This is a genomic window from Emcibacteraceae bacterium (assembly GCA_041396985.1).
Taxonomy (GTDB): Bacteria; Pseudomonadota; Alphaproteobacteria; order Sphingomonadales; family Emcibacteraceae; genus Pseudemcibacter.
The window spans coordinates 115,344-173,014 of the sequence record JAWKXO010000002.1; the positions used below are offsets into that span (position 1 = coordinate 115,344).

General features: G+C 44.4%; 55 protein-coding genes and 1 tRNA gene (2 of these 56 cut by a window edge). 22 read left to right on the forward strand and 34 right to left on the reverse strand.

Going from position 1 to position 57,671, the window contains the following annotated elements; genetic code table 11:
- The 6 genes from odhB to zapE all read right to left on the reverse strand — a co-directional run.
- On the reverse strand, positions 1-471 hold the beginning of the coding sequence (gene odhB / locus R3D86_05165) for a 2-oxoglutarate dehydrogenase complex dihydrolipoyllysine-residue succinyltransferase (GenBank protein MEZ5757593.1). The gene continues 759 nt to the left of window position 1, outside the view; the window shows 471 of its 1,230 coding nt (coding positions 1-471); its start codon is at positions 469-471; its stop codon lies beyond the left edge, outside the window.
- 21 nt (positions 472-492) lie between these two features.
- The gene (locus R3D86_05170) at positions 493-3,429 is read right to left on the reverse strand and encodes a 2-oxoglutarate dehydrogenase E1 component (protein MEZ5757594.1); all 2,937 of its coding nucleotides are present in this window, start codon (positions 3,427-3,429) and stop codon (positions 493-495) included.
- Positions 3,430-3,497: 68 nt separating this feature from the next.
- Entirely contained in the window at positions 3,498-4,373 is an 876-nt protein-coding gene (gene sucD / locus R3D86_05175; protein MEZ5757595.1) for a succinate--CoA ligase subunit alpha, read from the reverse strand.
- Positions 4,373-5,542, reverse strand: coding sequence for an ADP-forming succinate--CoA ligase subunit beta (gene sucC / locus R3D86_05180; protein MEZ5757596.1), 1,170 nt, complete (start codon positions 5,540-5,542; stop codon positions 4,373-4,375). Before sucC ends, sucD begins: the two co-directional genes overlap by 1 nt.
- Positions 5,543-5,629: 87 nt before the next feature.
- Complete coding sequence (mdh, locus tag R3D86_05185) at positions 5,630-6,595, reverse strand: malate dehydrogenase (protein MEZ5757597.1); 966 nt, start codon at positions 6,593-6,595, stop codon at positions 5,630-5,632.
- A gap of 231 nt (positions 6,596-6,826) precedes the next feature.
- Positions 6,827-7,990 (reverse strand): cell division protein ZapE, encoded by a 1,164-nt coding sequence (gene zapE, locus R3D86_05190; protein ID MEZ5757598.1) that lies wholly within the window; start codon positions 7,988-7,990, stop codon positions 6,827-6,829.
- Positions 7,991-8,091: 101 nt separating this feature from the next.
- On the opposite strand from zapE, the gene R3D86_05195 reads away from it, so the two are divergent.
- The gene (locus tag R3D86_05195) at positions 8,092-8,304 is read left to right on the forward strand and encodes a hypothetical protein (protein ID MEZ5757599.1); all 213 of its coding nucleotides are present in this window, start codon (positions 8,092-8,094) and stop codon (positions 8,302-8,304) included.
- Between the two features lie 22 nt (positions 8,305-8,326).
- Entirely contained in the window at positions 8,327-8,608 is a 282-nt protein-coding gene (locus R3D86_05200) for a hypothetical protein (GenBank protein MEZ5757600.1), read from the forward strand.
- A 6-nt stretch (positions 8,609-8,614) separates the two neighbouring features.
- Here the strand turns inward: R3D86_05200 and R3D86_05205 are convergent, their stop codons facing one another.
- The 4 genes from R3D86_05205 to pspA are packed head-to-tail and all read right to left on the reverse strand — an operon-like array spanning position 8,615 to position 10,509.
- On the reverse strand, positions 8,615-9,148 hold the full coding sequence (locus tag R3D86_05205) for a L,D-transpeptidase family protein (GenBank protein ID MEZ5757601.1): 534 nt from the start codon (positions 9,146-9,148) through the stop codon (positions 8,615-8,617).
- Positions 9,149-9,165: 17 nt separating this feature from the next.
- Positions 9,166-9,564, reverse strand: a complete 399-nt coding sequence (gene pspC, locus R3D86_05210; protein ID MEZ5757602.1) for an envelope stress response membrane protein PspC — start codon at positions 9,562-9,564, stop codon at positions 9,166-9,168.
- The gene (gene pspB, locus R3D86_05215; GenBank protein MEZ5757603.1) at positions 9,564-9,779 is read right to left on the reverse strand and encodes an envelope stress response membrane protein PspB; all 216 of its coding nucleotides are present in this window, start codon (positions 9,777-9,779) and stop codon (positions 9,564-9,566) included. The genes pspC and pspB overlap by 1 nt, the downstream gene beginning before the upstream one ends.
- A 46-nt stretch (positions 9,780-9,825) precedes the next feature.
- The gene (gene pspA, locus R3D86_05220; GenBank protein MEZ5757604.1) at positions 9,826-10,509 is read right to left on the reverse strand and encodes a phage shock protein PspA; all 684 of its coding nucleotides are present in this window, start codon (positions 10,507-10,509) and stop codon (positions 9,826-9,828) included.
- Positions 10,510-10,709: 200 nt separating this feature from the next.
- On the opposite strand from pspA, the gene pspF reads away from it, so the two are divergent.
- Positions 10,710-11,723, forward strand: a complete 1,014-nt coding sequence (pspF, locus tag R3D86_05225; protein MEZ5757605.1) for a phage shock protein operon transcriptional activator — start codon at positions 10,710-10,712, stop codon at positions 11,721-11,723.
- A 9-nt stretch (positions 11,724-11,732) separates the two neighbouring features.
- A complete protein-coding gene (locus R3D86_05230; GenBank protein MEZ5757606.1) occupies positions 11,733-12,893 on the forward strand; it encodes an ATP-dependent 6-phosphofructokinase in 1,161 nt (386 codons plus the stop codon).
- A gap of 45 nt (positions 12,894-12,938) precedes the next feature.
- Here R3D86_05230 and R3D86_05235 read toward each other — a convergent pair.
- A tRNA-Gly gene (locus R3D86_05235) sits at positions 12,939-13,013 on the reverse strand.
- A gap of 161 nt (positions 13,014-13,174) precedes the next feature.
- On the opposite strand from R3D86_05235, the gene R3D86_05240 reads away from it, so the two are divergent.
- Genes R3D86_05240 through R3D86_05255 form a run of 4 tightly spaced genes read left to right on the forward strand, consistent with a single transcriptional unit; the run spans position 13,175 to position 15,475 of the window.
- Entirely contained in the window at positions 13,175-13,678 is a 504-nt protein-coding gene (locus R3D86_05240) for a prolyl-tRNA synthetase associated domain-containing protein (GenBank protein ID MEZ5757607.1), read from the forward strand.
- Between the two features lie 12 nt (positions 13,679-13,690).
- Entirely contained in the window at positions 13,691-14,575 is an 885-nt protein-coding gene (gene trxA / locus R3D86_05245; GenBank protein MEZ5757608.1) for a thioredoxin, read from the forward strand.
- 5 nt (positions 14,576-14,580) lie between these two features.
- Positions 14,581-15,258, forward strand: coding sequence for an LON peptidase substrate-binding domain-containing protein (locus R3D86_05250; GenBank protein MEZ5757609.1), 678 nt, complete (start codon positions 14,581-14,583; stop codon positions 15,256-15,258).
- A gap of 52 nt (positions 15,259-15,310) precedes the next feature.
- Positions 15,311-15,475: a Trm112 family protein gene (locus R3D86_05255; protein MEZ5757610.1), complete on the forward strand. Its 165-nt coding sequence runs from the start codon at positions 15,311-15,313 to the stop codon at positions 15,473-15,475.
- 31 nt (positions 15,476-15,506) lie between these two features.
- Here R3D86_05255 and R3D86_05260 read toward each other — a convergent pair whose 3' ends face one another.
- Positions 15,507-16,733, reverse strand: a complete 1,227-nt coding sequence (locus tag R3D86_05260) for a UbiH/UbiF/VisC/COQ6 family ubiquinone biosynthesis hydroxylase (GenBank protein MEZ5757611.1) — start codon at positions 16,731-16,733, stop codon at positions 15,507-15,509.
- Between the two features lie 249 nt (positions 16,734-16,982).
- Here R3D86_05260 and R3D86_05265 point away from each other — a divergent pair, with 249 nt between their 5' ends.
- From R3D86_05265 to xth, 5 genes are all read left to right on the forward strand, one after another.
- On the forward strand, positions 16,983-18,212 hold the full coding sequence (locus R3D86_05265; GenBank protein MEZ5757612.1) for an ammonium transporter: 1,230 nt from the start codon (positions 16,983-16,985) through the stop codon (positions 18,210-18,212).
- A 149-nt stretch (positions 18,213-18,361) separates the two neighbouring features.
- A complete protein-coding gene (locus tag R3D86_05270; protein ID MEZ5757613.1) occupies positions 18,362-20,773 on the forward strand; it encodes a DNA translocase FtsK 4TM domain-containing protein in 2,412 nt (803 codons plus the stop codon).
- Between the two features lie 93 nt (positions 20,774-20,866).
- Positions 20,867-21,565 carry an outer membrane lipoprotein carrier protein LolA gene (locus tag R3D86_05275; GenBank protein ID MEZ5757614.1) on the forward strand — a complete coding sequence of 233 codons (699 nt, stop codon included), beginning with the start codon at positions 20,867-20,869 and terminating at the stop codon, positions 21,563-21,565.
- A gap of 273 nt (positions 21,566-21,838) precedes the next feature.
- Entirely contained in the window at positions 21,839-22,450 is a 612-nt protein-coding gene (locus R3D86_05280) for a hypothetical protein (protein MEZ5757615.1), read from the forward strand.
- Positions 22,451-22,464: 14 nt separating this feature from the next.
- A complete protein-coding gene (gene xth, locus R3D86_05285; GenBank protein ID MEZ5757616.1) occupies positions 22,465-23,262 on the forward strand; it encodes an exodeoxyribonuclease III in 798 nt (265 codons plus the stop codon).
- Between the two features lies 1 nt (position 23,263).
- Here xth and R3D86_05290 read toward each other — a convergent pair whose 3' ends face one another.
- The 3 genes from R3D86_05290 to R3D86_05300 are packed head-to-tail and all read right to left on the reverse strand — an operon-like array spanning position 23,264 to position 25,302.
- Entirely contained in the window at positions 23,264-24,031 is a 768-nt protein-coding gene (locus tag R3D86_05290; GenBank protein ID MEZ5757617.1) for an SDR family NAD(P)-dependent oxidoreductase, read from the reverse strand.
- An 8-nt stretch (positions 24,032-24,039) separates the two neighbouring features.
- Positions 24,040-24,576, reverse strand: coding sequence for a 6-carboxytetrahydropterin synthase (locus R3D86_05295; protein ID MEZ5757618.1), 537 nt, complete (start codon positions 24,574-24,576; stop codon positions 24,040-24,042).
- A gap of 33 nt (positions 24,577-24,609) precedes the next feature.
- A complete protein-coding gene (locus R3D86_05300) occupies positions 24,610-25,302 on the reverse strand; it encodes a response regulator transcription factor (protein MEZ5757619.1) in 693 nt (230 codons plus the stop codon).
- An 86-nt stretch (positions 25,303-25,388) separates the two neighbouring features.
- Between R3D86_05300 and ribA the strand changes: the two genes are divergently transcribed.
- On the forward strand, positions 25,389-26,498 hold the full coding sequence (gene ribA, locus R3D86_05305) for a GTP cyclohydrolase II (GenBank protein ID MEZ5757620.1): 1,110 nt from the start codon (positions 25,389-25,391) through the stop codon (positions 26,496-26,498).
- On the opposite strand, the gene R3D86_05310 is transcribed toward ribA, so the two are convergent.
- Genes R3D86_05310 through R3D86_05350 form a run of 9 tightly spaced genes read right to left on the reverse strand, consistent with a single transcriptional unit; the run spans position 26,495 to position 36,875 of the window.
- Complete coding sequence (locus tag R3D86_05310; GenBank protein MEZ5757621.1) at positions 26,495-27,214, reverse strand: EamA family transporter; 720 nt, start codon at positions 27,212-27,214, stop codon at positions 26,495-26,497. The two genes, ribA and R3D86_05310, sit on opposite strands and share 4 nt — an antisense overlap.
- Positions 27,211-27,357: a hypothetical protein gene (locus tag R3D86_05315; protein ID MEZ5757622.1), complete on the reverse strand. Its 147-nt coding sequence runs from the start codon at positions 27,355-27,357 to the stop codon at positions 27,211-27,213. The genes R3D86_05310 and R3D86_05315 overlap by 4 nt, the downstream gene beginning before the upstream one ends.
- A gap of 5 nt (positions 27,358-27,362) precedes the next feature.
- On the reverse strand, positions 27,363-28,400 hold the full coding sequence (locus R3D86_05320; GenBank protein MEZ5757623.1) for a molybdopterin dinucleotide binding domain-containing protein: 1,038 nt from the start codon (positions 28,398-28,400) through the stop codon (positions 27,363-27,365).
- Positions 28,372-30,168 (reverse strand): molybdopterin-dependent oxidoreductase, encoded by a 1,797-nt coding sequence (locus R3D86_05325; GenBank protein ID MEZ5757624.1) that lies wholly within the window; start codon positions 30,166-30,168, stop codon positions 28,372-28,374. Before R3D86_05325 ends, R3D86_05320 begins: the two co-directional genes overlap by 29 nt.
- Before the next feature lies 1 nt (position 30,169).
- Positions 30,170-31,666, reverse strand: coding sequence for an NADH-ubiquinone oxidoreductase-F iron-sulfur binding region domain-containing protein (locus R3D86_05330; protein MEZ5757625.1), 1,497 nt, complete (start codon positions 31,664-31,666; stop codon positions 30,170-30,172).
- Positions 31,663-32,118 (reverse strand): NAD(P)H-dependent oxidoreductase subunit E, encoded by a 456-nt coding sequence (locus R3D86_05335; protein MEZ5757626.1) that lies wholly within the window; start codon positions 32,116-32,118, stop codon positions 31,663-31,665. The genes R3D86_05330 and R3D86_05335 overlap by 4 nt, the downstream gene beginning before the upstream one ends.
- Positions 32,119-32,127: 9 nt before the next feature.
- Complete coding sequence (gene fghA / locus R3D86_05340) at positions 32,128-32,967, reverse strand: S-formylglutathione hydrolase (GenBank protein MEZ5757627.1); 840 nt, start codon at positions 32,965-32,967, stop codon at positions 32,128-32,130.
- A 2-nt stretch (positions 32,968-32,969) separates the two neighbouring features.
- Positions 32,970-34,073, reverse strand: coding sequence for an S-(hydroxymethyl)glutathione dehydrogenase/class III alcohol dehydrogenase (locus R3D86_05345; GenBank protein MEZ5757628.1), 1,104 nt, complete (start codon positions 34,071-34,073; stop codon positions 32,970-32,972).
- A 60-nt stretch (positions 34,074-34,133) separates the two neighbouring features.
- Positions 34,134-36,875 carry an ATP-dependent DNA helicase gene (locus R3D86_05350; protein MEZ5757629.1) on the reverse strand — a complete coding sequence of 914 codons (2,742 nt, stop codon included), beginning with the start codon at positions 36,873-36,875 and terminating at the stop codon, positions 34,134-34,136.
- A gap of 190 nt (positions 36,876-37,065) precedes the next feature.
- Here R3D86_05350 and R3D86_05355 point away from each other — a divergent pair, with 190 nt between their 5' ends.
- Complete coding sequence (locus tag R3D86_05355) at positions 37,066-38,649, forward strand: lysine--tRNA ligase (protein ID MEZ5757630.1); 1,584 nt, start codon at positions 37,066-37,068, stop codon at positions 38,647-38,649.
- Between the two features lie 202 nt (positions 38,650-38,851).
- On the forward strand, positions 38,852-39,496 hold the full coding sequence (locus R3D86_05360) for a sugar transferase (protein ID MEZ5757631.1): 645 nt from the start codon (positions 38,852-38,854) through the stop codon (positions 39,494-39,496).
- 1 nt (position 39,497) lies between these two features.
- Here R3D86_05360 and arfB read toward each other — a convergent pair whose 3' ends face one another.
- The gene (gene arfB, locus R3D86_05365) at positions 39,498-39,917 is read right to left on the reverse strand and encodes an alternative ribosome rescue aminoacyl-tRNA hydrolase ArfB (protein ID MEZ5757632.1); all 420 of its coding nucleotides are present in this window, start codon (positions 39,915-39,917) and stop codon (positions 39,498-39,500) included.
- Positions 39,918-40,009: 92 nt separating this feature from the next.
- Here arfB and R3D86_05370 point away from each other — a divergent pair, with 92 nt between their 5' ends.
- From R3D86_05370 to pyrC, 3 genes are read left to right on the forward strand one after another with little or no spacing between them, the layout of a single operon-like run.
- A complete protein-coding gene (locus R3D86_05370; GenBank protein MEZ5757633.1) occupies positions 40,010-42,733 on the forward strand; it encodes a pitrilysin family protein in 2,724 nt (907 codons plus the stop codon).
- Positions 42,734-42,746: 13 nt separating this feature from the next.
- A complete protein-coding gene (locus R3D86_05375; protein ID MEZ5757634.1) occupies positions 42,747-43,895 on the forward strand; it encodes a serine hydrolase domain-containing protein in 1,149 nt (382 codons plus the stop codon).
- A 45-nt stretch (positions 43,896-43,940) separates the two neighbouring features.
- The gene (pyrC, locus tag R3D86_05380) at positions 43,941-44,987 is read left to right on the forward strand and encodes a dihydroorotase (GenBank protein MEZ5757635.1); all 1,047 of its coding nucleotides are present in this window, start codon (positions 43,941-43,943) and stop codon (positions 44,985-44,987) included.
- Here the strand turns inward: pyrC and R3D86_05385 are convergent.
- From R3D86_05385 to R3D86_05405, 5 genes are all read right to left on the reverse strand, one after another.
- The gene (locus R3D86_05385) at positions 44,984-46,078 is read right to left on the reverse strand and encodes a serine hydrolase domain-containing protein (GenBank protein ID MEZ5757636.1); all 1,095 of its coding nucleotides are present in this window, start codon (positions 46,076-46,078) and stop codon (positions 44,984-44,986) included. The genes pyrC and R3D86_05385 overlap by 4 nt on opposite strands.
- Positions 46,079-46,091: 13 nt before the next feature.
- Entirely contained in the window at positions 46,092-46,943 is an 852-nt protein-coding gene (dapF, locus tag R3D86_05390; protein MEZ5757637.1) for a diaminopimelate epimerase, read from the reverse strand.
- 13 nt (positions 46,944-46,956) lie between these two features.
- Positions 46,957-48,156, reverse strand: a complete 1,200-nt coding sequence (locus tag R3D86_05395; protein ID MEZ5757638.1) for an amino acid aminotransferase — start codon at positions 48,154-48,156, stop codon at positions 46,957-46,959.
- A 25-nt stretch (positions 48,157-48,181) separates the two neighbouring features.
- Entirely contained in the window at positions 48,182-48,811 is a 630-nt protein-coding gene (locus R3D86_05400) for a LysE family translocator (GenBank protein ID MEZ5757639.1), read from the reverse strand.
- 120 nt (positions 48,812-48,931) lie between these two features.
- Positions 48,932-50,302, reverse strand: a complete 1,371-nt coding sequence (locus R3D86_05405) for a cation:dicarboxylase symporter family transporter (protein MEZ5757640.1) — start codon at positions 50,300-50,302, stop codon at positions 48,932-48,934.
- Between the two features lie 381 nt (positions 50,303-50,683).
- Between R3D86_05405 and R3D86_05410 the strand changes: the two genes are divergently transcribed.
- Positions 50,684-52,567 (forward strand): CocE/NonD family hydrolase, encoded by a 1,884-nt coding sequence (locus R3D86_05410; GenBank protein MEZ5757641.1) that lies wholly within the window; start codon positions 50,684-50,686, stop codon positions 52,565-52,567.
- A gap of 79 nt (positions 52,568-52,646) precedes the next feature.
- On the opposite strand, the gene R3D86_05415 is transcribed toward R3D86_05410, so the two are convergent.
- The 4 genes from R3D86_05415 to R3D86_05430 all read right to left on the reverse strand — a co-directional run bounded on the left by R3D86_05415 (position 52,647) and on the right by R3D86_05430 (position 55,361).
- A complete protein-coding gene (locus R3D86_05415) occupies positions 52,647-53,030 on the reverse strand; it encodes a DUF6632 domain-containing protein (GenBank protein MEZ5757642.1) in 384 nt (127 codons plus the stop codon).
- 164 nt (positions 53,031-53,194) lie between these two features.
- Positions 53,195-53,974, reverse strand: coding sequence for an SDR family oxidoreductase (locus R3D86_05420; protein MEZ5757643.1), 780 nt, complete (start codon positions 53,972-53,974; stop codon positions 53,195-53,197).
- Between the two features lie 16 nt (positions 53,975-53,990).
- Complete coding sequence (locus R3D86_05425; GenBank protein ID MEZ5757644.1) at positions 53,991-54,659, reverse strand: aspartate/glutamate racemase family protein; 669 nt, start codon at positions 54,657-54,659, stop codon at positions 53,991-53,993.
- 3 nt (positions 54,660-54,662) lie between these two features.
- Positions 54,663-55,361: a GntR family transcriptional regulator gene (locus R3D86_05430; protein MEZ5757645.1), complete on the reverse strand. Its 699-nt coding sequence runs from the start codon at positions 55,359-55,361 to the stop codon at positions 54,663-54,665.
- 107 nt (positions 55,362-55,468) lie between these two features.
- On the opposite strand from R3D86_05430, the gene hydA reads away from it, so the two are divergent.
- Positions 55,469-56,935: a dihydropyrimidinase gene (hydA, locus tag R3D86_05435; protein ID MEZ5757646.1), complete on the forward strand. Its 1,467-nt coding sequence runs from the start codon at positions 55,469-55,471 to the stop codon at positions 56,933-56,935.
- An 11-nt stretch (positions 56,936-56,946) separates the two neighbouring features.
- Positions 56,947-57,671 carry the 5' portion of a dihydrodipicolinate synthase family protein gene (locus R3D86_05440; protein ID MEZ5757647.1) on the forward strand. It continues 211 nt past the right edge of the window, so 725 of the gene's 936 nt are visible here — the first part of the coding sequence; the start codon lies at positions 56,947-56,949; its stop codon lies beyond the right edge, outside the window.

Here is a 57,671-nt window from a genome sequence, read left to right on the forward strand (position 1 = left end):
AATATGTGCAAGCACATCTGCTTTGGTCACTGCTCCGCCAGCACCTGTTCCTGCAATTTTGGAAACGTCAATCCCTTTTTCAGCAGCCAGCTTTGCCGCTGCCGGTCTTGCATTAGTCCCAGATTTAGCGGACGCCGCGACTGCCACTGGAGCCGCTTCAGCCTTGGCGGCTGGCTTTTCTTCTTTGGCGGGCGTATCTGCAGCAGCTGGTTTATCAGCCGCCTTACCCTGAGCCGTTTCATCGATTTTGCCAAGAATTGCTCCGACTTCCACATTATCTCCTTCTTTTGCGACTATTTCAGAAAGAGCCCCTGCAACAGATGCAGTCACTTCAAGGGCAACCTTGTCTGTTTCAAGTTCGCAAACAACTTCGTCAACGGCAACTGCATCACCAACGGCTTTATACCATTTTCCAACAGTTGCTTCAGATACTGATTCGCCGAGTACCGGCACTTGGATTTCGACGGTCATATGACCAACTCCTTATTGTTCTTATCTTTTCTTAATTGTTAAAGCCTGATCAATCAGATCCGCTTGCTGCTTTTTATGTCTTTCCATCAACCCTGTTGCTGGAGAGGCCGCTTCCTTACGTCCGGCATAAGCCGGCCGTTTCACCTTACCACCAACATTGGTAAGAACGTCTTCTATTAGTGGATCAATAAAGCTCCAGGCACCCATATTTTTGGGTTCTTCCTGACACCAGACCACGGCTTCAAGATTTTTAAATCTTTTGATTTCCTTGGTTAGAGCCTCGGCCGGGAATGGATAGAGCTGTTCAATACGCATAATATATGTATCTTTCTGCTCTCGGATATCACGTTCAGCCATCAGGTCATAATAGACTTTACCTGTACAGAGAATAAGGCGTTTGATCCCGTTTGGCTTGTTGATCTCAATTGTTTTATGTGGATCTGATTCTGCATCATCCCATAAAACTCTATGAAATTCTGATCCGGCACCCATATCTTCTATTTTTGAAGTCGCCAGTTTATGTCTAAGCAATGATTTCGGTGTCATAATGATCAGAGGCTTGCGGAACTTACGCTTCATCTGACGTCTGAGCACATGATAATAGTTAGCGGGCGTTGTACAGTTAACCACCTGCATATTGTCTTCTGCGCAAAGCTGAAGATACCGTTCAAGACGGGCCGATGAATGTTCCGGACCCTGACCTTCATAGCCATGCGGAAGGCAGACGACAAGGCCACTGAAGCGCAACCATTTGCTTTCACCACTGGATATAAACTGGTCAAAAAGCATTTGGGCGCCATTGGCAAAATCACCAAACTGCGCTTCCCAGATCACAAGGGCATTTGGCTCAGCCAAAGTATATCCATATTCAAATCCGAGCACTGCTTCTTCAGAAAGGGCACTATCAATTACTTCATAAGTGGCATGAGCATCCGGCCCCTGACCGGCATGGGCCAGCGGTGCATAACGTTCTTCCGTTTCCTGATCAACAAATACACTATGTCGCTGCGAGAAAGTCCCACGTTGACTGTCCTGACCGGACAGGCGAACGCGGTGACCTTCACGGATCAGCGTACCAAAGGCAAGCGCCTCTGCTGTTGCCCAGTCAAAATTCTCACCAGTTTCAAACATTTGTGCTTTTGCTTCAAGAGTGCGTTGCAACGTTCTGTGAATTTTAAATCCATCGGGAACTGTCGTCAGTAAATGACCAAGATCCTTAAGATCTTCAATATTAACCCCTGTTTTGCTGCCACGGCGGATATCGGCATCCGGACGTTCAAGACCGGTCCAGCTACCGGCAAACCAGTCAGCCTTAACAGGCTTATAATTTTTAGCGGCTTCAAATTCCACATCCAGAAAACTATGAAAATCTTTGACCATCTGATCGGCCTCGGATGCGGTCAGTAGTCCTTCACGAAATAATCTTTCAGCATAAATTTCACGTGTTGTCGGATGATTTTTTATCCGTTTATACATCAGTGGCTGTGTAAAGGACGGCTCGTCGCCTTCATTATGACCAAACCGACGGTAACAGAACATATCAACGACCACATCTTTTTTGAATGTTTGTCTGTATTCAGTTGCCAGTTTCATGGCAAAAACAACCGCTTCCGGATCATCGCCATTCACATGAAATACCGGTGCCTGAATTGCTTTGGCCATATCTGAAGGATAGGGTGAGGAACGCGAATAATGTGGTGATGTGGTAAAACCGATCTGGTTATTGACCACCACATGAATTGTACCACCAGTATGATACCCGCGCAGGTCACTGAGTGCGAAACCTTCAGCGACAATTCCCTGACCGGAAAAGGCGGCATCACCATGAAGTAAAAGTGTCAGAACACTTGAGCCGGATTTATCGCCGCGCTGCATGAGTTTGGCTCTTGTTTTTCCAAGAGCAACCGGGTTCACCGCTTCAAGGTGAGACGGGTTGGCGGTAAGTGACAGATGCACGTCATTACCATCAAATGAGCGATCCGAAGATGCCCCCAAATGGTATTTAACATCGCCTGATCCTTCGATTTCATCCGGCGTTGATGACCCTCCATGAAACTCATGGAAAATTGCCTTGAAAGGTTTACTCATCACATTAGTCAGAACATTTAACCGGCCACGGTGTGGCATACCGATAACAATTTCCTTAATACCGATATGTCCACCTGTTTTAATGACAGCTTCCAATGCCGGAATTAGCGTTTCAGCACCATCAAGACCAAATCTTTTTGTGCCAACATATTTCTTGGCAAGGTAGCCTTCATAACCCTCTGCTTCTGTCAGTTTCTGCAAGATTGCAAGCTTGCCTTCATTGGTGAAATGTATTTCCTTGTCTCGGCCCTCAATACGTTTCAAAATCCAGCTTTTCTCTTCAGCACTGTTAATATGCATAAATTCAACACCAAATGTTGAACAATAAGTTCTTGCCAGAATTGCCATGACTTCCCTGACAGTGGCTGTTTCAAGCCCCAATACATTATCCAGGAAAATGTCACGGTCCAGATCACCTTCGCCAAATCCGTAAGTTTGTGGATCAAGTTCAGAATGATATGGTTTTTCAGTAAGCCCGAGAGGGTCAAGATTTGCATGCAGGTGTCCGCGAACCCGGTAAGTGCGGATCATCATTAAGCAGCGGATTGAATCAAGCGTCGCTTTCCTGATATCAGCTTCAGAAGCCGTCGATTTGCCCTTCTTATTTTCAACCTTTGCTTCATAACCCGGGTTAAGCGCATCTGTCAGGTCATCATTTTCATTATAAGGCCAGTCCTTCCGCGTCCATGATGCACCCGGTTTTTCCTTACCCGCACCCATTAGAAGACGGGCATCATCAGCCAGTTCTTCAAAATAAGCCTGCCATGAAGGATCCACAGAGGATGGATCACGGGAATATCTGGCAAATAATTCTTCAACAAATGCACCACTGGCGCCGTTAAAAAGATTTTCTTTGGTTTCTATACTCATTTTATTCGAGCCTGTTTTAATAATCAAACCGTTGGATCAACTTTTACTCTTAAAGGATTGATAAACGTTTAACCCTTTAAGACCTTTAACATTGTCGTACCGAGTTCAGATGGACTATCTGAAATGACGATGCCAGCACTTTTCATTGCCTCAATCTTGTCTTCTGCTCCGCCTTTGCCACCTGAAACAATCGCCCCGGCATGACCCATTGTCCGTCCTGGAGGGGCCGTCCGCCCGGCAATAAAGCCTACTACCGGCTTCTTGATTTTATGGGATTTAAGGAATTCCGCAGCATCTTCCTCTGCTGAACCGCCAATTTCACCAATCATGATAATTGACTGTGTCTCATCATCATGAAGGAAGCCATCAAGAACATCAATAAAGTTTGTGCCATTTACAGGATCACCGCCAATACCAACACAGGTGGTCTGACCAAGACCCGCGACAGTTGTCTGATGCACAGCTTCATAAGTCAGAGTACCTGACCTTGAAACACAGCCAACTGATCCTCTCATATGAATATGGCCTGGCATAATCCCGATTTTACATTCACCAGGTGTGATGACACCCGGGCAGTTGGGACCGATCAGGCGGGAACTCGAGCCCTGTAGAGCGCGCTTCACTTTGACCATATCAAGTACGGGAATACCTTCTGTAATACAGACAATCAGCTCAACCTTGGCATCAATTGCTTCTAATATAGCATCTGCTGCAAAAGGAGGTGGTACATATATGACGGAGGCATTGGCCTCTGTTTTATGCACAGCCTCTTCAACAGTGTTAAAGACCGGAAGATCAAGATGTTTAGTGCCACCTTTACCGGGTGTGACACCGCCAACCATTTTAGTACCATAGGCAATGGCCTGCTCAGAATGGAAAGTACCTTGTGCTCCGGTGAATCCCTGACAGATTACTTTTGTTTGTGAATTTACGAAAATAGACATTAGCTTGCCTCCCCTACAGCTTTTACAATTTTAGCTGCAGCATCACCAAGATCAGATGCCGCTATAATATTCAGACCGGAATTATTCATAATCTCCTTGCCTTTTTCTACGTTAGTTCCTTCCAGACGCACAACGAGCGGCACATTCAGTGAAAGTTCCTTGGCAGCAGCGATCACACCTTCTGCAATCACATCACAGCGCATGATACCGCCAAAGATATTAACAAGAATTCCCTCAACAGCCGGATCACTCAGGATAATTTTGAACGCTTCGGTAACCCGTTCTCTGGTTGCTCCACCGCCAACGTCCAGGAAGTTTGCCGGAGATCCGCCCTTTAATTTGATGATATCCATTGTGGCCATGGCAAGCCCGGCGCCATTGACCATACAGCCAATGCTGCCATCAAGCTTAATGTAGCTCAGTTCATGTTTTGCTGCTTCTAGCTCCATTGGGTCTTCTTCTGTCGGGTCACGAAGCTCAACCACATCCTTATGTCTGAAGAGTGAATTGCCATCAAATCCCATCTTTGCGTCAAGAATGACGATTTCGTCATCTTTTGTGACAACAAGCGGATTAATCTCAAGCATTGAGGCATCTTTTTCTATAAATGTTTTATATAGAGATGCGATCACTTTTACAGCGGCACTGGCCGCTTTACCTGTTAACCCAATTGCATAGGCCACTTTCCGGCAATGAAAGCCGGATAGTCCGGTTGCAGGATCAATCGTTACCGTAATGATTTTTTCAGGCGTCTTTGCTGCCACTTCTTCAATATCCATACCACCTTCTGACGAGGCAATAATAGCGACGCGGCTGCTTTCGCGGTCAACCAGAAGACTGATATAAAGCTCATTTGCAATCGCACACCCGTCTTCAATATAAACCTGATTGACCTGTTTGCCGGCAGGGCCAGTTTGATGGGTTACCAGATTCATTCCTATCATATGCGAAGCAACCTGTTTCACTTCTTCAACAGATTTTACGACTTTTACACCGCCGCCTTTACCACGTCCGCCTGCATGGATTTGGGCCTTTACCACCCATACCGGTCCACCAAGATCCTTGGCAACCTGCTCTGCCTCTTTCGCTGTATAGGCGATGCCACCGTCAAGTACCGGTGCACCATACTGCCGAAGCAGTTCTTTCGCCTGATATTCATGAATATTCATAGGTCTATACCTTTTTCCCGCTAGTTTTTCGTTTATACGTCATAAAGAATAAGGATTAAGAAAACCCTTATTCTTTATATTTTCTGATTAGTTACCCAGTGAAGGATCAATGGCAACCACGGCTTCCATCAGTCCTTTGACAGCGGCCACACTATGATCAAAGCCGGCTTTTTCTTCCTTATTCAGAGCAATCTCAACAATCTTTTCGACCCCGTTCTCACCAATAATACATGGCACGCCGACATACATATCAGATTGACCATACTCGCCATTAAGCGCCACAGCACATGGCAGAAGACGACGTTTGTCACCAAGATAACTTTCTGCCATCGCAATCGCAGAAGTTGCCGGCGCATAATAGGCCGACCCTGTTTTAAGAAGAGCAACAATTTCCGCGCCGCCATCACGGGTACGCTGAATTATTTTTTCAAGCTTTTCATTTGTCGTCCATCCCATATTGACAAGATCAGGGATCGGAATTCCCGCGACTGTTGAATAGCGTGGTAGTGGCACCATGGTATCTCCATGGCCGCCAAGAACAAAAGCATTCACATCTTCGACGGAAACATTGAATTCTTCAGCAAGAAATAGAGTAAATCGTGCACTATCCAGCACGCCAGCCATTCCTACAACTTTATTTGCTGGAAGTCCTGAATATTTCTGTAAAGCCCAAACCATCACATCAAGTGGGTTGGTGATACAAATGACAAATGCATTTGGTGCATGATCGCGGATGCCTTCACCCACTGATTTCATCACTTTACAGTTAATGCCAAGCAGATCATCACGGCTCATACCAGGCTTGCGGGCGACACCGGCAGTAACAATAACAACATCGGCACCGGCAATATCAGCATAATCCGCTGTGCCGGAAATGCGGGCATCATAGCCTTCAACAGTTGAGGATTGTGCGATATCGAGAGCTTTACCCTGCGGAAGTCCATCTGCAATATCAAAAATAACAACATCACCCAGACCTTTTAGTCCGGCGAGATGTGCCAAAGTACCGCCGATTTGACCGCCACCAATGAGCGCAATTTTCTTACGTGCCATATTATATTTACTCCTAGAAATTTTGAAGGGTTTCAGAATAATTCTTAATATGCTCATATCATATTATTAAGATATTTTCCGGGTCCCGAGATTAAAATAAAATCATTGTTCCCGATGTAGCGCGAAAATGGTCGTTACGCAACAGTTTCTATATAAAAATACACATATTTTTCAATTATTTGTCAATATAGTTGTCAATATTGCTTTGTATAGCGATCTATTATGGCCTTATCAAACGGCATGCCCCTTAGCCAGATACTCTTTTGACTGCATTTCCATTAGTCTTGATACGGTTCTTTGAAATTCAAAATGGCCATGCCCCTCTTCATACAGATCTTCCGGGGCCACCGCCGCACAGCAAAGAAATTTGACATTATTTTCATATAATGCGTCAATGAAAGTGGTAAATCGTTTTGCTTCATTTCTGTTTTCGGGTCCGAGTTTTGGTATCCCAACCATAATAATGGTGTGATATTTCCAGGCCATGGCCAGATAATCGGCAGATCCAAGCGCTGCACCACATATTTTTTTAAAGGACACAACCGCGACCCCGCGGGAAGCCACAGGAATATGGAGAATACGTCCCTGAACTTCAATATCATCAGGGCCAACTTCGGTGCGATCATCAACTTCATGGTCCGTAAGCCGCCAGAATGCCTCCGACAAGGCTTTTGTTGCTACTTCACCAAGCGGATGATGGTATACTTCCATGCCTTTCATTCGCTCCAGCCGGTAATCAGTGGGTCCGTCAAGAGCAACAACGTCAAGTTCTTCCTTGATCATTTTTATTGTTGGCAGGAAAAGTTCCCGGTTAAGGCCATTCTTATATAATTCATCCGGTGCTCTGTTTGAGGTCAGTACCAGTATCACACCAAGATTGAGTAAAGATCTGAACAACCGACCCAGAATCATTGCATCCGTCACGTCGGTCACCTGAAATTCATCAAAGCACAGGAGTTTGCTTTTTCTTGCAATATTTTCTGCCAACGGAGGGATCGGATCATCTGCTGATGTACCAAACTTCTTAATTCGGTTTTCCTTGTCCATATAACGCCACGCATGAATTTCCTTATGTATTTCAATCATAAAAGCGTGAAAATGAACCCTGCGTTTATTCAATATAGGAGCCAGATCAAAAAACAGATCCATCAACATGGATTTCCCCCTGCCAACGCTGCCGTATATATATAATCCTTTTGGCTTTTCGATTATTTTTTTCTTAAGAAACATCCTGCTCAAAATATTTTCATTTTGAGCAGGATTATTATTTTTTAGACTGAGGAATAGATTTTGAAATTTGTCAACAACTCTTGCCTGATTTCCATCTTCTTTCAATTGCCCGTTTTCTAGCATTTCATGGTATCTTGTGTACGGGTCTAAAGTCGAATTAATCATAAAAAATTACTCAAAAATCTGTCTCTCGTTATACATTTAATAACTTATATAGTGTATTAACTGAAAAGTTATTAAAAAATACCATGAATTAGAGTTAAAATATGAAAAAAAGTTATGAAATACCGGTTTACAATAATGAGGTACGCCTGGCCGTTCGTAACCGGCAAAATCATCCTAGCTTTGAAGCTAGCTGGGCTGATACGCATTTAATTACTATTTATGCCCATACAGCAGAAGAAGCCCTGAATATTTGTCGTCGCAAACATCCAGAAAAACTGGGGTTTGTTCTTGGTGACGTATCAGAAGCGATTTAACTGCCGAAACGATAATCACATCATGACTAAAGAAAACCGTAAAAATTTCAGCGAGTTGAGAAACACCAATATCTATGAAGTCGTCATGTATAATACCGAAGTCCGCAAATTGGTAGAATTTGACGAGTCCCATCCTAGGTGGGATGATGGTTGGGCAGACAGCCGCTATATCGAGTTACCCGCCCTTAATGTTCGCAGTGTCATTAAAAAAATCCGCTCAAAATATCCACGTAATCGTGGCTTTAAAATCACCGCGATTACACAGATACCTGAATTTACCTATGATAAAAGAGAAAAGTTTTAAGCGGGTTTAGTTTCTGGTTATCTCCAGTAAAGTATCCGGTGTCAAATGGGGAAGAATTTCCAGCAAGTCTGATTTTTTCAATGATACACATCCCTCTGTACCGACATAATCATCATCATCCAGGTCCCTAGCCACATGCATAAATATGGCACTGCCTTTTCCTGGAACCACTGGTGCATCGTTATAGCCAAGCACCACAAGGACATCATAAAGATCGTCATCCCGCCACAAACTTTCGGCACTGGCATGATAGGGTAGCATCACGGACTGGTTATAGGCTTTATCATTGGGGTCGTCACACCATCCATCTTCTCTGAGTGTCGCAAATAGCGGCACTTTGCTGTAAATGGGCTGACGCAATTTATCATAGCGATAATAAATGCTTCGAAGCTCAAACCTGCCTGTAGGACTTTTATTATCCCCTTCTTTTTTTTCATTGGCGATCCCCCCTTTGCCAAGCGCACAGCGATAGGTTTTTGATCCGAATTTTAATATGCCGCGGGAGGGGTTTTCTGAAATAGGTGTGACGAGGATTTCCATAAGCTTATACCTGTTTTTTATTTATCCAGATTATCTATTTCTCGGCTCAGATTATATTGTGATGAAGTGACATGTGCTTCTGCTGCGCGCAACCGGCGCTCAATATCCCTAAATTTGTAACGAATATCACGTACAGTATTTGAAGGCTCTGTTCTGACCGAATTCCAGAAATCGCTTTCTTTCTTACTTTCGTAGATATCTTCCGGCTTTTCATCGAGGAAGTAAGCCAGCAAGACATATCCAATTACAAAAAAGACGAAGCCAAAGAAGATTGAGCCTAGAATGGCAGCAATACGCAAAATTTTAGGTTTAATCCCAAAATAATCACCGAGGCCAGCACAAACCCCTGAAATTTTAGCATTCTTTTTATCAAGATAGAGTTTTTTATATGGGGGAGTATGGGGATGTCTATACATTATTTTTTCCTCCAATCAGGGGATTCTATATCCAGAATCCGTTCAATATTGTTAAGCCGGCTTTCAATCCTCTCCGCGCTTTCCCATAATTCACCCAGGATATTCTCATCCTCATTTGATATGGTTTTTGTGGATTTCCACCTTGTAATATAGTGAAGAAGTATCCAAAGTGGCGCGACTACTGCCATGAATACAATTGCGACAACTTCTGTCATTGTTTATCCTTTCCAAATCCTGCTTTATTTCAGGATACACCCATAATTATTTTTTTGCAGCCTTGGATTGTTTTTTGGCCAGTCTTTCCTTTAGTTCAGCGAGCTCATCTGCAACCGCTTCATTGGCTTTCAAATCCACGAATTCTTCATGCAGGGTTTTTTCACGGCCAAGCTCTGACGCTTCAACAAGACTTTCCGTTTCTTCAACCCGTTTTTCCATTAATGAAAATCGGTTCATAATATTTTCGATGCGGTTGTCATATAGTTTGGACCGAACACGAAGCTGAGTGGTTGCAGAATTTTGTCTTTCAACCAGTGATTTCTGTTTTTGTTTTGCTTCTTTGATTTTTGCTTCTAGCGAAATAATATCCGCTTCATATTTGGCGAGAGCCTCTTCTAAAGGAGCGCGGTCCTGCTCCAGTTCCAGAACGATGTCCACCAATTTTGCTTTTTCAACGAGTGCTGCATTTGCTAAATCCTCTCTTCCTTTACTTAGAGCAAGTTCCGCTTTGGCATACCAATCGTCCTGCACTTTGTTTAAACGGTCAATATGACGGTCAATTTCCTTGCGGTCAGCAATGACACGGGCGGCAGAAGAACGAACTTCAACAAGCGTGTCTTCCATTTCCTGTATCATCATGCGAATCATTTTGGCCGGGTCTTCAGCTTTATCAAGGATATGCGAAATGTTTGAATTGATTATGTCGGTTAGGCGGGTAAAAATGCCCATTTTATATCTCCAAAATTAAATTGCCCCTACCTGGGCCTTCACATCCTCTACTGCACAGGGCGTGCCAGTTTTTATATTTTTCCATAAGCCTTTGTTTAATAATGATTTTTTGTATTATCGTGAATTTTACAGATGAAAATAATTTAGTAATTTTTATTATTTATTGGCATTTTTTATTATTTATTGATAAATTTTTTCATATGGATCATCCACAACAAATTATCATCGGGGAGAGCGCCGCTTTTCTTGAAATTATTGAGCAAACCAGCCGGGCTGCCAGCCATGACCGTGCCGTATTGGTGATCGGTGAGCGCGGCACCGGAAAGGAGCTTATTGCCTCCCGTCTGCATTTTTTATCACCGCGCTGGGAACAGAAATTTGTTCAGGTTAACTGTGCCGCCTTACCAGACACTTTACTGGAATCCGAGCTGTTTGGCCATGAGGCCGGTTCTTTTACCGGAGCAGCCGGCAAACGGATTGGTCGCTTTGAAGAAGCCGATGGCGGCACATTATTTCTTGATGAAATTGCCACCACATCACTTTCCGCGCAGGAAAAAATTCTGCGTATTACGGAATATGGCACATTTCAGCGGCTGGGCAGCAATAAGACCCTCTCGACAGACGTAAGAATAATAGGCGCAACCAATATTGATCTGCCGACGGCCGCTGAGCTTGGTGGCTTTCGTCATGATTTACTGGACCGACTCGCGCTGGATGTCATCACGCTACCACCCCTCCGGGCGCGTAAGGATGATATTATGATTTTGGCCCAGTATTTTGCCAGGAAAATAGCTCAGGAGCGGGGCTGGCCAAGCTTCCCAGGATTTTCTTCTGACATAACGGATCAAATGATGGCTTATGATTGGCCCGGCAATATCCGTGAGCTTAAAAATGTTGTTGAGCGGGCGGTATATTATGCTGATGATGAAAATGAGCCCGTAGGTCAGATTATTCTTGATCCTTTCAGCTCTCCATACCGTCCACTCTCGAACAAGCAAAAAGAAATACAATCAGACATTTTGATAAAGTCACAACAAAAACAATCAGAGCAGGAGCCACGCGATTTCCAGCAAACCATCGATCAATTTGAGAAAGATTTATTGCAAAGCGCGCTAAAGGCCAATAAATTTAACCAGCGCCGAACAGCCGGATATCTTGGCCTAAGTTACCATCAGCTGAGGCATCAGCTTAAAAAACACAATCTGCTCAGTTAGGAGTACATAATGAAAATAGGCATCTTAACCAGCGGCGGTGATGTACCGGGATTAAATGCTTGCATCAAAGCGATCGTAGAAGGGGCTGAAAAAAATGGTTGGCAGACAATCGGCATCAAACGGGGCTGGAAAGGGCTGTTTGATTATAACCCTGCAGGAAATGAGGCTGAAAATAATTTATTATCAAAACCGCTCAATTCTTCAGACTTGAGAGGCATTGAGAATATAGGCGGCACCATTCTTCACACGTCCCGATTTAACCCGGTCCAGATCGGTGAAGAATTTCTTCCCTCCTTTTTAAAAGGCAATGTCCCTGCCTCAAAATTCAAAGAAGGAACATTTGACTGCACAGACCATGTTCTCAAAGTACTAGATCATATGGAAATTGATGTGCTTATCCCGATCGGTGGCGATGGATCGCTGAGATTCGCGGCACATTTAAGCAAACAGAAGTTCCCCGTCATCAGCATCCCGAAAACCATGGACAATGATGTAAACGGCACCGATTACTGTATCGGCTTCAGCACCTGCGTCACCCGCTGTGTTGACAGTATCAATAAAATAAAAACGACCGCCGCCAGTCACGAGCGCATAGCGATTATTGAGCTTTTCGGTCGCCATAGCGGCGAACCTGCTCTGCTTTCCGGCCATATTGCCGCCGCTGACCGGGTTCTTATTCCCGAAGTATCCGTTGACCTTGAACATTTTAGCGACCTGATTATATCCGACCGCAAAAAAAACACTGATAATTACTCTATCGCTGTTGTTGCCGAAGGGGTAAGACTTAAAGGCGGAGAAAATGTCTATCTGGGATTAAAAGACCATTATGGTAACGAAAAACTCGGAGGCATAGGGGACATTATTTATAACCACTTACGCTCAAATCACAGCTCAAGTGTCCTGACACAACCTCTTGCTTATCTTCTGAGAAGTGGGGAGCCTGATGCCCTTGATAAACTTATTGCCAAAAACTTCGGCACGCTGGCTATTCAGCTTATAGAGAAAAAAACCTTCGGTAAAATGACTGCAATTATTGACGGCAATTATGAGGTAACCAACAATGACAGTGTCCTTATTGAGCAGCCCGGACTGATTGTTGAAAATCTTTATGATATAAATAACTACCGTCCGGATATTAAAAATATTCTTGGTCGTCCCATGTATCTTTAAAAAGATAAGTAACTTCCGAAATTATTGTCTATAATTTTATGAGAATGGAGCGGGCGAAGAGATTCGAACTCTCGACATTCACGTTGGCAACGTGACGCTCTACCACTGAGCTACGCCCGCATATCCAGGATATGCCAACAACGATATCGTTGTCTGTGAAGGGGAATATACGCAACAATTCCCGAATTGCAAGTGCAATTTCAAAAAAAATTCATTGGCGGCACTGCAAACTGACGTTATATATTCTGTCGATAACATGCTTTTAAATTCAAGGTATTAACATGGTGGCAACTGAAAATGATTTATTTAGATTACTGGATAATCTGAATATTGAAACCACGACTTATCAGCATCCGCCACTTTACACAGTCGAGGACTCGCAATCACTGCGCGGCGAAATACCGGGTGGACATTGCAAAAGCCTTTTCCTGAAGGACAAAAAAAATAATTTCATTCTTGCCGTTCTTTCAGAGGACAGGCGACTGGATATGAAGGCGCTTTCTGATTGTGAGAGCCTTAATGTCGGGCGCTTAAGTTTTGCCAGTGCAGAACGGATGATTGACATGCTGGGTATAAAACCTGGCTCTGTTACACCATTTTCCCTGATTAATGTAGATAATAATGACTTGATCGTCATCCTTGATAAAGGCATGCTGGAGCAGGAATATCTTAATTATCATCCACTTCATAATGAAGCAACGACAACCATTCACCGCGATGATCTGATAAAATTTATTGAGCATTTCGGCTTTAATCCAATCATTTTAGACTTTGACAAACTATAAAAGAGTACAAATATGCAGCAACAAGGTACCCCGTCCCCCTATATTATTGACGTTGATATGCCTGGATTTGTTTCCGAAGTTATTGAAAAATCCATGGACGTTCCCGTTATCGTTGATTTCTGGGCACCGTGGTGCGAGCCTTGCAAAACATTGGGGCCAATTATCGAAAAAGTGGTCATGCAGGCAAATGGTGCTGTCATTCTCGCCAAGGTTAATATTGATGAAGCACAGGAAATTGCCGCACAGATGCAAATCCGATCAGTGCCCACAGTTGTAGCATTTGTCGGTGGCAGGCCAGTTGATGCTTTTGCAGGTGTAAAAAGCGAGACAGAATTAAAAGCCTTTATAGAAAAAATAGCGCCTGATATGGGGCCATCCGAAATTGATCAGCTTCTTGAATTTGCCAAAGCTCAGGAAGCAGAAGGCAATTTAAAAGAGGCCGGTGGCGCCTATTCCCAGATTGTACAAATGGACGAAACCAATAATGAGGCTCTCGCGGGACTTGCCACCGTTTTTATTAAACTTGGTGATCTGGAAAATGCCAAAAATGTATTGGCAGAAGCGCCCGACAAGAATAATCCGGCAATCCGTGCCGCTCAGGCCACACTGGACACCGTAGCACAGGTTGATGGGCTTGATGATATAGAAACTTTAAGAAATGCGCTTAATAAAGATGACAATGATCATCAGGCCCGTTTTGATCTTGCCCTACAGCTTTGGGCAAGAGGAGAGCGAGATGAAGCGGCAGACCAGCTTCTGTATATCTTTAAAGCCGATAAAGAATGGCAGGATGACGGCGCGAGGAAGCAGCTTCTTAAATTTTTCGAAGTGGCCGGACCTATGGATCCTTTTACCATTGCCGCAAGAAGAAAGCTCTCTAGCCTGCTCTTTTCCTGATCATGATGAAAAAATTACCGGACATAATTCCTCTTTTTCCTTTAACGGGTGCAATTTTATTGCCAAAGGGGTATCTCCCTCTCAATATTTTTGAGCCAAGATATATTGAAATGGTGGAAGCGGCCCACGACAGTGATGGGATTATTGGCATGATTCAGCCGAAAGGATCAAAAATTTCCAGCTCACGTGATAATAATGATCTATACGGTACCGCCAAAAGAGGACGGCCCCTTTATAAAACAGGCTGTGCCGGATTGATTACAAAAATGGAGACAATTGGTGAAAATCAATATCTCGTTATTCTGAATGGTATCAGCCGTTTTGAAATTTCAGAAGAACTGCCAATGGTGAACAGCTACAGGGAAGCGCGCATCAGTAATGCAAATTTCTTAGATGATGGGAACGAAAAACCGCTTGCAGAAAAAGAGCTTAAAACCCGCTATTTAAGTTCACTCAAAAAATATTTTAATCGTTTCAGCATGGATATTAATCCTGCTGATTTTTCTGACATCAGTGATGAGGAAATTATTAACAGTATGGCGATGATATGTCCTTTTGATTCTGCTGAGAAACAGTTAATTATTGAAACACCAACCCTCACAGACCGGGCAAAACTGATGATAAAAATTATTGATTTTAATCTGCTCCAACATGATATAGCATCAGAAGAAAATTTACATTAAGGCACGAACAATGACGGATGGATCAAAAGATAAAAAAATCAATTACGGAAAGCTGGACCCCAGGTTGCTTGACGTGCTTGCCTGTCCCGTTACCAAAAGCAGTCTTATCTATGATGAAAAAGCGCAGGAACTGATCAGCAAAAAAGCAAAACTGGCCTTCCCGGTAAGGGACGGCATTCCTATAATGCTTGTCGAAGAAGCACGGGAACTGGACTAAAAACCAGAATATTATAAATATCCTGAAATTCTTAGAGTGGTTCTCCGCGTAATAGCTTGGGTAATTTTCCAACCGTACCACGGGCATGACGCATAAAAAATTTCTTTAATGGGGGTGCCTCCTCAACAATGGCAAGCCCGGCACGTCGCCCTAATCTAATAATTGGATTATCATTTGAAAATAACCGTGTCAGGCCATCCATACCCAGTGCCAGAATATTATTATCCGTGCGCCGCCAGCGGACATATCTCTCAAGCACCAGTTCAGACCCAATGTCCCCGCCTAAGCGATGGGCATCTACTAATATTTCTGACAGTGCCGCTATATCCCGAAGGCCAAGATTAAACCCTTGCCCCGCAATTGGATGAATGCCGTGAACGGCATCACCGATCAGACAAAATCTTTCGGCAATATAATCATCAGCAAGCTGCATGGTTAGTGGATAGGACCATCTTTTCCCCAGCGACTTTACGGTACCGAGAAATGTTCCGAATTTTTTTGCGAGCTCCGCATTAAACGCTCTTTCCGAAAGAGCCATAATCGTTTCCGCACGCTCCGGCGGTTCGCACCAGACGATTGATGAATGGTTATTTTTTAGCGGCAATATGGCGAAAGGGCCCGATGGAAAGAATTTTTCATGGGCAATACCCTGATGATCCAGTTCATGCTCAACAGTGGTTACAATACCTGTCTGCTTATAATCCCAGACCCGGATGTTAATGTCTTTTTGTTGTCTTAAGGTTGATCCACGTCCTTCTGCCCCGACAAGTAAAGTCGCATTCAGTTTTTTACCGCTTTTAAGGTCAATTTCAACATGACCGGGTAATGTTTGACTGGAAATAATCTGATCAGGGGAAAAAAGGTTAATATTCTTGCGGTCCTTTATCGCATCATAGAGACCCGAACGAATATGGCGAACCTCAACCATTTGGCCGAGCGGGCCGTCACCAAGCTCTTTTTGATCAAAATGCAGAAATACCGGACTATTACCATCTGTCACATGGATTTCATTGATCGGCTGTGCCGCAAAACCAATCTTGTCCCAAAGGCCAGTCGTTTTTAACATCATATAAGGGGCATAGGATATCGCATAGGAACGTCCATCAAATTCATCATTAAGCGATACTTTCACATTCAAAGGATCAATAAGGGCAATTTCCAGCCCCTGATCCGCTAAAATGCAGGCAAGTGTCATTCCAACAACACCGGCACCGGAAATAATAATATCTACTTTTTTAGCGGCAATTTTTTTGTTCATAATCCGGGCAGTATAAGTCTGGCCCAATGGGCTGGCAAATAATATCTTGAAATGATTTAAAGGATTTTATTGTCTATTTTTTAATCAAAATATGAAATATCATATCAATTGTCTAATTTTTAGGCAGAAAATCCCTCTTTAAATATGCAAATATCAGAGAAAATCATTCTATATCAGTCTGTTACGTTTCTGGCATGCTTCTTGTAAGTGCACTGAGGAACCAATTACACTTAGTGTTAGGAAATAGTTGTGGACACATTAAAATCAGGAACAGACGTTTTTTTTATTCTTATTGGGGCAATTCTCGTATTTGCCATGCATGCAGGTTTTGCCTTTCTTGAGGTGGGAAGTGTACGAAAGAAGAATCAGGTTAATGCATTGGTAAAAATCATCGCAGACTTTGCTATCTCAACCGTCGTTTATTTTTTTATTGGCTACAATATTGCCTATGGTGTCTCATTTTTGGGCAATGCCGCGGAAATAAGCGGTATTTCAGAAAATTCCCTTTTTCTCGGAAATGGCTATGATCTGGTCAAATTTTTCTTTCTGCTGACATTTGCCGCTGCAATACCGGCAATTATTTCTGGCGGCATTGCCGAACGCAGCCGTTTTAAACCGCAGCTTTTGGCAACGGCCATCATCGTCGGCCTTATTTATCCGCTATATGAGGGAATGGTCTGGGGTAGTTTGTTTGATTTTCAGACTTTCATGGCTGATAATTTTGGCGCACCATTTCATGATTTTGCGGGGTCCATTGTTGTCCACGCCATGGGAGGATGGCTTGCACTCGGTGCCGTGGTAACTCTGGGTGCCCGCATGGGACGATATAGAAAAGACGGCGCACCGCTTGGAATTCCACCATCCAATATTCCTTTTCTCGCGCTTGGTTCCTGGATTCTCTGTATCGGATGGTTTGGCTTTAATGTCATGAGCGCACAGACTGTTAGCACCGCAAGCGGTCTTGTTGCCCTGAATAGCCTTATGGCTATGGTCGGCGGTATTCTGTCCGCTTTAGTTGTCGGCAAGAAAGACCCTGGTTTCGTTCATAATGGTGCCTTGGCAGGATTGGTTGCCGTTTGTGCAGGATCAGATTTAATGCACCCTATTGGGGCACTGTTTGTCGGTATTGTCGCCGGGATAATATTTGTTTACGCCTTCACAACTTGCGGAAATCGCTGGAAAATTGATGATGTACTCGGTGTTTGGCCACTGCATGGGCTATGCGGACTATGGGGTGGAATTGCAGCAGGCATCTTCGGACAACAGGCTTTCTGGGGCTTGGGTGGTGTCTCCCTGATAGCGCAAATTACCGGTTCTGTGGTAGGTATCATAATTGCCGGAATTAGTGGATTTGTCGTCTTCGGACTCATAAAGAAAACTGTCGGATTCAGGCTTTCCCAGGAAGATGAATATCTGGGCGCCGATCTTGCCATTCATAATATTAGCGCCACACCGGAAGAAGATTTTGGGCTAAGATAGTAAGAAATTTGACGTCATGGTGTCATGTTTTTGTAATTAAAGTAATTTTTTGATATATTTAGCGCCAGGATAGCCATATATTTGCCTTGTTCTATTCCATAATGATAATATATTTTATCAGTAGAGCCTGGCAATAATAGGAATGATCATTGGCAAGCAGACGTAGTACTATTAAAAAAACAGCAAAGAAATCTCTTTTACCTGAGTCGGTAACAGAGTTTCTTGTTAATTTGCTTATTCGGCTTTGGGGCATCACTCTGATTGCTTTATTTGCTGCGTCGGTTGTGGCCTTTTTCAGCTACGACCCTAATGATCCAAGCTGGAATAATGCTGTTACAACAGACGCAAATAATCTTCTTGGCACCGCTGGTGCCTGGACGTCTGATGTCTTGCTTCAAAGTCTGGGCCTGGGTGCTTACGTCCTTGTACTTCCCCTCTTAACATGGGGCTGGCGGATTGTTACGCTTAAAGGACTTCCATACATTTTTATGCACTTACTGGTCCTGCCCATACTGGTGATTGCGGCTGTCATTACACTTTCAACGTTACCTGTTTATCAGAACTGGCCTTTGGTCAATGTCGGACTTGGCGGATTTATGGGTCAAATGCTGCTTGGATATGTCCAAAGCTTTTTTGCCTGGGTTCAGGTGAATTTTTATCCTCAAATTGTTTTCATTGTTTTTGCAGCAATTACTGCCTTAAGTTTTGCCTATACTGCGGGCTTGGAAAGGGAAGAGTGGAAAGCACTCTTTCGCGGTATTAAATGGTGCGTATTTACTTTCTTTTCAAAAATATTTTCTGCCTTTGCGTCTATCAGAGGTCTGTTTGGCGGACGGAATGCTGATGCAAGTGGAGCAGAAATTGATGTCAGGCGAAACAAAGTGCCGGTACGAAAAGAACCTCCAATAAAAAGTGAGCCTAATAAGGAAAAACGGACAATTCCGATTATTGATCCGGAACAAAGAAATCTGAAAGCCGGTAAAAGGGAAACAATTGAACGTCAACCAATGCTGGACATCATATCGGACGGGCAGTTTGCCTTGCCGTCTCTTAGCCTGCTTTCCCAACCTAAACCGTTGGCCGAACAGGACCGTCTTACCCATGATGCATTGGAGCAAAATGCCCGAATGCTGGAAGCGGTTCTTGATGACTTTGGTGTTAAAGGTGAAATAACCAAAGTACGGCCGGGACCGGTTGTCACCCTTTATGAACTGGAACCCGCACCCGGAACAAAATCTTCCCGGGTTATTAACCTTGCCGATGATATTGCCCGCTCTATGAGCGCAACATCAGCCCGTGTTGCTGTCGTTTCCGGTAAAAATGCTATCGGCATCGAACTTCCAAACAGTAAAAGGGAAATCGTTGCTCTTCGTGAAATATTATCTTCCAGCATTTATGAAGACAGCAAAGCAAAGCTTCCTATGGCTCTTGGTAAGGATATCGGCGGTGACCCCATTGTCGCTGACATCGCATCAATGCCACACTTACTCGTGGCTGGTACCACCGGGTCTGGTAAGTCTGTCGCGATCAATGTGATGATCCTGTCACTACTCTATAAGCTGACGCCAGCTCAGTGTCGCCTGATTATGGTTGATCCGAAAATGCTCGAATTATCTGTATATGATGATATTCCGCATCTTCTAACCCCTGTTGTAACGGATCCTAAAAAAGCCGTTGTTGCCTTAAAATGGGCAGTGCGCGAAATGGAACACCGTTACCAGAATATGGCAAAACTGCAGGTTCGAAATATTACCGCCTATAATAAGCGCCTCGAAGAAGCGAAACAAAAGGGTGAAAATATAATTCGCAAAGTTCAAACCGGATTTGATCCAGACACTGGAAAGCCTATTTATGAGGAAGAAAGCCTTGATCTTACGCCGCTCCCTATGATTGTCGTTATTGTTGATGAAATGGCAGATCTTATGTTGGTTGCGGGCAAAGATATTGAAGCTCTTATTCAAAGACTGGCACAGATGGCCAGGGCAGCGGGCATCCATCTTATTATGGCAACGCAGCGTCCGTCAGTGGACGTCATCACCGGCACAATTAAAGCCAACTTTCCAACCAGGGTTGCTTTCCAGGTAACATCAAAAATTGACAGCCGCACCATCCTTGGTGAGCAGGGCGCTGAACAGCTGCTAGGTATGGGCGATATGCTTTATATGGCCGGTGGCGGCCGTATCACCCGTGTTCATGGACCGTTTGTCAATGACCAGGAAGTGGAAAGGGTTGTTACGGCCCTTAAGAAACAAGGACGTCCTGATTATCTGTCCAGTATTGTTGAAGAACCCGATGAAGGATTTGATTCCGATTTTCTGCAAAATGCTCAGATGACCCCTAATGGCGGCAAATCAAGCGGCGATGATCTTTATGACCAAGCCGTTGCCATTGTGGCCAGGGATCAAAAGGCATCAACAAGCTATATTCAGCGTCAGTTACAAATTGGGTATAACAGAGCCGCCAATATTATTGATAAAATGGAAAGGGACGGTGTGGTCAGTAGTGCCAACCATGTTGGCAAACGCGAGGTGCTGGTCAGTGATCATTCAGAAGATTATTAACACTGATAAATATTATATTAATTTCTATTGTCTAAATTCCACCTTAATGTAGAACTAGACTGTACCAGTAAATGTAACCGAATTGGCCGAATAATGTTGAAGTTTCTTATAAAAGCAATATTGATATCCACGTTCTTTGGGCAGATGGCCTATGCCGTGCAACAATCCGATGAAGCCCCAGCCCCGGCAAAAGCCAAAATGGTCGATTTTGGGGTGCCCCCATCTGTCATTACAGGTGAAGATCGGGATCAGATCATTCAAAAAGTACAGGACAATCTGAATGCTATCCGTTCCCTAAAAGCCACTTTCGTGCAAAGAGGCCCGGAAGGCAATGTCGATGAAGGGACGATCTATATTGAACGTCCCGGCAAAATCCGATTTGAATATAGCAACGACAATCCGATTTTGGTGGTCAGTAATGGTGATATGCTTTCGTTCATCGATTATGAAATCAACCAGGTCAGCCGCTGGCCAATTGACAAAACACCTCTCAGCGTTCTGGTTAATGACCAGATTAATCTAAAAGATAAAGAAATTGAAATTCCTGAAATTATCCGCTTCGCCGGCCTGATCAAGATGTCGGTTGTTCAACCGGATCAGAAGGATCAGGGATTTATCACATTGATTTTTGAAGAATCGACCATGGAGTTGAAATCATGGGAAGTGATTGATGTTCAGGGCTATACGACACGTGTGGCTCTCGTTAACCCTGAATATAATATTGCTGTTGATGAAAAAGAATTTACCTTTAATGATCCAAGACCTCAACGAAATCGCGGTCCAAGAAGATAAATATTATTTAATCACTAAAATATTATAACCTCACCTTGAAAAATAATTTCCTGATCCCATCTATATAATATGATCAGGATGAAGTGGTTCTCCAACCTTCCTTTGAGACTTTCCATCCTGATCTTTGGATCAAGAGGTTTTTCCTTTTTCCCCTCCCTCTTGTTCTAGCAAACTGAACTTTTACCCGGCCAGCAATCTGGCCGGGTTTTTTATTATTAATTCCTCTTGTAGATACGTTCAGTTCAGACTAATTTGCGGGTGTGAGGAAATAAGATGAGAGACATTGATCCCGAAGACGAAAATTTCACTGATTTTGATGAAATTGACGTAAATGAAGAATATCCGACACTTATGCAGGTTGCCCGCTTTGCAGACCTTGTACAGAAAACACCCTGGTTTCATCATTTGGGGAAACCCTTGACTGACCGTACCTTAAAAATTTCCCGTGACTATCTTGAAGCTCTCGGATTTCCGGAAAGCTATCCTGCAGAAGTTCCGGACTGGCAGGAAGCCATTTCCTGTCTGGAAACATATGACTGGAACAGCCCAGCGTGGGAAGCAGAAGAGCAACTGGCTGCTTCCTTAATTTCAGACACGCTGGAATTCATTGAGGAAGACGTTCTGGAAGTCGCCCTGACAAATGTGACGGTCAAGGCCGCTGAATTTATCAATAACGCCGTTGAGACCGCCTCAATTCTTTGGGGCGTTGACGATGAAGAACAAATCGCCGCCGCCGTGGGGCAGGCCGTGCAAAGCTGTTATCACGCCGCACTGGTCATTGCTGCAGGTGAAGAAGAAACCCACCCATTCGCACTGAAATTCAGGCTTTATGAAAGTGGCCACTGGCCGCTGGGTATTGCCGGGAATACTTTTAATATATTTTAGAAAAGAGGAGTAGTATGTCAAAAATCCGTCTTATCACGTGGAATATTAACAGCGTACGCGCAAGGCTTGATATTGTTGATCGATTGCTGGCGGAATATAATCCGGATATCCTCTGCCTGCAGGAAACAAAGGTGCAAAACCAGATGTTCCCCAAGGACGTTTTCAACAAATACGGATTAATCCACCATGCTCTGGCCGGACAGAAAAGCTATCACGGAGTAGCCACCTTAAGCCGATTACCAATCGCATCCATCAATATAATAGACTGGTGCGGTAAGGGGGACGCGCGACATGTTGAAACGGCTCTGGACAATGGCATTAAGCTTCATAATTTTTATGTACCGGCAGGCGGTGATGAGCCGGACATAGCCCTGAATGATAAATTTGCTCATAAATTGGACTTTCTTGCTGAAATGACAGACTGGTCCCATACTCTGCCACAGGATGACCATCATATTCTTGTCGGTGATTTGAATATCGCCCCGCTGGAAAGTGACGTTTGGTCCCATAAGCAACTGATCAATGTGGTTAGCCACACCCCTGCTGAATGTGAGGCCTTAAATGCGGTACAGGAAGCCCATAACTGGTTTGACGTTATGCGACATTTCGTTCCGGACCCGGAACGATTATACAGCTGGTGGTCTTATCGTGCCCGCGATTGGCGAACCTCTGACAAAGGGCGGAGACTGGATCATATTTGGTGCAGCCAGCCTTTAAAGGGAAAAATGAAATCCATGAAAGTGCTTGAAGATGCTCGTGGCTGGGAAAAGCCATCGGATCATGCCCCAGTGATGGTTGATATTGAGCTTTAAATTATTTGTTCTTTTTCAATATACCGCTTGCCACATCAACAACATCTTTGGTGAAATTCATCATTTTCTGACCACCGTCAACAGGTAAAACGGCACCGTTAATGGACTGCGTATTGATCAAATGGCAAACTGAGGCCGCAACATCATCAACATTAATGGGCGCTCCTATAAAATTTAAATGACTGGCAAGCTCAAAATTTTCTTTGCTTTGAGTCTCACTGATCAGGGTTAACCCTGGTGCAACGCCGTTAACACGCACTTTCGGGCTAAAAGCCTGCGCCATCATTTCGGTCGCCCCATAAAGGCCGAATTTGCTTAAGCTGTAACTGAAGAAATCTGCATTTAAAGCAAAGACCTTACTATCCAGGATATTTACGACACTTCCCCGCTCATTATCAGCAAGACTATTATATAGCCCGCGGGCCAACTGCATAGGGCCACGCAAATTTATATTCATATGATCTGAGAAACTTTTTTCGTTAAAATCAGTGGCTTCATCACGACTAAAAAGTGAAGCATTATTGACAATATGCCGTAACGATTTGCCCGATTCCACAATGTTGGTCATCATAGATTCAACAGCATCATAATCACCAAGATCGCATTGCACAATTTCACCGCCCGCTTCAAGTTCCGAAAGCAGGACTTTCGCATCATCAATGCTTTTATGGTGGTGAATGAAAATATAATAGCCAAGACGGCTTAAATATTCGGCAATTGATTTGCCGATCCGTTTGTTCGCCGCTGTTACCAGTACGCTTTCAGTCACATAGTTTCCTATAGATCATTAATGGTCATGTCCGGTCGCTTCCACCATGGAATATCGGGACCACCGTAATGTTCCGTTGATATGGCTTCATCCGGATCGCCGGTAAAAATAACTGTGTTGGTAGGCGTTTCTTCAATTTCCACACGATTACAGCGCATGTCAATACCGTCATTTTTAAGAAAGGCATTGATTTTAGCATAAAAACAGGCCGCGAGTATTTCCGTCGTCGGATCCCCAGGCGTTATTAAAAGATGCGGCAGGTTTTCAGGTTCCTTTTCCTTAAAATAATCTAGCAGGGGATCATGATTGCTCAGCTGCATACTATGATCAACCGCATTATCGATCCAGTTATGCCAGGTGCTTTTTAACGTACTAAACCCGTTATTCATATTATGATTGCCATCAAGCGGCATATCCGAATTGCCAACCAGATAAACTTTGACATATTCGTTATGGCCATGCGGCACAAAACACTTGCTGTTTTTCAGATTAAACAGCCTGTGGCTCATGCAATATCGTCGTGTAAAACAAATCTCAAACATCATGATGCGCTTGATATAGAAGGAAAGGCAAAGAGTCTAGCTATTTCCCATACTATAGCCACCATTTTCGGTGATAATAATTCTGGCGTCAGACGGGTTTTTTTCTATTTTTTGCCGAAGCCGGTATATATGCGTCTCTAATGTATGGGTGGTAACATTTGAATTATACCCCCAAACTTCATTCAGCATTTTTTCCCTCGAGATGGTCGCCCCATCAGCCCGTTTCAGGAATTTAAGGATAGCCGTTTCCTTTTCCGTTAGTCTGATTTTTTCTTCCGTATCCTTATCTGTCAGCGTTTTCTCCCCCGGCTTGAATATATAATGACCGATAGGATAGCTTGCATCCTCACTGATCAGATGCTGACGCAAGTGTGCCCGGATACGGGCAAGCAATACCCCGAATTTAAAGGGTTTTGTCACATAATCATTCGCACCGGCATCAAGACCAAGTATGGTATCAGCTTCCGATGCATTGGCTGTAAGCATAATAATCGGTGTGCTGACGCCGCTTTTTCGCATCATGCGGCAAACTTCCCGGCCATCTATATCCGGCATGCCGACATCAAGAATGATTAGGTCAAAATCTTTGGCCTTAACGGCATCAAGGCCGCATTTACCGTTATTGCACTGAACTGTTTTAAATTCTTCGTGAAACGACAACTGCATTGCCAGATTTTCGCGAAGATCATCGTCATCATCAACAAGCAGAATGGTATAGGTATGGCTCATGCGTCTTTCTCTGTTAAAACACTTAACTTAATATTATATAAGTCGTATAACCAATATCAAAATAAATAAAGGCAATTGAAAGCACAGTGGATAACAATTCCGTGATCAATCAGAAACTTATATCCGTCGAGCGTGCCGCATCAGAACTGCGGCGGGGCGGAAGCGTCATTATCACGGACGGGTCGCTAGCCCATATGGTAACCTCCGCTGAACTGATCACTGATAACAGGCTTGATAAATTTATGACCCTGTCAAAGGATAAGCCACTTATCGGCCTAACCTATAATCGGGCCAATATCCTTAAAATTTCCCCACGGTCCGGTGATGTGGCCCTTGTGAAAATCAAGGATTATATGGACAGCGGTGTTATTTCATCAATGGCTGATCCTGCGGATGATCTGCAGCATATTATGCAGGGACCATTTCAGGTATCCGATTCTAAACCCGTCAAAATTCATGATGCCGGAATTAAATTATGTAAAATTGCAAAATTGCTGCCGGCTGCTGTTTTTAGCGGACCAATTGAAAATTGGCACGCGCTGGCGGCGCAAAATAATCTTCTATGCCTGGACGCAGGCGATATTCTCAATCACACCATCCGTGAAGCCTTGTCCCTGAATATCATTACGTCGGCAAAAGTTCCCCTTGCCGGCGCTGAAAATGCTACGATGGTGGCTTTTAGGCCCGATGACGGCGGCACCGAACATTTTGCTATTATCATTGGCGACCCAAAACGCGATCAGGCTGTGCTTACCCGAATTCATTCCGAATGTTTTACAGGAGACCTGCTTGGTTCCCTAAAATGTGACTGCGGTGAACAGATGCGCGGCGCCATAAAATATATGAGCGATGAGGGTGGAGGCATCCTTCTTTATCTTGCGCAGGAGGGACGCGGTATTGGCCTGATTAATAAACTGCGGGCCTACCACCTTCAGGATCAGGGATTTGATACTGTGGATGCCAATGAACGGCTTGGATTTTTAAGTGACGAACGAATTTTCGAGCCCGCCGCAGAAATGCTTAAAAAAATGGGCTATGGCAAAGTAAGGCTGCTGACCAATAATCCTGATAAAGTTTCGGGACTTGAAGCCTGCGGTATTGAAGTTACGGAACGGGTACCCCACAAATTTCCGTCAAACACCCATAATGATCTTTATCTTAAGACAAAAAAGAAACGATCCGGCCACCTGCTTTAACCTATACCAATCAGGATAAAACCTGCTGCGGATAGTAAAAAGCCTAACTTTTGATTGAAATTAAGCCGTTCGCCAAAAAACAGATAAGACATCAGAAGCAAAAAGAACATGTCCAGAGAAAAAATGGTGACGACAATGCTGCCCGGCCCGCTTTCAAGTGCCTTTACATAGAAATAGAGCCCTGCATAGGATACTGTACCGGTAAACCCGCCAACAGCCATTACCTTTGCTTTAGAGACCTTTCCCGACCAAGGATTTTTATTCTTTCTAATTATCCCCATCATAAAGAACAGTACACAATAACCATAAGCAAGGGCCAGAATAACCGGACTTGACAGATCCATTTCATTGGCCACCTTAAGACCGCCATTTCGAAAGGCGATTAAGACCATGCAAACCAGCATGATCAAAAACCATGTCCGGTTTGCCGGTCTTCTGTTTTTCCCTAAATTGAGATTAACCACCACCATCGCCGCCAGAAACGAACTTATCCCGAAAAATTCAAGAGGACCCAGAACTTCCCCGTAATAAAGAGCAGAAATCAGAATAACGATAACAATGTTGGCTTTGGCAAATGCCGCAGAAAGCCCGGCAGGTCCGCGGCGAAGGCCGTGGGAAAAAGCAAAATTTCCCCCGGCGGAGCCAAGCCCGACTAGCATGGCCATAATATGATAGGCAATGTTCTTTGCCTCTCCGAAGTCATCGTAACCTTCTATAAGGAAACAAAGTGTCCCAACCGTATAAAGCCCGGCAAATAATAGACTTCGTCACCATTATTATGGGCATTCCATTTAAAAAGAAGCCCGCCGATCCCGAACATAAGGGCACCGAGCAGGGCTTCAATAATGTAAAATTCCACGTTGCCTATTCCGCAATATGACGGGTGGCGGCTGAGAATTCATCAAACTCTTCCTGCCAGTCCGATTTATGGTTACTTCTGTGAACTTGCACTGCCGTAACCTTATATTCCGGGCAGGATGTCGCCCAGTCTGAATTGTCCGTGGTGACAATATTGGCGCCCGATTCCGGCATATGAAATGTGGTATAAACCACACCCGGCTGCATTCGGTCTGTGACCTTTGCTTCAAGCACCGTATTCCCCATGCGGCTTTCGATCATCACCATATCCCCATCAACAATTCCCCTAAGCTCCGCATCATGCGGGTGGATATCAAGCGTATCCTTATCATGCCAGATATTGTTTTTGGTTCTGCGGGTTTGTGCCCCCACATTATACTGGCTTAAAATCCGCCCTGTGGTCAGGATCAGCGGGAACCGCCGGCTGGTTCGCTCAGTGGTCGGCACATATTCCGTGACGATAAAGTTGCCTTTACCGCGAACAAATTCACCTATGTGCATGATTGGTGTCCCTTCAGGGGCCTTTTCATTGCAGGGCCACTGGATCGATCCTTTTTCATCAAGATAGTCAAAACTGACATTGGTAAAAGTCGGGGTCAGTCGCGCGATTTCATCCATAATTTCAGAGGACTGATTATAATGCATATCATACCCCATGGCCCGGCCAAGACGGCAGGCAATTTCCCATTCATCCATACCGTTAAGTGGTGCCATGACCGGTCGGACCCGGCTGATCCGACGCTCCGCATTAATAAAGGTTCCATCCTTTTCAAGGAAGGATGTACCGGGGAAGAACACATGGGCGAACCTTGCTGTTTCATTGAGGAATAAATCCTGAACAATCAGCAAATCAAGAGCGGATAGCGCCGCTTCCACATGGTGGGTATTAGGGTCAGACTGGGCAACATCCTCGCCCTGAATATACATGGCTTTATATTTACCCTCTACCGCCGCATCAAACATATTAGGAATGCGGTATCCGGGAACCGGGTCAAGCGCCACGCCCCAGTCTTTCTCAAAAAGTTGTCCGGACAGCGTCGTCACTCACCGGGCGATAGCCGGGAAGCTCATGTGGAAATGAGCCCATATCACAGGAACCCTGTACATTATTTTGGCCGCGCAACGGATTAATGCCAACGCCGCTGGCGCCAATATTTCCGGTCGCCATTGCCAGATTGGCCATACCGATCACCATGGTGGACCCCTGCGAATGTTCGGTTACACCAAGCCCATAATAAATCGCCGCTCTGCCGCCCGTGGCATAAAGTCGTGCCGCCGCGCGGATATCTTCTGCTGGAACTCCTGTATATTTTTCAACGGCTTCCGGGCTGTTGACCTGATCAATGATAAAGTTGTGCCAATCTTCAAAGGCCTGCCTGTCACAGCGCGCATCAATATAATCCTGATCCATCAGTCCTTCAGTCATCACCACATGGGCGAGTGCGTTGATCATTGCAACATTGGTGCCGGGAAGTAGCGGCAAGTGATAATCCGCTTTTACGTGGGGTGATTTGACTAGACCGGTTTTACGCGGGTCAATGACAATCAGTTTCGCCCCCTGACGAAGTCGTCTTTTCATCTGACTGGCAAAAACCGGATGGGCGTCGGTTGGATTTGCACCGATCACCATAATCACATCGGCATCCATCACACTGTCGAAGGTTTGGGTACCCGCTGACGTGCCTAATGTTACCTTTAGACCATATCCTGTTGGAGAATGGCAAACACGCGCACAGGTATCCACATTGTTATTCTGGAACGCCGCGCGGATCAGCTTTTGCACGACATAAACTTCCTCATTGGTGCAGCGCGATGATGTAATGCCGCCAATTGATTTCCGGCCATGTTGCTTTTGAATATCCATAAGCCGCGTTGCGGCATAGTCAATGGCTTCGTCCCAGCCAACTTTCTTCCAAGGGTCTGTAATGCTCTCACGGATCATCGGGCTCAAAATCCGGTCCTCATGAATAGCATAATCCCAGGAAAAGCGCCCTTTTACGCATGAATGACCGTGATTGGCCTGACCGTCTTTCCACGGCATCATCCGGACAACTTTGTTATCTTTCAGTTCTGCCTTAAACCCGCAGCCAACACCGCAATAGGCACAGGTGGTGATCACACTTTGGTCCGGTTTTCCAATTTCGGCCGTCCGTTTTTCAAACAGGCTGTCCGTCGGGCATGCCTGCACGCAGGCACCGCAGGATACACAGTCGGATGCGAGAAAGGACTGATTGGTTCCAGCTGAAATTTTACTGTCAAATCCCCGGCCATCAATGGTAAGGGCAAATGTTCCCTGCACTTCCTCACAGGCCCGAACGCAGCGCGCGCATAAAATACACTTGGCCGGATCAAAACTGAAATATGGATTGCTGTCATCAATGATTGATTTCAGGTGATTATGGCCAGATTTGCCATAGCGGTTTTCCTTAAGCCCGACGAGCCTGGCCATATCATGCATCGGACTGTCTTCATCAGGATGGTCGGATAAATAAAGCTCCATAATGCCCCTGCGGATTTTTGTCAGCCTGTCCGAAGTTGTCTTAACCGACATATCCTGCGCAACCGGCGTGGTGCAGGAGGCCGGTGTGCCGCGCATACCTTTAATTTCCACAAGGCACAAACGGCAGGAGCCATATTCTTTCATGCAGTCACTGGCACACAGACTGGGAATTTCACAGTCAATTTCACGGGCCGCCCGCATGACGGATGTGCCCACTGGCACGGTTATTTTTTTGCCGTCAATGGATAATTCAACAGATTTTTCAGAAATCTTTTTCGGTGTCCCGTAATCTTTTTCAATAATCAGGGTCATATCATTTATCCTTAAAATCCTCCGGCCAGTATTTCATTGCTGACTTAACTGGAATGGGTGTCATTCCCCCCATAGCACATAAAGATGAAGTGTCCATTAATTCGCAAAGCTCTTCAACCAATTGATAATTACCCGCTTCAATCTGTTCCGCCCCTCGGGTAGAGCCAATCCTGCAGGGTGTGCATTTGCCGCAACTTTCAATCGTACAGAATTCAAAGGCGAATTTTGCCTGGGCTTTCATGTCCGCCGTTTCATCAAAGACAACTATTCCGCCATGTCCAAGCACAGCGCCCGCATCAGAAAATGCCTCATAATCAAGGGGCAAATTAAAGTTGTCTGGCGCCAGATACGCCCCAAGCGGACCGCCAACCTGAACCGCCTTAACCGGTTTCCCGCTATAGGTTCCACCGCCGAACTTATCAATCATATCACCAAGGGTTATGCCAAATGCTTTTTCCACAAGACCTCCTCGCCTGATATTGCCCGCAAGTTGAAACGCTATTGTACCACGGGAACGTCCAATTCCGAAATCTTTGTAATATTCGCCGCCACGGGCCAGAATAATCGCCACGCTGGCCAGTGAAATGACATTATTGATCACGGTCGGTTTGCCGAATAATCCTTCGTGAGCCGGCAAGGGGGGTTTGGCCCGTACCATACCGCGTTTTCCCTCAAGACTTTCGAGCATCGCCGTTTCTTCGCCGCAAACGTATGATCCCGCACCAATGCGCACTTCAATATCAAAAGCATTACCACTGCCTCTAATATCATCGCCTAAATATTTGTGCTCGTTTAGAATCCTGATTGCTTCATTCAGTATTTCTTTACAGAGCGGATATTCACTTCTTAAATAAATATATCCTTTGGTCGCCCCGACAGCTACCCCGGCAATGATCATGCCTTCCATCAGGCAAAATGGATCACTTTCCATCAAAATCCGGTCGGAAAATGTACCGCTGTCACCTTCATCGGCGTTGCAGCAGATATATTTCTGGTCCGCTTCTGTCTCAAAAACTGTGTTCCATTTAATACCTGTTGGAAAGGCGGCACCACCCCGTCCACGCAGACCTGACGTCATGACGTCATCGATAATTTCTTTTCCGGACAACTTTAATGCCCTTGAAAGTCCTTCAAATCCGCCATTTTTAATATAGTCGTCTATTGAAAGCGGGTCTATAAGTCCGCAGCGGACAAAGGTAAGCCGCTCCTGATTTTTTAAATATTCGATATCTTTTGTCAGCCCATGGCATAGCGCATGGTCGGCACCCTCAAGAAACCCGGCTTGATACAGATTTTCAACGTCAGATACCGTCACCGGGCCATAGGCCACCCGCCCTTTATCCGTTTCCACCTCGACCAACGGCTCAAGATAAGTCATGCCCCAAGTGCCGTTTCTGATCACATTGACCTCTGCCGGCAGGGCAGCAATGGCTTTTGCAACATCATCTGCCCCCATAGAAAGGGATGCCGTATCACGCGGAACATATATGTTTATCATTGTCCACCTTCCGATTTTAACAACTTTTCAAAGTTGTCTTTGTTGGCTCGGGGCAATAATTTTCCATTTATTTCTATATTGGGGGATAAGGCACAGTTGCCAAAACAATAAACCGCTTCAAAGCTGTACTCATCATTATTTTCGCCCAGCTCAAGCCCCAATAATGATTTAACCTGTTCCGTCAGCTGACGGCTTCCCATTGCCTGACAGGCCTCTGCCTGACAAATGCGCACCTTCGTTCGCCCGCCGGGAGCAGTTTTAAAATCATGATAATAGCTGATAACGCCATGAACTTCGGCGCGGGAAATATTAAATCCTTCCGCCATTAAATCGACTGTTTCCTTCGGTACATAGCCAAATACATGCTGCAAAGCATGCAGGCATTCCAGTAATCCGCCCTGAATGTTTATATAACGGCCAATAATTTCTTTTGCTTCATCCAAGTCAGCCATCAGGCTTTCCTATCCTAATATTGCGGCATGATGCTTTAAATGATCATCCATAAAAGTTGATATAAAGAAATACCCATGATCATAACCTTCATGACGTCGCAATGTCAGCTTCTGGTTCATTTCTTTGCAAGCACTCTCAAACTTTTCCGGCATAAGTTGGCTTTCCAGGAATGGGTCATTAAGCCCCTGATCTATAAGAATTTCAGGACTTTCCACCGCGACATGACCCTTTTTTATCAAGGCGCAGGCATCATAGTTGGCCCAACTTTCCTGATCATCGCCAAGATATTTTCCGAATGCCTTATGTCCCCATGGGCAGTTCATCGGATTGACAATAGGCGCAAAGGCAGAAACCGACTTAAATTTATCTCTGTTTTTAAGGTAAATTGTCAGTGCACCATGTCCGCCCATTGAATGCCCGAAAATACCGATACGTTCAGGATCAACCGGAAACTCTTTCGACACCAGACCAAATAATTCATCGCTAATATAACTATACATATTAAAATGCTCACCCCAGGGTTCCTGAGTGGCATCAATATAAAAGCCCGCCCCTTTGCCGAAATCCCATCCTTCCTCATCGGGAACATGATCACCGCGCGGTGATGTATCCGGTGCTATAAGGATTAACCCCAACTGTGCTGCCATTTTGTAGGCACCGGCTTTGGTGGTAAAGTTGTCTTCCGTACAGGTAAGCCCGGCCAGATAAAATAGCGCAGGGCATTTTCCCTCAGCGGCCTGAGGTGGCAGAAACACTGAAAAATTCATGTCGCAGCCAACCGTCATTGCCTTATGGCTGTAATAGCCAACTTTCCCGCCAAAACAACAATGTTCCGATTTAAGGTCCATATTTAATATACCACCACACTTCTGATTGATTTTCCTTCATGCATCAGATCAAAAGCCGTATTTATTTCTTCAAGCGGCATAGTGTGGGTGATCAGATCATCAATATTGATCTTGCCATCCATATACCAGTCAACAATCTTGGGAACATCGGTTCGGCCTCGCGCGCCGCCAAAGGCTGAACCACGCCAGACCCGCCCGGTCACTAGCTGGAAAGGCCGTGTTGAAATTTCCTGCCCGGCACCCGCCACACCGATAATAATGCTTTCCCCCCAGCCTTTATGACAACATTCAAGGGCTTGTCTCATCGTGTTGACATTACCGATACATTCAAAACTGTAATCCGCCCCACCATTGGTCAGATCAAGAATGGCTTCCATAATATCGCATTCATTGGGGTTTAAAAAGTCAGTCATACCAAATTTCTTGGCAATACCTACTCTTGCCGGATTAATATCGATGCCGATGATTTTGTTGGCACCGACCATGCGGGCGCCCTGAATGACATTAAGCCCGATACCGCCAAGGCCGAAGACAACAACATTTGACCCCGGTTCAACCTTGGCGTCAAAGGCAACCGCTCCAACACCCGTGGTCACACCGCAGCCGATATAGCATATTTTTTCAAAATCCGCGTCCTTCCTCACCTTGGCAACAGCGATTTCAGGCAGGACCGTGTGATTTGAAAAAGTTGAGCAGCCCATATAATGAAGTATCGGCTCACCATCAATGCTAAACCGGCTTGTCCCGTCCGGCATAAGCCCGGCACCCTGGGTAGACCGAATTTTCTGGCAAAGATTGGTTTTGGGATTAAGGCAATAATCGCATTCCCGACATTCGGGCGTATAAAGCGGGATCACATGATCGCCAACCGCAACGGATTTTACCCCTTCACCAACTTCAAGCACGACACCGGCCCCTTCGTGACCCAGAATCGCCGGAAAGGCCCCTTCCGGATCATCCCCGGACAGCGTAAAGGCATCAGTATGACAAATTCCTGTTGCTTTAATTTCAACAAGAACCTCACCTGCCTTTGGCCCCTCTAAATTCACCGTTTCAATGCTTAAGGGCGCTCCCGCTTTAAATGCAACTGCTGCTCTAGTTTCCATATTTATTCTCCAGTTTTATTATCATCCCACACTATCCGTACGTTTCATATTGTCAATTTTTTATGCCAGAAATTCTTTCGTTTTCTGAATGGTTTCCGCCAGACCAATCCGCTCTACTTTGACACTTTCCGGAAAACAACTCAAGAGCCGACTTGGCGTTGCCCCATCCAGCATCACAAAAACCCCTTTGTCGGTTTTTTTACGGATCAGCCGGCCAAATGCCTGCTTCATGCGAAGCCTCGTTATCAGGTCATCATAGGTTTTTTTGCCGAAATGCTCGCGCCTGGCTTTATGCAATATAGTCGGGCGCGGCCATGGCACTTTATCAAACACACATAACCTTAATGAATTTCCCGGCACATCCACACCGTCCCTGACCGCATCCGTACCCAAAAGACAGCTATGTTCAACCATTCTAAAAATGTCAATCAGGGTCGCCACGTTGATCGGGTCAACATGCTGGGCAAATATTGGCAAATGGGCATCCTCAAGCGGGTCAAGGAGCCTGTTATAAACTTCTTTTAGCCTGCCAATCGCTGTAAAAAGACCAAGTGCACCACCGTTTGATGCCAGAAATAATTCACGGTAAGCCGCTGCCAGCTGATCGAGAGAGCGAATGTTCAGATCATCAACAATAAAGACCCGGGCCTGGTTTTCATAATCAAAGGGTGATTTAAGACTGTATCTTGCCGGTGGCTGAATAAAATGAGCCGCACCCGTTCGGATTTCAGCGCTGTTCCATTCAATATCCGGATTTTGACTTTCGACAAGCCTGTCACGAAGCGTCGCAGATGTAATCAATGCTCCATGAGCCGGCTTTAGTACAACATTGGCAAATGGTTCGCTCGGGTCAATCCAATGCCTGTACATCCCTACATCATTTTCCCGACCGCCAATTCGGCTCAGTTCGAACCAGTCTATAAAATGAGATGTTGGCTTTTCACCAGAATTAAAAACTTCAAGCATGGGAATCCAGCCATCTGAAATTATTTGACAGCGCCTTGTAATACTGCGGGAAATGGACTCAAGTCTGTTTCTGGTGCCTGTATCAAGTTCATCCGCCTCCATATCCAGTTTTTTCAGCAGAAGTGCAGAGAGCCGCTTTAATGGTGCGCTCAGATCCGCAAGAGCAACACTCAGTTCTTTGGCCGCTTCAATCAGTTCTTCGGATGGGTTCGTTGTATAGGTTTCTATAGAGTGATAAGCCTCTCCACCCCTTGTTCTGGCATAAATCTGCTCTCTAACACGTACCAGGAAATTTTCCATTGGTCCGAATGGCGCCCCTTCAGAAATTCTATTCTGCCATCCATCCGCCGGAAGACAGGCCGCAGCCAAATATACCTTGTTCAGAAATTGGCCCGCTTCTTCCTCATCGGCAATTAAATCATCCAGTCGCCCTTTAAGTCCTTTGCCGCGGCGGTTCTGTAATTCCGCACCTCTGATCCAGCGCCTGAGCTCCAGCCCTTCCTGCCCGGTCAGATGGGCAGAAAAAACATTATCCGATGCATCAAATAAATGATGTCCCTCATCAAAAATATATCTTGTTGGCAGGTCCGCTTCCCCCTGTCTTGTCGCGCTTTGAACCATGACCAGTGCGTGGTTCGCGATCACCAGCCGGGCGGTTTTTGCTTTTCTTTGTGCTTTTTCTATAAAGCATTTTTTATAATGGGCGCAGGCTGAATAAACGCATTCGCCGCGGCGATCGGTTAGCTGGGAAAGTCGGCCCGGCCCAAAACTTTCCCCCAGCCAGGACGGGAAATCACCCCCGATCATGTCACCATCACGGCTGTAGCGGGCCCATCTGTTAACAAGCCCGAGCAGAATTTTTCCTTGCACCTGCGAAGCATTCGTTGATATTTCCTGTAAATTGAGCAGGCAAAGATAATTTTCCCTGCCCTTTCTGATCACAACTTTCTGTTTCTTTTCCCGAGGATTGGGATATAGACGGTCAAGTTCCTGATCAAGCTGTCGCTGCAGATTCTTTGTATAGGTGGAAAGCCAGACGGTGCCACCATTTTTTTCGGCCCAGACACTGGACGGCGCAATATATCCCAATGTTTTACCAATGCCGGTACCGGCTTCCGATAGGATAATTTTGGGCTCTCCCACCTTATCAGGGACATCAAAAATCTGGGCCGCTTTTGCAGCATATTCAAGTTGTCCAGGCCGTCTTTCAGAATTAGCGCCAAGAAGCGAAATAAGCCTTTCTTCCGCTTCTTTCGGATCAACATGATCCTGTCCGGGCGGTGGCAACGGCGCCGTTTCTTCCCATTCACCAAGATGGTTCCATACCTGATATTGGTCATTTCTCTGCGCATAGTTTAAAGCACCAAGGATTAATGGTCCCCAGCGCCAGCCGGCCTCGCTCATATTGTAAGCGATTGTCGCAGCACCTTCGGGATATTTATAATCAGGATTTTTTAATTCCTGAAAAAGAAGGGACGCCGCTTTAAGCAATATGGTCGCTTCATCTTCATGGCTATCACCCATCGAGGGCATGTCCAGAGCCAGGGAAAGCCCCATAGGCAACGGCAGACAAAATTCAGCTGGGCGTACAAATGCAAAAAGCTCTAAAATATCAAAGCACCGAGTAATATCTGCTTTCAGATGGCGTGCTGCAACCGGAAGATTACAAAGAATAAAATCATGATCCCGCACAATTTTGCGTAGCTCCGACAGGGTATAAACCTCAACCTCACCATCTGATGTCATAATGACGCCTCCGAGCGGCCCTACAACAAGTGCCGGAAGCTTGGAAAGCGTTTCATCAGGGTCAGGGAATTGTAGTAGAGAGGTTGTCATAGAGCCTTTTCAGTCATCCGATTTTACCTGACTATAGCCAGTGCCCGTTATGACGAAAAGAAAAAACAGGTCATAAACTTCATATTCAATTGAATGAGCGGTTGACCTCGAGTCCATTTAGCCTTATGAAGCCTTGCAACACATGGATTTTTAAAGATAGACACTTTAAATTAAACTGAAAGCAAGAATTATGTCTGCATCACCGGAGAGTATTAAATTTGCTTATGAAAGCAATGCGTGGCCGTTTCAGGAAGCTGAAAAACTGATCAAGCGCCTTGAGAAGTCCGGTAATAAAAAAGACTATGTTTTATTTGAAACGGGCTATGGTCCATCCGGTCTTCCCCATATAGGCACATTTGGCGAAGTTGCCAGAACAACAATGGTCAGAAACGCATTTGAATTTCTAACCGGTCAGAAAACCAAAATTATCTGTTTTTCCGATGACATGGACGGGTTCAGGAAGGTTCCCGATAACCTGCCCAATCAGGAAATGTTAAAAGAACATCTTGGCCTACCCCTGACCAAAGTACCGGACCCGTTCGGCACACATGAAAGCTTTGCCCATCATAATAATGCACGGCTCGTTAATTTTCTTAACGGTTTCGGCTTTGATTATGAATTTGTCAGCGCGACTGAGGCCTATAAAAGCGGCTCTATGGATCAGACCCTATTAAAAATGCTTGAAGCTTATGATAAAATTATCAACGTAATTCTGCCAACACTTGGCGAAGAGCGCCGCAAAACATATAGTCCGTTCCTGCCTATCTGCCCAAGAACAGGTGTCGTATTGCAGGTTCCTATTGTAAAACGGGATCTGGAAGCTGGAACTGTCAGTTACATTGATGAAATAACTGATGAAATTGTCACTGTACCTGTTACTGGTGGCCATTGCAAAATGCAATGGAAAGCCGACTGGGCCATGCGTTGGGTCGGCCTCGGCGTCGATTATGAAATGGCAGGAAAGGACTTGAGCGAAAGTGTGAAACTTTCATCCGCCATAGCCCGTATTCTTGGTAGCACGCCGCCGGAAGGTTTGAGTTATGAACTGTTTCTTGATGAAGACGGATCAAAAATTTCAAAATCAAAAGGAAATGGCATTTCCATGGAACAATGGCTTACATATGGCACCCAGGAGAGTCTGTCACTTTATATGTATCAGTCCCCCAGAAAGGCCAAAAAATTATATTTTGATGTTATACCCAAAACGGTTGATGAATATCTCAGTCATTTGAATAATTATCCAGCGCTCGAAGGAAAACAGAAATACGCAAGTCCCATCTGGCATATTCATGGCGAAAACCCGCCAAAAGAAGATGTTCCGGTCAGTTTTGCATTACTTTTAAACCTTGTCAGTGCCAGTAACGCAGCAGACAAAGAAACTTTATGGGGATTTATCAGTAATTATATTAAAGATGCCCGACCACAGGATCATCCATTATTGGATCAGCTGGTCGGATATGCGCTCGTTTATTATGAAAATTTTGTAAAACCCAATAAAAAATACCGTACCCCTACCGACATTGAGATTAAGGCTCTTAATTCTTTGAAGGAGCATATTGAGCAAACTCCGGATGATGCAGAAGCCAACGATTTACAAACTGTCGTTTTCTCGGTTGGTAAAGAATATAATTACGAAAATTTACGTGAATGGTTTGGGGCTCTATATGAAATATTACTCGGTCAGAAGGAAGGCCCAAGAATGGGATCTTTCATCGCCCTATATGGAAAAGAGAAATTTATCGATTTAATTAATCATGCAATTAAAGAGACTTAAACTTAAATATTAACAAAATTCTGAGGTTTTTTTGCCAAATAACTGAAATAAATGGCTAATATTATCGAAAATGAACGGTCTCATTAATGTTACATTAATTTATAGTATGTAAATTAGCGCTCTATACAGGTTCAGTATTTTAGTTTCATTGTGTGTTTGGAAATTAGAAAATAATAAGTCAAAGAATATCTTTGAGGAAAAAATGTATAAAATAAATTATAAAAATCTGTGGAAACGGGTATTTGACTTTTTTGCTGCTCTAATAATATTAATAGCCCTGAGCCCTTTCCTCCTCTTCGTAATGCTTCTTATAAAATGTAAAATGGGTAGCCCGATTTTCTTCCGTCAGGACAGATTGGGATATAATGGTGAAGTTTTCAGTATCTGGAAGTTTCGCAGCATGACAAACTGCCGCGATGAAAAAGGTGAACTTCGATCTGACGAATATAGACTTACCCGATTTGGTAAATTCCTGCGTGACTGGAGTATTGATGAACTGCCTCAGCTTTGGAATGTTGTTGTAGGCGATATGAGCCTTATCGGGCCACGCCCGTTTATAGCCGAATATGCTTCAAGATATACGGCTGAACAAATGCGCCGTCATGAAGTCCGCCCTGGAATAAGTGGCTGGGCACAGATCACCGGTCGAAATTCCATTAACTGGAACCAGAAATTTATCCTGGATGTCTGGTATGTGGACCATTGCAGCCTCCTGCTTGATTTGAAAATCCTTTTTTCAACCATTCCTCTCGTGTTGTTGAGAGCAGGAATAACTGCTGAAAATCATGTCACAATGCCAAAATGGAAAGGCAATGACCCCGTGAAACGGGAATCTTTATCAGAATAGTTTAATCGACTATTTTCTCGCCTCTCAGCTTTTTTAATGTACCTTTCTTCTTCTTGCTTTCGAGTCTGCGGGTTTTAGAGGCAAGTGTTGGATTGGTTTTCTTTCTCGTTTTCGGCAATATGCTAGCCTCTTTCAGCAACCCTGCCAGCCGCTGAATGGCGTCGTCACGGTTTCTAATCTGGGACCGGGTGTTATTTGCCGTTAAAACAATAATCCCGTCTGACGTCATTCTCTGTCCAGAGATTATTTTTAGCCGTTTATACATCGCATCGTTTATTGCCTTATTTTCCTTTGCATTAAAACGAATTTGGACAGCGCTTTCAACTTTGTTTACATGTTGTCCGCCGGGCCCCGGGGAGCGAATGAAGCGGACCTCAATTTCATTTTCATCAATTTTAATTGTGTTTGAAATAGTCAGCATTCATCTATTCTCTTTTATTTCACATATTTTTTATTCGTATATACAACGTTATATGATTATGATGCTCATACTATTTCTGCACGGAGTTAAGAATGAAGTTAAAATTTGCATCACTCATTATTTTCTGGGTATTTCTGGTTTCATCGGCACTGGCCGATGATACGCCAACAATTAATTTTGAGCAATATACACTCGGTAATGGATTAAGAGTTGTCGTCCATACCGACAGAAAAGCACCAATTGTTTCTATCAATGTCTGGTATCATGTGGGCTCAAAAGATGAACCGGCTGGAAAAACCGGATTTGCTCATCTGTTTGAACATCTTATGTTTAACGGTAGTGAAAATTATGATGATGATTATTTTAAACCACTTCAGGAAATTGGCGCGACCGGCATAAATGGAACGACCGCTCAGGATCGCACTAATTATTACCAAACCGTTCCAGTGGGTGGGTTGGACAGAATATTATGGATGGAATCTGACCGCATGGGACATCTTGTCGGTGCCATTGCGCAGGAAAAGCTGGATGAGCAGCGGGACGTTGTAAAAAATGAGAAACGACAGGGGGAAAACCGTCCCGGTGGCAAGCTCTATTATCATATTTATGAAGGCGTTTATCCTGAAGATCATCCATACCATCACTCGGTTATTGGCTCCATGGATGATCTGGATAATGCTTCGCTTGATGATGTAAAGGGTTGGTTTCAGGAATATTATGGCCCCAATAATGCCGTAGTTGTTTTAAGTGGTGATATTGATGCTGACACATCAAAACCGCTCATGGAAAAATATTTTGGCGATATTCCTGCCAGTAGACCGCTAGACCGCAAGACATCCTGGGTTCCTATACATGAGGCCAATCGCTATGAAGTGATGGAAGACAATGTTCCCCATACTTATCTAACCTGGTCATGGGCGGTGCCGGGCCGGACGACAAAAGAATTTGCAGATCTTGAAGTAGCTGCCGAAATATTTGGTGGCGGAAGAAATTCTAGGCTTTACAAGAATCTGGTCCATGAACAGGAGCTGGTCAATAGCGCATCAGCTTCTCTCATACCAGGGGAATTATCCGGAATATTTATAATCACCGCTGAATTGAAATTCAGTGATGACGCAGAAAAAATGACCGAAATAATAGAGAATATGCTTGCCGAGTTCCTAACAAAAGGACCATCGGAAAAGGAATTAAAGCGGGTAAAGGCAACAATTGAAAATGACATGATCCGCGCCATGGAAAGTATCTCCAGTGTGGGAACGGCGCTGGCAAGTGGTGCCGTTTATGCCAATGATCCCGGCTTTATTCATACAAAACAGCGTTGGCAGAATGCCACCACAAAAAAAGATATTTTGGCAGTCACCAATAAATGGCTTACTAAAGGCTTTTACAAAATCGACCTCGTACCGTTTGGCCGATACAAAGTAGAAAAAAGCGATGTAGACAGAAGTAAAATGCCTGATTTTACGGTTGAGGCAGATATAAAGCTGCCACCGCTTCAACACGCAAAGCTGGTCAATGGCATTGAAGTAACTCTTGCTGAACGTCATAGCGTACCAACCGTTAACCTTGCCATGGAATTCGATGCAGGACGGGTCACCGATCATGCCGTAAAATTTGGAACGGCGTCCTTCACATTTGGCAATATGAACGAAGGCACTAAATCGCTTCCCTCACTGGAATTTGATGACCGCAAAACCATGCTTGGTGCAAGGATTGGATTTTCAAACGGACTGGACAGTTCAAATATAAGCCTTTCAGCGCTTAAGAAGAATTTATCAGACTCCATTGATCTTTGGGCAGATGTAATCAGAAACCCGGCTTTCCGACCTGTCGATATTGAACGCGACCGATCCTTAACACTTGCCCAGCTTGAAGAAGCCAAAATGGATCCGGACAGTATTGCAGGAAGCCTGCTGACAAAAATTCTTTATGGGCCGGATCATGTTTATAGCGGACGGACCTTTGCCGAACGGGAAGAAATGGTTAAAAGCATCAATCGTCAGGATTTACTGGATTTCCACGAAATGTGGATAAGGCCGGATAATGCAAAAATATATGTTGTTGGTGATACAACCATTGATGAAATTACTGCACTCCTGAACGCGGCAATTGGCGACTGGAAAAATCCTGAACGCCCTAAGGGTGAGAAAAATATTACGGATGCGGAATATGCAAAAAATTCCCGCATCATTCTGGTTGATCAGCCCGGAGCAGGCCAGTCGAGAATTCTTGCTGCTCATCTCGTCTCATCTTCAAAAGATGAAAATGCCTTTAATGTAAATGCAATGAATGATATTTTGGGAGGCGAGTTTACGTCTCGTATAAATATGAACCTTCGTGAAGATAAAGGATGGTCATATGGAGCAGGAAGCTCAATCAGTCAGGCAATCCGTCAAAGATCCTTCAGGGTCAGCACATCGGTTCAAACTGATAAAACCGCTGAATCCATGAAAGAAATAATAAAAGACATAAAAGACTATCAAACGACAAAACCACCAACTGAAGAAGAATTGAACCTGATGGTAAAAGGAAATACCCTTCCTTTGCCTGGACAGTTTGCAACGAACCGTAGTCTTATCGGCTATATTATGAGAAATGAACTTTATGATCGTCCATATAATTATGCTGAGACTTTATATGACAAATATAAATCTTTGACGCCGGAATTTTTACAGAATATTGCGCAGGACTATTTAAGACCTGATGCCATGACATGGGTTGTTGTCGGTGATCTTTCAAAAATTGAGCAAAATATTCGTGATCTTAATATTGGTGACGTGGAAGTTTGGGATGCCAATGGCAAAAAAATTAGATAATTAGGAATTAAAAATGGTCAAATCCTTTACCCGGTTTTTTATTCTCTGCTTCTTTTTTCCGATGAATATGGTCTGCGCACAGGAACATCCGGAAATTGACCGGGAAATGAATGAGGCATTAAATACTATTGTCGCACAGGCAATTCCGGGAATTTCAGTTGCTGTCGCCAATAGCAATGGTGTTATCTGGTCTGGTGCCGCAGGTTATTCCAACATTAATGACGGTGTAACGCTATCCCAATCACACTTGTTGGGAATTGGTGATATCAGCAATCAATTTGTCGGGACTGTTCTTTTGCAAATGGCTCATGAAGGAATCATTGACCTGAATACAACGCCCAAATCCATTTTGGGTGATTTGGTTGCAAATATTGAAAATGCCGATACAGCAACACTTTACCAGCTTATGAATAATACAAGTGGAATTTATTCATGGTCTGACGATGAAGACTGGGCCAGAAGGGGGCGCGGTATTCAGCTTAATCCCCATTATCAATGGCGACGGGACGAAGTATTACAATATATAACAAAGGATCTCCACCAGGCCGTCAATAGGCCAGGTGAAAACCGCCACTATTCCAAAAGCAATTATACGATACTTGGACTGATTATTGAAAAAATTACCGGAGGGCCGCTTGAACAGGAAGTTAGAAACCGGATCCTCACCCCTTTAAACCTCACACACACATATTATGATACGTACGAAACATTGCCCGATGGCGGACTTGCGGGCAGTTATCATCTTGGTACCAATCAGTTTATTTCAAAAGTCGGGATTAACGCGGATTTCGAAACTGAATCCAATCAGTTTATAAACACATCGGGAACAAGTTTATCAGCTGAAGGACTTGCGGGAGGTATTGTAACCACCCCCCGTGAACTAGCCGTTTTCGCGACAGCACTTTGGAATGGAAAAATCATTAATGAAAATGATCTGAAATCTATCCTACCAGAAAAAATAAATGGCCATACCGGTATTCATAGCGAAATACTAGGGTTTACAGCCGATATCCGAAAAATAGAGAATAGCGATATTATCATCGTCTCCATGATTAATCTCGGGGCCGTCAATTCAGGGAAAAGTCCGGTAAAAGACTATCTGGACAGCTATATGGATAAAATTCTGGTTCCCATTGCTAAAAAATATGCGCCGGAAAAATAAATATGCTAAACAGGCGCGAAAATTAATTCAGTCAGGACCAGAATAATGACCGCAAGCAAAAAAATCACCCTTACCAGACCGGATGACTGGCACTTACATGTTCGTGACGGCGAAATTCTAAGCTCTGTTCTGGGAGACACAGCAAAAAGATTTTCGCGGGCCATTATAATGCCAAACCTTGCTGATCCGGTGACAAATACTGAGAAAGCAGAACAATACCGCGAGCGGATAATAAACGCACTTCCCAATGAATATAAACTTACTTTTGAACCGTTAATGACCCTTTATCTGACAAACAGGACATCAACTACGGAAATCAGGAAAGCCTGGGATAGCGGTTTTATACATGCCGTCAAATGGTACCCGGCAGGAGCAACGACAAATTCCGATAAGGGTGTGAGCGACATTGTTGCCTGTTATGATGTGCTTGAGGTCATGGCAGATATTGGCATGCCTCTTCTTGTTCATGGTGAAGTGACAGACCCGACAGTGGATGTATTTGACCGTGAAAAAACATTCATTGATCAGTTTCTCAGTGGCATTATTAAAAATTTTCCCACTTTGAAAGTCGTTTTTGAACATATCACCACTGAACATGCTGTTGAGTTTGTTAAAAGCGCCCCTGCAAATGTCGGCGCCACCATAACAGCGCATCATATGCTTCTGAACAGGAATGCACTTTTTACCGGCGGTATTCGCCCCCACCATTATTGCCTACCGGTATTAAAAAGAGAAAATCACAGAAAAGCCCTGGTTGAGGCGGCAACAAGTGGTAACAAAAAATTCTTCCTCGGAACGGACAGTGCCCCACATAGCCGCAAAGCCAAGGAAAATGCCTGTGGCTGTGCTGGCATTTATTCTTCTCACGGCGGCATAGAATTTTATGCCGAAATTTTTGATAAGGCCGGTGCTCTTGATAAGCTGGAAGCTTTTGCAAGTTTTCACGGCCCCGACTTTTATGGTCTGCCACGAAACCGTGATAAAATAACCCTTTCACGGAAACAGTCTCCGATACCGGAGACTATCCCATTTGGCAGTGAAAGTTGTGTCCCATTGCGCGCTGGCGGCACCCTTGAATGGGTACTAGACTAAAAGAATAAATCAACAATCCCGTGTGCATAGGCCATACTGCTGAATTCATCACCATCATCGCGGTTTCTCAGAACCAGCAATGAGAAATTCTTTGACGGAATACGGTAAAAGATATTTCTAAAGCCGATTGAGCTGCCGGTGTGATAAATAATATCCATACCTTTATATGTTTCCAGTCGCCAGCCAAATCCGTAATTCATAAATTCGCCGTCGTTGGTTTTATAATTTGTAAAGGCCATATCAAGATATTTCTGACCAAGCAGCTGGTTTGTATAAAGTGACTGATCCCATTTATACATATCTTCAAGATTAGTATAAATTCCCCCATCCCCGAGCACAGCGCTGGTCGGGCTTTGGTCCGTCCTGATGATATTTCCGTCCGCTTCAATGGTATAACCATAAGCCCGATTGGGAACCTCATTTATGCCGTTTTCATAGGCAAGGGTGCTATCCATATGCAGTGGATCGAAAATATTTTTCTTCAGATAATCACGAAATGGCTCACCAGTTATTTTCTCAAGAATTTGGGTCAAAATCGCATAGCCTGTGTTACTATACTGATGCTTCTCGCCAACGGCAAAATAGGCACTATCAACACCTTCCATTATATCAAGGACGTCCTTATCTTTTAACTGGCGTGTCATGCCTTCTGGTATCAGTTCCTCATAATCCTGAAGGCCGGAAGTATGATTAAGAATATTTTTAATCGTGATGGTTTTACCATAATCCGGAAACTCCGGAAAAATATCCGTCAATGTTGTCTCAAGGGTAAGCTGTCCACGCTCAATAAGCTGCAAAATGCTCATGGACGTAAATTCCTTGGTCACAGACGCCAGGCGAAAGTCGGACTTCGGCGTTACCGGAATATTTTCTTCCAGATTGGCCATGCCATAGCCCTTCTGAAAAATCACTTTGCCATCCTGAATAATCATCACGGCAGCCCCTGGAACGTCCGATCCCTGATAATCAGCAAAAATTTTGTCAACTCCCTTGAATTTCTGATCAAGGGCATTCTCATCGCCATCCATTGAGTTCTCAGAACTACAAGACATAAGCAATCCCATCACTGCTAATACTATCATTTTTTTCATAATCAATTCCCCTTTATTCCGGTAAATAACCACTGTAACAAAATTCTGCCGGCCCCGACATTATTGGCGAAACCTCATCCTTATAGGTAATCTTAAGTGTTCCACCCGGCATATTGACATATGCATAATCGGAACGAATTAGACCACGGGCACGGGCGGCCGCCACCGCAGCACATGAACCACTGCCACAGGCCATCGTCAACATTCCCGGTCTTTCCCAGACCTGAAACTTAATATGTGTATCATCAATTATTTCAGCAACCCCAATATTTGCAGATTCAGATAGCAAAGAACTGGCGGCAATTTCCGCCCCTGCCTTAGGAATATTGATGGCGTCAAAATCCTCGACAAAAAATACCAGATGCGGGTTAGCAACGTTAACCGCAACGCCATCCTGAAGACCACCGCTTTTTAGGTCTATATGTAATGTATCAGATGGTTTTGAAAGTGGTATTTTATCCCAGTCAAAAGAAATTTTTCCCATTTCAACGCTTATATTTTCACCATCCCGTTTACAGGCAAGTATCTCAAAATTTACCTCAAGTCCAAATTCATCAAGCCCAGATTCTTCAAATAACAAGAGCGCTACACACCGTGTGGCATTGCCACAGGCTTCGGCCTCCGTGCCATCCGGATTATAAATCCGCGCTCTGGCATAGGCCCCTTTTCCATGCTCTGTCACCGGCTCTATCACCATGAGCTGCTCTGCACCAACACCCGTTCCTATATTACAGATATGCCTGATTTCTTCCTTCGACGGATTAAAAGGTATCGTACGCCCATCTACAATCACAAAATGGTTCTGTAAGCCCTGCATTTTTACAAATGGACGGCCTTGTGGCGCTATATTAAACCAGTCTTTCATTTTTTATTTTCTTTTACGTATTAAAAAGCGATGCTACAGCATCTGTTACATAATCAATATTATCTTCCGTCAGGCCCGCCATATTCACCCGTCCACTCGCCATCATAAAAATACTATGGTCCTTTATCAGCGATTGAATTTGATCCGGCGTTAATGTCAGGAATGAAAACATCCCATTCTGTTCGGCAATATAGCCAAAACCGCTATTGGGGGCTTTCGCAGCCATTTTTTCGGCGAATAATATTCTCATTTTTTTAACACGACTGCGCATTTCGTCAACTTCCTTACGCCATTCTGCTTGAAGTTCCTTGTCGCCGAGAATATGAGCAACCACCGCTGCGCCATGATCAGGTGGCATCGAATATATACTTCTGACAGTCATTAACATGTGTGATGCATTAATTTTATTCAACTCAGCCGAAGCCGAAACCAGCGTAATGGCACCGGCACGGTCCCTGTACATTGCGAAATTTTTGGAAAATGAACTGGCAATAAGAACCTCAGGTAACTTCTCACTCATCAATCGCACGGCATAAGCATCTTCATCAATCCCGTTAGCAAATCCCTGATAGGCAATATCGATGAATGGAACCAATTCCCGCTTTTTCATAAATATGGCAAGCTCGTCCCATTGCTCTTTTGACAGATCAGCCCCGGACGCATTATGACAGCATCCATGAAGGATAATAACATCACCGGCAACTGCCTGCGCTAAATCCTCCATCATTTCAGTATAAAGGAACTCGCCTTTCTTTGTATCATAATAACGATATGACTTAGCCGTCAGGCCCACGCTACGCGCAATACTATGGTGATTTGGCCAGGTGGGATCTGAAATCCACAATGTCGCATCCGGTTTGCAGATTTTTATAAAATCTGTTCCAATACGGATACCACCTGTTCCTCCTGGCGCCTGAATTGTCGTTACACGTCCCTCTTTAATTGCAGAATGATTTTCCCCGAGCAGCAATTTCTGAACTTGTCTGTTATAGTCTGGATTGCCGGCGGGTGAGAGATACTCTTTGGTTTTCTGATTTGTTACCAGATATTGTTCCGCTTTTTTAACGGTTTTAAGGATTGCCGTTTCTCCGGCAGCATTTTTATAAACACCAACGCCCAAATCAACTTTATTCGGGTTTGTGCACGCGCGGTACATTGTGGAAACGAGCAGGATAGGATCATCGCCTACTTCTGATAAACCACTGAAAATCATTATTTATATTCCTTGTTTTTTGCTGTTATTTTTCTGAAATAGCGAGATTAAACCCGAGCCCCATTAGAGTCGAGCCCGACACCCATCTCATTACTTTTTGTGTTTTTTGCGAATTCTTTAGTCCGCTGATTACCTTGGCTGTCAGAAAGATCACAGCTACATCAACAAGCGAAAAGAGAATATTATCTATTGTCCCCAGAATGATGAACTGTAACCACAGCGGATATGATGCAGTAGGATCAACAAATTGCGGTAAAAATGCTATATAAAAAATGATTACCTTTGGGTTTAAAATTTCGACCATCATACTGTCAAAAAAGACTTTTTTGCTCATGCTGCTTTTAACATGAGGAAGTTCACCAACATCCAGTTTTCCACGTATGATCCCTATTCCCAGCCAGACCAGATATAGCGCCCCGCAGATTTTTAACGCCATATAGGCAAGCGGCGCATGAACAAAAATTGCCGATAATCCAGCTGCCGCTGCAATAATATGCACAAGTCCGCCAATATGTATGCCAAAAGCAGCAAAAGCGCCGCCGCGCTTGCCCTTGCTCATGGTCTGAGCGGCAGTATAGAGAATAGCCGGGCCGGGAATTAAGGCAAATATGGCCGCAGCGATGAAAAATGGAATAAGGTGTTCAATTGATGGCATTTTGCGACACTCCACTCAAAATCAAAGTTCAGTTAAATCATATTTGAGCGAACATGCCTATAAAAAAATGCGGCCCGATTAAAATGACCGGGCCGCAATTAACATTAAATAGCTTCTTAATTATTCAGCTGGCTGCTGCACAGCATCAGTTTCTGCAATTTTAACAAATCTGCTGGTAATAACACCGGCTGTCATTGCACCATTCACATTTAATGCCGTACGGGCCATGTCAATAAGCGGCTCAATAGAAATCAGCAATGCCACAATTTCCACTGGTAGTCCCATTGCCGGTAAAACAATCAGCGCCGCAAATGTTGCGCCGCCACCAACTCCGGCTACACCAAAGGAACTGATCGTTACAATCATCACCAGTGTTGCCAGGAATTGAAAATCAATGGTCACTCCTACTGTTGGTGCAACCATGACTGCAAGCATTGTCGGATATATTCCGGCACAGCCATTCTGCCCAATTGTCGCCCCAAACGTAGCGGCAATATTGGCAATAGATTTTGGAACACCCAGTTTTGTAACCTGGGCATCAACATTGAGCGGAATACAGGCAGCAGAACTTCTGGATGTGAAGGCGAATGTCAAAACCGGAAAGACCCCAGTAAAGAATTTTTTCGGGCTAAATCCTGTTAAGCTGAGCAATACACCGTGAACGACAAACATTATGCCTATTGCAATATATGACGCCACAATGAATTTTGCCAATGCGAGAATGTCCGCAAGGCTTGAGCTGGCAACAACCCTAACCATCAGTGCCATGACACCATACGGTGTAAATGACATGATCATTCTGACAAGATGCATAATAATTGACTGGGCAACATCAACAAAATGAAGGAAGGATTGCTTGTGATCTTCATTTTCCTTCATTGATTTTAATCCTGCCACACCTAAGAGAATGGCGAAGATAACAACTGAAATGATTGAAAGCGGTCTCGCACCAGCCAAATCAGAGAAAATATTTCTTGGAATAAAGGAAACCAGCATTGACGCTAGGCTTAAGTTTGAAACATCCCCCATACGCCCCTGCAGGGCTTCTGCCCGGGCCGCTTCACGCGCACCGCTGACCAGTCCTTCAGCCGTTAGGCCAAATATATCAGTGATGCCAATGGCCACTATGGATGCAATCATTGTTGTAAAAACAAGAACAGCAACAACTGATCCTCCTATTTTTCCGAGAGAGGCGACCTCATCAATTCTTACAACAGCCGCAATCATAGAAATCAGAATAAGCGGCATTATGATCATATAGAGGAGCCTGATATACCCATTGGCAATAACATTGGTCCATTCCAAAGTACCCTTAATGGTATCAGCGCCACCATCAGAATAAAGTAGTTGGAGCGCAAAACCAAATACAACTCCCGCAGCCAGTCCCATTAGCACTTTCCGCGACAGCTTCATATCCCCCTTGCTGAATCGTGCGAGCAAAAATATAAGGCCCACAAACACAGCCAGATTAACAATTACAGTAATCGACATAAATTAATTCCCTTCAAGCAAACAGCGCAGAATTCAAGCGCATTAGTCCCCAATATTAAAAATTAGAAAATCCCCAACTCCAATAGTTTATTTAAGTCTATCCGATAGAGAAGTAAATAGTCAATTTAAAATATTATTCTTAAAATTTAAAAAATTTAGTAAATATTTTCCATAATTGATTTTTATTAAAAATTAATTCTATTATTTTATTTTTTTTGTAATAATTTTTCTTTTGTTAATATGTAAATTAGCAAATTAATTCACGGCCAGCCGTAAGCATATACATTTAGACCGTCAATTCTTGCACTATTTACCTTACCCAATTGCTGGGATATAGTTATTCTCATATAGACTTTAAGCTCATCCGAAGGGGAGAAATTGATGAGAAATATCCAAATTTTAATAGCCTGCATTTTGACTTTTATTTTTAGTAGCACATCATTCGCACAGGATTATTCTAAATATAGTGAGGATGCCCTGAAAAAAATTCTTGCCGATATTGCAACGGTTGAAACTAAAGTTCTGGTGCCTATGCGCGATGGCGTCGGATTATCCACAGACATTTATAGGCCTAAAAATAGCACTGGTCCTGTCCCCACCATATTTGTACGCACACCTTATAATATGAACAAACCGGGCTTACGTACATTAAGAAATATAGTCGAGGCCGTCAGTCGCGGTTATGCCTATATCCTTCAAAATGAGCGTGGTCGCTATTTCTCGGAAGGAAAATTTGAAATTCTCGGCCACCCAAGAACGGACGGATATGACGCACTTGACTGGATTTCAGCGCAGTCCTGGTCAAATAACAAGGTTGGCACTATAGGCTGCTCATCAACTGCAGAATGGCAACTTGCACTGGCAGCCATGAACCACCCGGCTCATGCCGCTATGATCCCACAGTCATCTGGCGCAGGGATCGGTCGTGTCGGTGAGTTTTGGGAACAGGGGAACTGGTATACAGGTGGCGTCCAGCGCATTCTGTTTTTCGTGTGGCTTTACGGCGTTGATAATCCGCTTCGAGCACAAATACCAGCTGGCTTAAGCCCTGAAATACGCACACAGATTTCTGAATATAATGATCTGGAAGCAAATAAACCTGATGTGGATTGGGAAACACAAATAAATCATCTTCCCATTCAGGATCTGCTAACCAGTATGGGGGAGCCAGAAGGAACCTTTGAGGAATTTGTAAAACGCACCCCCGCATCCCCCGAATGGTTTAAAGGCGGCCTTTACCATGATGATGAGAAATGGGGTGTTCCTGCTCTCTGGTTTAATGCATGGTATGATGTATCAAAAGGCCCCAACATGGCATTATTTAATCTTGCAAGGAAGAATGGCGTGGATGAAGAAACCCGCAATAACCAATATGTGGTGGCTGCCCCAAATCCGCATTGTCAGTTTGACAGACTTGGTCCTGATTATGTGGTTGGTGAACGCAATATAGGCGATACGAGCTTTGATGTTGATGGCATGGTTTATAGCTGGTTTGATAAATGGCTTAAGGGGGACAAGGATGCCTTTGATCCCAAAACACCTCATGTTCAATATTATACTATGGGGGCAAACAAATGGCAGGGCGATGACCAATGGCCGCCTAAAGCCGCAAAGGAAATGAAGCTATATCTCCGTTCCGGCGGAAATGCCAACAGCATTTATGGTGATGGAACGCTCAGCTTTGATCCACCAACGGGCGAAGGATCAGACAGTTATAATTATGATCCGATGATACCGGTAAAAACCATTGGTGGCGGTGACTGCTGTAACGGTGGACTTGTCATTCCCGGGGCCTATGACCAGCGCACAATTGAAGCACGCAATGACGTTTTGGTCTATACCAGCGATCCGCTGGAAGAACCATTGGAGGTCACTGGCTTTATTGATGCAGTTCTGCATGTATCATCTGACGCAAAAGATACGGACTTTGCCGTTAAACTTGTCGATGTGGCGCCGGACAGTACCGCCTATATCATTGACGATACTATTTTCCGTGCCCGCTACCGTGAAGGGTATGATAAAAAGGTTCTGATGAAAAAGGGCGAAATATATAAAATTGATATGACCCCTATGACGACGAGCAATGAATTTGAAAAAGGGCACAGGATCCGCGTTGAGGTAACATCATCCAATTTTCCAAAATTTGCCAGAAATCTCAATACCGGCGGCAATAATTATGATGAAAAGGTTGGTGTTGTTGCTCATAACACAATTCATTTATCAAAAGAGCATCCGTCATATATTGTTTTGCCAATAGTGAAATAGACCAAAAAATATTGAGGCCCGCCAGTCAATACACTCGCGAGCCTCTGATTAGAATTTTATTTTTACCGTTGACTGTATATTACTCAGCTCCCGCTTGTTTTGGAGAAAGTATCCATAATACAAGGGCAACCAAAATAAGAGCCGGGACATCACCCAGCATATGGCCCATTTCATTACCGTCCGTTACTGCCTGTACTCCCATGATGATGCCATGGGCAAGACTTGACCAGATGGTAAAGGAAATCAGACTTGCATGTTCTGCCGGATTTTTGGACGCCATGATCAGGAATATTCCAAGCACGAAATAAATACCGCAAATCATCTGCAGATAATATTCACCACCACCCCCATGCCAGACCCAGCCTGCCGGCCAGACAAGACCCAATGGATATACAAATAAAAAGATAATTCCGAAGACTTTTAGAGCGAGCTTGAGATAGCTCTCACGTGTTTCATTGTTCATAATCACTCCCCTTTTGTTATAAAAAACTCAAAACTAAGCAATTACTTCGAAAAAAATATATCACGCCATCTTTGATAAGTAAAACAATGTTAAATTGAGGGGCATTTCTTGAGAAAATAATGTCCTCAAATTACAGCACTCATAAATTTTAAATATCAAGAATTCTATATAACACCAGGGAATGCGCCGCCATCAAGCAGGATATTCTGTCCCGTCACAAAGCCGGCATTTGCCGAACAAAGCCAACCGCAGGCGGCCCCAAACTCTTCGGGACGGCCAAACCGGCCTGCCGGATTGGCCGCCATCCTGTTCTTCCGCGCTTCGTCTTCACTAATCCCTTTTGCTTTTGCCTCACCGGCAATAACCTCTGCTATACGGTCAGTTTCAAACGGTCCTGGCAATAGGTTATTTATGGTAACATTGTCTTTCACCGTGGTTCTTGATACACCGGCGACAAAGCCCGTAAGCCCCGCCCTTGCACCGTTAGACAGGCCCAGAACATTAATCGGTGCCTTGACAGCCCCTGATGTGATATTGACGATACGCCCGAATTTACGATCAATCATTCCGTCAACCACCGCTTTGATCAGCTCAATCTGCGTCAGCATATTTGAATCAAGCGCCTTGATCCATGTATCGCGGTCCCAATCCCTGAAATTTCCGGTTGGCGGCCCGCCAGCATTGTTGATCAGAATATCAGGGTCAGGGCAGGCGTCCAGGATTTTCTTACGCCCTTCTGGTGTCGTCACGTCACAGGCAACGGCGGTGACTTCGCCACCTGTTTTATCACGAATTTCCTGAGCCGCTTTTTCAAGGACCTTTTCATTGCGGCCGTTGATAAAGACATGAACACCATCGGCAGCAAGCGTCATGGCGCAGGCCTTTCCCAGCCCTTTTGATGACGCACAAATAATTGCTTTACGTCCTTTAATTCCTAAATCCATTTTTACACTCCTAATCTTATCTTTTCATTATTCCGGTTGCTGCAGCAGCCATGACAAGACCAGCCCAGCAGGGGTCAATCACTGGTACTCCGGTCAGCTTTTGCAGCCACGCCCGATGAAGCCCCATACCGGCACACCCAAGTATTATGGATTTTGCCCCATAATCATCAACCAGTTTTTTTGCCATTTTTTCAATTCTTGGTCGGGCCAGGTCTTCTATTTCTAGCTCCAGCACGCCCAGATCCAGCGGCAAATCACTCGCCAGCATTGACGTTAGTCCGGCACTGGCAATCTGTTTTTCATGACGTTTTACAGATAATTCCGATATGGACAAAATACCAAATTTACCGCCCATATTAGCGGCTAAATGCAATGAACTTTCACCGATACCGAACACTGTACTGTACCCCTCGCTTCTAAGTTCCCTGACACCCGGATCACAGAAGCAGGCAATGACATAGGCATCTGCATTTGATCTGGCGATAAATTCCCTTGTCAGTTTATCGGCAATGATTACATCCTCTGTCGTCTCAATTGCCTCAGGGGCATCGCTGATTTCTGTATAACTCAGGTCAACATTTAAAATTTCTGATGGTTCCAATAATTCCTTTTTTATCCCTTCGGTTACCGAACAGGATGAATTGGGATTAATCACTAAAATTTTTGGTCTTACAAACCGGTTCATTATTTATATACCCCAATGCTCAAAAATACTTTTATGGACATTGTTAATATGACGGGCCATTCGTGCGGAAGCCTGAACACCATCCCGCTTTTCAAGGGCGTCTATAATATCGAGATGCTCTTTGTTTCCCGGCTGCATCCGTTTGGGCAAACGTTCATGATCAAACATCGCCGTTCGACGGCGTAAATCACCAATCAGCTCAACCAACAGATCATTGCCCGATGATTTGGCAATAAGGTTATGAAACATATCATCAACATTCCTGAGCTCAATTGCTGTCACAACTCTTTTTTCAAGAAGCTTCTCGATGATGGCCCTCATCTTCTGAAGTTCTTTGGCATCAATATTGTTCGCGGCTGCTCTTGCGGCATCACATTCAAGTAATTTTCTAACATGAAGTATTTCAACAAATTCTTTTAGGCGGACCTCTCGCACAAATACCCGTCCCGCATTACGTTCTACAAGGCCCTCTGCCTCCAGTCTGTTGATGGCTTCCCGCACCGGTGTTCTGGAAACATTAAGAAGTTCCGCCAGGCGTCTTTCCTGCAACGGATCGCCATAGGAAAGATTGCCATTTAGGATCATTTCACTGATAATACGATAAGTCCGTTCACCCAGATTATCATTTTCGTCTTCAAGTGCCTGATATTCCTGCAATTTATCTTTAATTTCCAACATGCTGGATTCTGTGGGTGTAAGCATTCATTCGCCCTCTTGATTATTTGGTATTCTGATGGTATACCAAATGAATACCAATTTCAATTCATAAAATATTTTGCTTAATCTAATGCATATAAAAGGCTGACAACATGACTAAAAAATACGATATGGTGATCAGAAACGGGCATACTGTGACGGACCGGGAAAAGGTAAAACAGGATGTCGGCATTATAAATGGCAAAATTGCCACACTTGGTGAAATCCCCGAAACGGGGAAACATGAAATTGATGCCGAAGGTCTTCTTATTCTGCCTGGTGGAATTGACGCCCATTGCCATATTGAACAAAAATCTTCTTCCGGGATTATGACAGCCGATGATTTTTATAGCGGTTCGGTCTCTGCTGCCTTTGGCGGCACAACCACATTACTGCCCTTCGCTGCCCAGCACCGGGGGCAAAGCCTACGTGAGGTGGTTGATGATTATATGGCCTGCGCCAAACCAAAAGCGGTCATTGATTATGGCTTTCATCTAATTATATCCGACGCTTCGGATGCCATCATCGGACAGGAGCTGCCCGCCATGATTGAGGACGGCATCACTTCTTTCAAAATATATATGACCTATAATGATCTTAAACTTGATGATTATGAAATATTGAATGTCCTGGCGGCGGCAAGACGGGAACAGGCCATGGTCATGATCCACGCTGAAAACCATGATGTTATCCGCTGGATTACAGATAAGCTTCTTGATCAGGGCTGCGGCGCGCCAAAATATCATGCCATTGCCCATGCCCGCATTGCTGAAAAGGAAGCAACCCACCGCGCCATATCACTGGCAGAGCTTCTTGATACACCAATGCTGATTGTTCACGTTTCTTCAGAAGCGGCTCTGAATGAAATACGACGAGCTCAGGAAAGGGGGCTTAAAATTTACGGGGAAACCTGCCCCCAATATTTATTTTTAACAATTGACGATCTTGATAAGGAAGGCATGGATGGCGCTATGTATTGTTGTAGTCCGCCGCCGCGTGACAGGGAAAGCCAGGAGGCAATCTGGAAAGGGTTGATTGACGGGTCATTCACCGTCTTTTCATCAGATCACGCCCCATACAGGTTTGACAGCTCTGGCAAACTTGCCGCTGGACCAAATCCTACATTTGACAAAATAGCCAATGGAGTTCCAGGACTGGAAATCAGAATGCCATTATTATTTTCGGAAGGGGTCAATAAAGGGCGCATGAATATTCACCGTTTTGTTGAGGTGACATCGACAAATGCGGCAAAAACATATGGCCTTTACCCGCAGAAAGGAACAATTGCTATCGGATCCGATGCGGACCTAGCAATATGGGATCCTGAAAAACAGGTAAAAATAAGTGCTTCCTCGATACACGATAATATGGACTACACGCCATATGAAGGAATGATAGCTACCGGCTGGCCGACAACAGTGATCAGCCGCGGTCGTATTGTCATTGAAAATGAAGAACTGAAAGTGGAAAGAGGGTCCGGCCAGTACCTAAGACGCGCCCGACCAGACGCCGCCAAACCCCTTGGCAGACTGGTTCCGGAAATGGACCCACGGAAAAACTTTGATGCCAAATTTATTTAAGGATCAGCAAAATGACTAAGTTACTCAATGAAAAAGCGAACGGTGTTTATATAATTTCGGCGACCCCGTTTAATGAAGATGGTTCAATTGATATGGACAGTGCCGACAGCCTGACTGATTTTTATCTGGAAAAAGGCGTGGATGGTATAACCATATTAGGCATCATGGGCGAAGCACCAAAATTAACTGCCGAAGAGTCAAAGGCTTTTATGAAACGCATTATAACAAGGGTAAACGGGCAGGTGCCTATAGTGGTCGGCGTCAGCAATGTCGGCATGGATAATCTTTCTGCCCTTGCCAATAGCGCAATGGATCTTGGCGCCGCCGGTGTTATGGTCGCGCCTTTTGCCGCCCATAAAACCGATGAAGCAATTTTTAATTATTTTGCCGCTGTCGATAAAGCACTTGGCTCAAAAATCCCGCTCATTTATCAGGATTATCCGCTTGCCACTAATGCCAATATTTCCGTCCCCTGTCTATTACGGATAATTCGTGAGATACCGCAAATGGTGATGCTAAAACATGAAGAATGGCCGGGGCTGTCTAAATTATCTGCCCTTCGTAAAAAAAGTGCTGATGATGACTTACGGCGAATTAGTGTTTTATGCGGTAATGGCGGACTGTTTCTGCCACAGGAATTGGCCCGTGGCGCTGATGGCGCTATGACCGGATTTGCCTTTCCTGAAATGCTTGTAGAAGTTTGTAATAAATTTGCAGATGGAGACAGTGACGGCGC

Coding starts and splice junctions, on each gene's coding strand:
- R3D86_05240 (MEZ5757607.1), top strand. CDS start 13,175: ATGGTGGCAACTGAAAATGATTTATTTAGATTACTGGATAATCTGAAT.
- R3D86_05385 (MEZ5757636.1), bottom strand. CDS start 46,078: ATGAAAAAAATGATAGTATTAGCAGTGATGGGATTGCTTATGTCTTGT.
- R3D86_05420 (MEZ5757643.1), bottom strand. CDS start 53,974: ATGGATTTAGGAATTAAAGGACGTAAAGCAATTATTTGTGCGTCATCA.
- R3D86_05360 (MEZ5757631.1), top strand. CDS start 38,852: ATGTATAAAATAAATTATAAAAATCTGTGGAAACGGGTATTTGACTTT.
- R3D86_05405 (MEZ5757640.1), bottom strand. CDS start 50,302: ATGTCGATTACTGTAATTGTTAATCTGGCTGTGTTTGTGGGCCTTATA.
- R3D86_05280 (MEZ5757615.1), top strand. CDS start 21,839: ATGAGAGACATTGATCCCGAAGACGAAAATTTCACTGATTTTGATGAA.
- R3D86_05410 (MEZ5757641.1), top strand. CDS start 50,684: ATGAGAAATATCCAAATTTTAATAGCCTGCATTTTGACTTTTATTTTT.
- R3D86_05395 (MEZ5757638.1), bottom strand. CDS start 48,156: ATGATTTTCAGTGGTTTATCAGAAGTAGGCGATGATCCTATCCTGCTC.
- arfB (MEZ5757632.1), bottom strand. CDS start 39,917: ATGCTGACTATTTCAAACACAATTAAAATTGATGAAAATGAAATTGAG.
- sucD (MEZ5757595.1), bottom strand. CDS start 4,373: ATGTCTATTTTCGTAAATTCACAAACAAAAGTAATCTGTCAGGGATTC.
- pspC (MEZ5757602.1), bottom strand. CDS start 9,564: ATGTATAGACATCCCCATACTCCCCCATATAAAAAACTCTATCTTGAT.
- R3D86_05170 (MEZ5757594.1), bottom strand. CDS start 3,429: ATGAGTATAGAAACCAAAGAAAATCTTTTTAACGGCGCCAGTGGTGCA.
- trxA (MEZ5757608.1), top strand. CDS start 13,691: ATGCAGCAACAAGGTACCCCGTCCCCCTATATTATTGACGTTGATATG.
- R3D86_05300 (MEZ5757619.1), bottom strand. CDS start 25,302: ATGAGCCATACCTATACCATTCTGCTTGTTGATGATGACGATGATCTT.
- fghA (MEZ5757627.1), bottom strand. CDS start 32,967: ATGGACCTTAAATCGGAACATTGTTGTTTTGGCGGGAAAGTTGGCTAT.
- R3D86_05355 (MEZ5757630.1), top strand. CDS start 37,066: ATGTCTGCATCACCGGAGAGTATTAAATTTGCTTATGAAAGCAATGCG.
- R3D86_05400 (MEZ5757639.1), bottom strand. CDS start 48,811: ATGCCATCAATTGAACACCTTATTCCATTTTTCATCGCTGCGGCCATA.
- pspB (MEZ5757603.1), bottom strand. CDS start 9,779: ATGACAGAAGTTGTCGCAATTGTATTCATGGCAGTAGTCGCGCCACTT.
- R3D86_05350 (MEZ5757629.1), bottom strand. CDS start 36,875: ATGACAACCTCTCTACTACAATTCCCTGACCCTGATGAAACGCTTTCC.
- pspF (MEZ5757605.1), top strand. CDS start 10,710: ATGGATCATCCACAACAAATTATCATCGGGGAGAGCGCCGCTTTTCTT.
- R3D86_05330 (MEZ5757625.1), bottom strand. CDS start 31,666: ATGATAAACATATATGTTCCGCGTGATACGGCATCCCTTTCTATGGGG.
- hydA (MEZ5757646.1), top strand. CDS start 55,469: ATGACTAAAAAATACGATATGGTGATCAGAAACGGGCATACTGTGACG.
- R3D86_05325 (MEZ5757624.1), bottom strand. CDS start 30,168: ATGACCCTGATTATTGAAAAAGATTACGGGACACCGAAAAAGATTTCT.
- R3D86_05370 (MEZ5757633.1), top strand. CDS start 40,010: ATGAAGTTAAAATTTGCATCACTCATTATTTTCTGGGTATTTCTGGTT.
- R3D86_05275 (MEZ5757614.1), top strand. CDS start 20,867: ATGTTGAAGTTTCTTATAAAAGCAATATTGATATCCACGTTCTTTGGG.
- R3D86_05200 (MEZ5757600.1), top strand. CDS start 8,327: ATGACTAAAGAAAACCGTAAAAATTTCAGCGAGTTGAGAAACACCAAT.
- R3D86_05345 (MEZ5757628.1), bottom strand. CDS start 34,073: ATGGAAACTAGAGCAGCAGTTGCATTTAAAGCGGGAGCGCCCTTAAGC.
- xth (MEZ5757616.1), top strand. CDS start 22,465: ATGTCAAAAATCCGTCTTATCACGTGGAATATTAACAGCGTACGCGCA.
- R3D86_05195 (MEZ5757599.1), top strand. CDS start 8,092: ATGAAAAAAAGTTATGAAATACCGGTTTACAATAATGAGGTACGCCTG.
- pspA (MEZ5757604.1), bottom strand. CDS start 10,509: ATGGGCATTTTTACCCGCCTAACCGACATAATCAATTCAAACATTTCG.
- R3D86_05335 (MEZ5757626.1), bottom strand. CDS start 32,118: ATGGCTGACTTGGATGAAGCAAAAGAAATTATTGGCCGTTATATAAAC.
- zapE (MEZ5757598.1), bottom strand. CDS start 7,990: ATGATTAATTCGACTTTAGACCCGTACACAAGATACCATGAAATGCTA.
- pyrC (MEZ5757635.1), top strand. CDS start 43,941: ATGACCGCAAGCAAAAAAATCACCCTTACCAGACCGGATGACTGGCAC.
- R3D86_05375 (MEZ5757634.1), top strand. CDS start 42,747: ATGGTCAAATCCTTTACCCGGTTTTTTATTCTCTGCTTCTTTTTTCCG.
- R3D86_05260 (MEZ5757611.1), bottom strand. CDS start 16,733: ATGAACAAAAAAATTGCCGCTAAAAAAGTAGATATTATTATTTCCGGT.
- sucC (MEZ5757596.1), bottom strand. CDS start 5,542: ATGAATATTCATGAATATCAGGCGAAAGAACTGCTTCGGCAGTATGGT.
- R3D86_05425 (MEZ5757644.1), bottom strand. CDS start 54,659: ATGAACCGGTTTGTAAGACCAAAAATTTTAGTGATTAATCCCAATTCA.
- mdh (MEZ5757597.1), bottom strand. CDS start 6,595: ATGGCACGTAAGAAAATTGCGCTCATTGGTGGCGGTCAAATCGGCGGT.
- R3D86_05205 (MEZ5757601.1), bottom strand. CDS start 9,148: ATGGAAATCCTCGTCACACCTATTTCAGAAAACCCCTCCCGCGGCATA.
- R3D86_05430 (MEZ5757645.1), bottom strand. CDS start 55,361: ATGCTTACACCCACAGAATCCAGCATGTTGGAAATTAAAGATAAATTG.
- R3D86_05250 (MEZ5757609.1), top strand. CDS start 14,581: ATGAAAAAATTACCGGACATAATTCCTCTTTTTCCTTTAACGGGTGCA.
- dapF (MEZ5757637.1), bottom strand. CDS start 46,943: ATGAAAGACTGGTTTAATATAGCGCCACAAGGCCGTCCATTTGTAAAA.
- R3D86_05230 (MEZ5757606.1), top strand. CDS start 11,733: ATGAAAATAGGCATCTTAACCAGCGGCGGTGATGTACCGGGATTAAAT.
- R3D86_05415 (MEZ5757642.1), bottom strand. CDS start 53,030: ATGAACAATGAAACACGTGAGAGCTATCTCAAGCTCGCTCTAAAAGTC.
- R3D86_05295 (MEZ5757618.1), bottom strand. CDS start 24,576: ATGATGTTTGAGATTTGTTTTACACGACGATATTGCATGAGCCACAGG.